Source organism: Novosphingobium sp. 11B (assembly GCF_054589055.1).
In genome coordinates this window covers 17,595-75,265 of sequence record NZ_BAAILP010000323.1, presented here as the reverse complement: position 1 = coordinate 75,265, position 57,671 = coordinate 17,595, and the positions used below count along the sequence as shown (strand labels likewise).

Here is a 57,671-nt window from a genome sequence, read left to right as displayed (position 1 = left end):
TTCACCTTGTGCCGCTCGACCAGCCGCAGCATCTGACCGCCCAGCGCCGTGAGACGGCGATTGGACACGTAGAGGTTGTCGATCAGCTGCTCGATCTTGACCGCATGGAACTTGACGGACTCGACCTGTGCGGTGAGTTCGGCTCGCAGCTGCTGGTACTGTTCCTCCTTCGCCTCGGGGAAAGTGATGCCAAGCCCTGCCGCCTCCATACGGCCTACCTGAAGCGCCTCGAAGCTGCGAAACAATTCGGCGATGAGCGCGAATTTCTCCAGCGCCCCTGGCATGAGCGCCGCTTCCATCTGCGCGAGGCTGATACCGCCCTCGTCCGCGTCCGCCTCTTCGGTTCGCGGGGTCGAGGCCGGATTGCCGTCTTCGTCCAGTTGACCGGCGTCCTGCTCTTCCGGCTCCTCTTCATCGCTGAAGGATGGGCCCGCGGTCTTCTCGCTGATCTCGCCGCCGTCTTCGGCTTCGCCGCCTTCGGCGAACGTCTCGGACTGCGGCTCCTTCGAAAGCATCGCGTCGAGATCGAGAATCTCGCGCAGTTGCATGTCTCCGGCATCGAGCGCGTCGGACCAGCGGATGATGGCATGGAACGTCAGCGGGCTTTCGCACAGGCCCTGGATCATCATGTCGCGGCCCGCTTCGATCCGCTTGGCAATAGCGGCCTCCCCCTCACGGGTGAGCATCTCCGCAGCGCCCATCTCGCGCAGGTACATGCGCACGGGATCATCCGTGCTGCCCAGGCTCTACGCCTTTTTCGGCTTCGGCCCGCGGCTTTCGAAGCCCGCTCCGTCGTCGGCGCCCCCGATATCATCATTGGCCACGTCGTCGCCCACATCGTTGCCAGGCGCCTGATCGTCGTCGCTCTCATCCTCGCGCGATAAGGCGCCCCCGGCGGGCGTATCGTCGGAATCCGGGTCATCCTCGTTCTCGACGATCCTGATACCCATCTCCGACATCGCCGCCATGACGTCCTCGATCTGGTCTGCGGTCATCTGGTCCTGCGGCAGGGCAAGGTTCAGCTCGTCGACGGTGATCGTGCCGCGACGCCTGGCATAGGCTATGAACTTGGCGACAGAGCCGCGGCTCGCATCGATAACCGGCGCTTCGAACTCTCCGCCGCGTTCATTCTTGCTCATGTCCAGGTCGTCAACTCGTCAGTAAGGCCTCGCCTCGCGAGGGCCTGATGGCAATTCGGGAGGTCCCCTTGCCGTACAAGCACGCCAAGTTCCAGCATCCTTTCCACGACTTCCTAAGCATTTTAGCCCTATTTATCGCGGCAGGAGAACACCCTGCGTCATTCCCGGCTTAGTGCACCGTTGGGTCCCGGTTTCGGAAATCTGCCGGCCGCGCGAGTGTTCCGAAACTGCCCCGCGCGAGAGCGTAATGTGAAACAATGCAGCCAAGTGGAACTGGCGGCCTCGCATCGATTAGAAGGAAGCTGGGGGGCTGTCCCCCGGCGTGCCGTGCTCTATGAAGCCATCATGCGCAAATCGATCCTTCTCGCCGCCTCGCTCGCCATCGCCACTCCCGCCCATGCCTGGGGACCGGTCGGTCACCGCATCACCGGGGCGATCGCCGACGAGAACCTGAGCGGCCTTGCCCGGGCCAATGTCCGCCTGCTGCTCGGAACCGAGGATCTCGCCGAAGCGGCAACCTGGCCCGATGACATGAAGTCCGATCCCGACGTCTTCTGGCAGAAGCAGGCCAGCCCCTGGCACTACGTGACCGTCGCCGGCGAGGACTACAAGGCATCCGACGGGCCAGCCGCTGGGGACGCGATGACCGCGCTGTCGCGTTTCACCGCTACCCTGCGCGATCCCAAGTCCACGCCCGACGACAAGCGCCTGGCGCTTCGTTTCATCGTCCATATCATCGGCGACCTGCATCAGCCGCTCCATGCCGGGACCGGTACTGATCGCGGCGGCAATACGGTCTCGGTCACTTGGTTCGGCAGGCCGACCAATCTCCACTCGGTGTGGGATTCGGCGCTCATCGAGCAGCGCTCGCTGTCCTATTCCGAGTACGCCGCCTGGCTGTCGCGATCGATCACACCGGCCGATGTCATCGCCTGGAACGAGCGCGAACCAGCGGTATGGATCCACGAGAGCATCGCCCTGCGCAAGACGATCTACCCTGCAGATCCGGCACTCTCGTGGGATTACGCGTATGCCCACCGCACCGAGATCGACGATCGCCTGAAACGCGCAGGCGTTCGCATCGCCGCCTATCTAAACTGGGTGTTCGAAACGCCTCTGCCCGCCAGGACGACCGCGAAACGGTAGAAGGCGCGAAGCAAGCCTAGAGCATCTCGAGCCGGCTGCGCTTTACGGGGGGCGGGAAAGCGTGCTCGAGCGCCGCGAGATCGCCTTGCGTCAGAACCAGATCCACAGCGGCGCGGTTCTCTTGAACATGCGCGATCGAGGCTGCTTTGGGAATGGGCAGGACGCCCGGCCTTGTCATCAGCCACGCGAGGGCGACCTGCGCCGCACTGGCGCCGTGCCGCAATGCCACCTCGCGCAGCACCGTATGGCCGAGCAGTCTTCCCTGCTCGACCGGACTGTAGGCCATGACGGGAATACGGCGGCGCTCGAGCCATGGGATCAGTTCGAACTCGGGGCCGCGCCGTGCGAGATTGTAGAGGATCTGGTTCGCGGCGCAGGCTTCGCCGCCGGCGGCCGCAAGATCCTCCATGTCTTCGGTATCGAGATTGCTGACGCCCCAGCGCGCTACAAGGCCTGCGGCAACCAGTTCCTCCATGGCCTCCACCGTTTCGGCGAAGGCAACATTGCCGCGCCAGTGCAGGAGGTAGAGGTCGAGCCGATCGGTTCCGAGGCGTTTCAGGCTCGCCTCGCAGGCTCGGCGCAGCCGCCTCCCGGATGCATTCTGCGGATAGGCCTTGCTGACAAGGAAGACCGCCTCGCGCCGCCCGGCTATCGCCTCGCCGACCACCCGCTCGGCCTCACCATCGGCATACATCTCGGCGGTGTCAATCAGGGTCAGGCCAAGTTCGATGCCTTCCTGCAAGGCCGCGGCCTCGGCCGCGCGGCGATCGGGGCTCTCGCCCATCATCCAGGTGCCCTGCCCCAATGCGGGAACGCTCATGCCATCGGCGAACGAAATCATTTTCATGGTAGAGGCAATACCTCGCAGGCACCCGGGTTCGCACGTCAAAATATAGGGGCCGGATCCAGAAATCTCACCCCGCCGATTCAACGCCTTTTCGTAAGGCTCCGGAATGTCATCGACCAGCGTGGCCGCGCCATTTCGGCGATGCTGTGCTCCCATTCGCGCCGGGCTACACCGCTCATGTGGTAGATGCCGCGGGGGCTCAGAGGTTCCGATGCCCGTTCGAAACCATCGCCCCGCCGGCGCCGGAACCGCATCGTCGCCGCCTCGCCCAGTGATATGCCCACGACGTGTTCATAGATCGGGCGATCGCGGTGCCAGCCGATCCCTGCGCCGGGATCGTAGCGGATCAGCAGGGCCTGAATCATCTCGTCGGGCTCGAGCCCCGCAAATATCGCCGCCCGGTCACGAAAGGGCGCCAGCCAGTCGGGGATCGGCGGAGCTTGCCTCGTCCGCCCCAGATCGAAATCGTAGTTCCAGCCGAACGACGTCGTCAGCCGCTTGCCGGTCCAGCCCTGGAAGCGAAACGGCGTGAGATCGCTCGCATCGATATGCGCGATCAGCATCCGTTCCTCGGCCGCATCGATGATGTCGCTACGCAGGGCCAGTCCCGGCAGCACGGGCGCGTCGAACAGATCGAGCATCATGCCGCCTGTCCTTCGCGAAACATCGGCAGTTCGACTTCTCCGGTGGCAGGCGCGTCGGTGAAGTTTGAGACCGTCACGCCGACCAGGCGGATACCTTTGGCGACGGGGAAGACCGAACGGACAAGGTCGAGCGCGGACTGGCGGAAGGCATCGCGCGTCGTCACCGCGCCCGTCTGACTTCGGCTTCGCGTGATCTGCCTAAAGTCGCCATACTTGATCTTCACCGTCACCGTGCGACCGAATGAGCGGCGGCTTTCGCACCAGTTCCAGACGTCCTCAGCCATTCGCAACACCCCGGCCTCGATCTCGGCCGGGTCGGTGAGGTCATGGTCGAAGGTCGTCTCCGACCCCGACGACTTGCGAACCCGATCCGGGTTCACCGGCCGGTCGTCCTGCCCGCGCGATATCGCATAATACCAGCCGGCCGAGCTGCCGAAATGCCGCTGGAGAAACTCGAAGGACTTCGCCCTGAGATCCGCGCCGGTGGCGATCCCCAGCCGCTTCATCTTGTCCGCCGTCACCGGCCCGACGCCGTGGAACCGGCTGACCGGCAGGGCCTCGATCCAGGCCGGCCCCATATCGGGCGTCACCGCGAACTGGCCGTTGGGCTTGCGGTGATCGGACGCAAGCTTTGCGAGAAACTTGTTGTAGGAAATACCTGCCGAGGCCGTCAGGCCGGTTTCTTCCAGAATAGCCGCGCGGATCTGCTTCGCTGTGCGCCATGCCGTCTCGATCCCCCGCCGGTTTGCGGTGACGTCGAGATAGGCCTCGTCCAGTGACAACGGCTGGATGAGGTCGGTGTAGCGCGCGAAGACCTCGTGGATCCGGCGCGACACCTCCTGGTAGACATCGAACCGCGGCGGGACGAACACGAGGTCCGGACACCGGCGCATCGCCGTGACCGACGGCAGGGCCGAGCGGACTCCGAACTTGCGGGCTTCATAGCTCGCCGCCGCCACGACGCCCCGGGCCGCGGCATATCCGACGGCGACCGGGCGACCGCGTAAGGAGGGGTCGTCGCGTTGCTCGACGGACGCGAAGAAGGCATCCATGTCTACGTGAATGATCTTCCGGACTTCGGTATCGGCCATGCGCCGGGCATATCACAGCTGGAACGTAATGAGAACATCATGCCGGGTCATCGTCGGATTTGCGCGATCGGTCAGGCCGAAGAGCATGGGAAAAGCAAAAAATCGGCCTGCCGAGACCTGGGGGCGAAAATCCGAGACCGAATGACCGCAAATGGTAGCATGCGGCGAAATCTGCAACTTTGTGCTCGCTCCAACTTTAAGTGTCGGGGCCGGGAATCTGAACTTAGTGCTCGGTCCGGTCTCGAGAATTTACCGAGGAAGGCGGAAGTTCCCATGCGGTTGGACGGCTGTTTCGGGCGCTGTGACTCGGACCAAGCAGTTAGTCCGGTCAGGAGGAGGCGCTCGGCCAAGCCGAAATTGATGGCACATATTCCTTGGCGGCCGCCCCTCTCAATATCTCGAACACGCGCGGCGACGACTGCTACGCGCTCGAACCTGCCATTAACAAATCCAATGTCGATGAGTGAAAAGCTTCTCTCGGCCTAGCCTGGCTTGCGGAGTCAGCGAACGGCTTTATTTAGCCAGCAAAGCCTTGAATGAACATTTAGCCAGCAAAGCCTTGAATGAACGGTGCGCTTGCGCTTGGGCACCGCACCAATCCCGAGATCGGCGCGGCTCATGCCGAACTTGGCGTTCCAATACGAGACCGTCGAGTGTCTAACGCAATCGAAAGTGCTCGTTCCTTCTGCTGGCCCTGAGCGACAAACTCTTCGGTACTTCGTGAACCATGGCAGGTGGCTCGGAGAGCCATTCATCACGGTGCTTTGCCGATGGTAAATCGATCAACCCGATTCCCGGTCGACTCCCGCTCGATGAAACAGACTTCCAGCGTCACGCGCTTCGCCGGTCTTTCCGGATCCTTGATCCTGGCCAGGAGCAGATCAACCGCTTCCTTTCCTAATTCTTCGAGTGGCTGCCTCACGGTGCTGATCCCGGGGAAAGTGACGGAGCAGAACGGCAGGTCGTCATGGCCGATAATCGCCACATCGTCTGGAACCGCGAGGCCTGCCTCGCGTGCTGCGTAAAGGGCGCCGAGCGCCATGAGGTCGTCACAGCATACGATGACATCGGCCTCGGCTCCCCGGATCGCCGCCACCGCCTCGTCCGTCAGACGCATGTCGAACGGGTGACGCACCTCCCAGGCGACAGGTATCATCCCGGCAACGAACTCCAGGAAGGAATCCCTGCGCTGCTGTGCCACGGAAATGTCCTGCGGGCCGGATATCAGGCCAATCGAACGGTAACCAGCCCGCAGCACATGATCCGCGACCAGCTTACCGCTCAGACGGTAGTCTGCGACGACATTGTCGCGGCCGGGCAGCCAATGGTCGATGACCACGACCGGCTTGGACACCGAGCTCCCTGCTATCACATCCTCGGACGTCGCCGGGCACCACAGGATGCCGTCGACGCCCGCGAACTCGACCTGCTCGATCCGCTCCCGCTCGTCTTCTCCATCGCCGGTATCGACGAGCAGCATGGCATATCCGGCCTCGCGCGCGGCCTCGGATATGGCCTGCGCGAGTTGGGGATAATAGGGATTGCGCAAGTCGGGCGTGACGAACGCCAGCGTGCCGGATCTCCCGGTCCGAGTGGCCTGCGCGGCACGGTTCGGCCGATATCCGAGATCCTTTACGGTCTTGAGCACGCGCCGACGCACATCGTTACTGACGCCGGGACGATCGTTCAGGCTGTTCGAGACCGTTCCGATTGAGACGCCTGCCTTGCGAGCGACGTCCCTGATCGTGATGCGCGGCTGCTTCACCGTGTAATTGATCCTCGCTGGCTCCCGCGCGCTTCGGCGGAAGAACTCTCTTCACGATAGGGGCCGCCGCATGCATTAGACAAGCGCAACCCGCCCGAAAGCGGGGCGACGAACTGCATTGATCTTAAAATGACCGGATCGACCGATGGCGACAGCGACACAGGCAGGCGATGGACGGGTACGTGGCCTATCGCTGGTCTACCCGGCATACTACGGTTACCTGGGCATCGTGACGCCCTACATGCCGCTCTGGCTCGCGGATCGCGGGTTCGCGGGACCCGCAATCGCATTCGCCGGGGCAATCGTGATGATGGCGACGACTTTCGGGCAACTGGCGCTTCCAAGCACGGCGCTCAGGCTCGGACTCCGCCGATTGACGATTTTTGTCGCCTTGCTGGCGATGCTCCTTACGGCAGCGATGGGAGCGGCCCATGCGCAAGGCTCGATCCTCGTGCTGGCCGCCGCGTCGGGCGTCTTCTGCGGTGCTCTGCTGCCGTTGCTGGACGGAATGGTGCTTTCGTTTCCGGACACGAACTGGGGGAGACTGCGTGCCTGCGGCTCCCTCGGCTTCGCTGCCTCCGGCATCGCGTGCGGATTTGCTATCGACAGGTTCGGCGCATGGACGGTGATCGCGGCCGAGACGTTCATGCTGGGCCTCGTTCTGTGGGGAAGCGCCGGGGTTCGTTCGGCGTTAGCGCACGTCGCCGCCACGACCGATCTTTCGCCCCGGCGCGGTCTTGGCGTTCTCGTCGTACGCAAGGATGTATGGCTGCTGATGCTGGCGGTCGCGCTCGTCAATTCCGGCCACGCCTATTACTACACTTTCGCCAACCTCCACTGGATGGCCGTCTACGGTGCCAGTGCGAGTTCGGTCGGCCTGCTCTGGGCCATCGGCGTCGGAGCGGAGGTGGCGGTGCTGGCCTTCTGCAGCGGCTCCGCCGATGTGCCGCCTTCTCTTCAGCGATCGGTGAAGCTGCTGCTTGCCGGAGCGGCCGCAGGGGTACTGCGGTGGTCGATCAGCGCTCTGGACCCGCCCTTCGGCGCCCTGCTGGCCGCTCAGTTGCTGCACGGTTTCACGTTCGGTGCGACCATGGCGGGCGGCATGCAGGCCTTGCGGACGATCGTGGCACCAAACCAGTTGCCTGCAGCCCTCGGCCTGTTCGCGGGGTTGGTGCATGGTATTCTCATCGGTAGCGTGACGCTGCTGATCGGCCGCTGGTCGGGGCCGGCCGACACCGGCGGCTTCTGGTTCATGGCCATCGTCTGCCTGCTGGGAGGCGCATTCGCCGCGCAGTTCGGCAGGGTAGCCCGCCGTCAGTGATCTCGCCGCGGAGAAACCGGGCGCGATAGACCCGCGAGGTAGAGATCGATCAGCCGCGCCGAATCCACCCGCGTCACGATCGTCGCCGGACGATAACCCAACGGCACGACATCGCGCGCCTCGACCGGCCACGTCCGCGTCCGTCCGTAAGTCGCATCGTGATCGACCGACACCGCCACGAAAGCCCGGACGGAATCACGCACGACCGCAGGATCGACGATCAGCGCCGCGCCAAGCTCAGACCATAGCGGCATCCCCACCGAGGCATTGTCGGTGGCATAGCGCCCTCCCGGAGTTTCGATCTTCGCCATACGGGCCCTGAGCGCAGGCGTCAGCTCGGTATGATCGGAAGCCTGCCCGAGCAACACCAGTTCGCGCCAGGGAGCCGTCGTCACCACATCGGCCGCCTCCGGATCGAACAGGAAGTTGAACTCCGCCGCCCGGCTGCCATCGTCATGGGCCGATATCGCGGAACTGCCCTGGACGATGATCCGGCGCACGAGCCCCGCGAACTCGGGATCCTGCCGGACCGCAAGGGCAATGTTGGTCAGCGGCCCCTCGGCGTAGATCGTGACTTGTCCGGGATGGCGATGCACGGCATCGATCATGAAAGCGATCGCGCTCTGCGACTGGGGCTTAAGCCTTGGCATGCCGTCCGCCGGGGCCGTGATCCGAAAGGGGTCTTCGGCGTGGGCGGCGGCATCGCGCGCGATATCGTTCCAGGCCCCGCTCCAGTAGGTCTTGCCATAGCGGCTTTCCCACTGCGCATGCCGCGCCGCGCTGTTCACCAGCGGCAGCACTGCGCCGTTGTAGACCGGGATATCCACCGCACCCACGATCTCAAGGAAACGCAACAGGCTCGCCACGCCCTCGTCCCGCCAGCAATCGCCGCTGGTGGCGGTCAGCCCGAGCACCCGGACGTTCGGATCTGCCAGCAGCATGAGCAGGGCAGGCTGCGATACGTAGCCGGAGCCGTGTGTGCCGAGGCTCCAGTCATTGTCATATATGACGTATTCCGGGGCCGATTTTGGCAACGAGGTGCCGGCCTGCGCCGCAGCGATCGCCGGCTGGCACGATGCCGCCAGCAAGGTTAGGAAAATTCTTATAAAACGATTCATATGATTTTCCGAGCGACTGTGATGAGGAAATGCTGAGAATTACCGCTATGTCAGATTTTCCACCGTCATCATATTGACTAAATCGTTTTTTATGACACCCCTGTTTGAAGGGATTGGCACGGTGAAGTCGGAGATTCTCGACCCGCCGGGCATCAGGCAGAATCGGGCCGCGCGAGCTTCGATCACGCCGAGAGGGGCCTGAAGCTCATGAGGGGTAGATTATGACTGTTCGCGCATGCCTGTTTTCATCTGTCGCACTTGGCGCCGCTCTGAGCGCCATTGTACCTGCCGCTGGCCACGCGCAGGGCGTCCCAGCCGATAGCGAGATATCCAATGACATCGTCGTCACCGGCAGCCGCGTCCGCTCGCCTGCGGTGACCGGCGGACCTCTGGTTGCCGTCGACGAGGCCTCCATCGCACTGCAGGGGATGCCCACTGCCGATACCCTGCTCAATGCGCTGCCGCAGGTCTCGGGCAGCAATACGGCCGGGCAGTCGACGTTCGGAACGCCCGGCATCGCCACCGTGAACCTGCGCAAGCTGGGGCCCAGCCGCACTCTGGTTCTAATCGACGGCCGCCGCCTCATGCCGGGCGATCCGACGCTTCCGGTCGCCGACCTCAACTTCATTCCCACCGCGCTCGTTACTTCGGTGGAGACACTCACGGGCGGCGCCTCGACCGCCTACGGGTCGGATGCCGTAGCCGGCGTGGTCAACTTCAAGCTGCGGCGCGACCTGGAGGGCCTCCGCCTCGACTATCAGGTCAGCGCCTACCAGACCCAGAACGACAACAAGGGGGCACAGGACAAGCTGCGCGCCTTCGGCGTCGAAGTGCCCGAGGCTGGATGGGACGGCTGGACCCACGACGTCAATCTGGCGGCGGGCCACAACTTCGCCGATGGCCGGGGGAATGTCAGCGCATACTTCGGCTACCGCAATGCCCAGCCCGTCGGCGCGATCGACCGGGATTTCGCCGCCTGCGGCATCGGCACGGTGAGCGGTGCCTCGCCGTTCGATACGCATGTCTGCACCGGTTCGGGCACCAACGCCTATGGGCGTTTCCGCACTGGCGGCACCGGAGGCGGCCTTGCCGCGAACCCGGACGGGACGACGACCTTCGTGCCCTATACCGGCGCGCTGGCCTACAACTCGGCCAAGGAGAACTACCTCCAGCGGCAGGATGAGCGCTACACGGCCGGCCTGCTGGCGCATTATGAGGTCAGCGATGCGATCGAACTCTATACCGACGTGATGTTCATGCAGGACACCACCCGGGCACAGATCGCCCCGGCCGGGATCGTCGGCAACCGCACTTACACCATCAACTGCGACAACCCGCTGCTGAGCGCTTCGCAGGCGACTGCCCTGTGCGGCGCCAATGCCGGGAGTGCAACCGCCGTATGGTCGGGCACAATCGCCAAGCGCCTCGAGGTCGCGGGTCGCCAGCGGTATTACGACGTGCGGCACCGCCAGTGGCGGGGGATCGTTGGCGCTCGCGGAACTTTCGCGCCGGGGTGGAGCTACGACGTCTATGGTCAGTACGGCCGCGTCGAATACGCCAATGATGCAACGAACGACGTTTCCGTCAGCCGGGTGCAGGACGCCCTCCTGGCGCGCAATGTGGGCGGGACGGTACAGTGCATCTCCGGCAACTCGGGTTGCTCACCACTGAACATTTTCCAGCTCGGTCAGGTATCGCCCGAGGCCGCCGATTACGTCTTCGCCAGCGGCCGCACGACCGGCCGGGTAACCCAGAAGGTCGCCGCCGCCACAATCAACGGCGATCTCGGCACGATCGGCATCGCCAGCCCGCTCGCACGCGATCCGGTCGCGGTGGCTTTCGGTGTCGAGTACCGGGAGGATACGATCCACCTCTCCCCCTCGGCCAACCTGCTGAGCGGCGACCTTGCCGGTTTCGGCGCCACCGCCCCGGCGCAGGGCAGTACCAACGTCAAGGAAGGCTTCGTCGAACTCGTCGCCCCGCTCGCGGGTGACATGCCGTTCATCCACCGCCTGACCTTCAACGCCGGCTATCGCCATTCGAGCTACAACTACGCCGGAGAGGCGGACACCTTCAAGCTCGGCCTCGACTGGTCGCCCAGTCCCGACCTGACCTTGCGCGGCGGCTTCAACCGGGCCATCCGCGCGCCCAACGTGGTCGAACTGTTCGCCCCGCAGGCACTGTCCTCCGCCTCGATCACCGACGTCTGCGCGGGCACCTCGCCCACGGGCAGCCAGGCGCAATGCAGCAACACCGGCGTCACCGCCGCTCAGTACGGCACCATCGCCGAGTGCGCCTCCAACTTCTGCACGACGCTGACCGGCGGCAACCTTGCGCTGCGCCCCGAAACTGCCGACACCTGGACCATGGGGCTGGTTCTTGCCCCGCGCTTCGCCCGCTCGCTGGTTCTCACGGTCGACTACTACGACATCAAGGTCCGCAACCTGATCGGTACCGTGGCACCGACGCTAGCCTATTCGCAGTGCCTGAACAACGCCGATCCGTTCTTCTGCTCGCTGATCCGGCGTGACGCCAACGGCAGCCTTGCGACGACGGGCGGTTACATCGCCGCCACCAATGTCAACACCGGCTATCTCAAGTCGAGCGGTATCGATGCCACTCTGGCCTACGGCACCGATATCGGTGCGGCCGGCAGGCTGCTGTTCGACGCCAACGGCACCTGGACGCGGGACCGCAGCATCTCGCCTCTGCCCGGTCAGGCATCCTACGACTGCGCGGGACTGTTCGGCCCGACCTGCGGCTCGCCGACGCCAAAATGGCGCCACGTCGCCCGCCTGAGCTATCAGACCCCCGGCAACGCCACGGTCTCGCTGGCCTGGCGCTTCGTCGGCGGCTCGAAGGTCGACATCAACGACGGCAACCCGGTGTTCAGCGGCGCGACAGGCGGCGCCCGCGATATCGCCGACGCTCGCATCGGCGCAGTGAGCTACTTCGACCTGACCGCCAGCGTACCCGTCGCCGATGGCGATTTCGTGCTGCGCTTCGGCGTACGCAACATCGCCGACCGCGATCCCCCGATCGTTGACAACTTCAACCTCGGCGTGAACGCGGATTACGGCAACGGGAATACCTTCCCCGCCCTGTACGACACCCTAGGCCGCACTGTGTTCCTGGGGCTGACCGCCAAGCTGTGAGGAAACGCGTGCCCGTTCGCATCGAAAATGCCGCAAGCGCAGGATGTATCTTGAGCGGACTGGTACTCCTCCTGTCGGCTTGCGCCATGCCGCACCCGCATTCCGGCGGCGTTACTGCCGGAATGCGGGTGCAGGTGGCCGCAAAGCCCGCGTCGATCGGCAACCTCGACCTGGGCGAGCACCTGCGCTTCATGGGTGCGGTGGACCTCACGTCGGACGACGTCCGGTTCGGCGGTTTATCCTCGCTGCGCTGGGCTGCCGGTCGTCTTCATAGCCTTAGCGATCAGGACGGAACATGGTATTCCTTCCGCCCGGTCGAACGCGGCGGCGTGCTGGTTGGAGTGGCCGAAGTCCGCTCCACCAGCCTTCAGGACAGCGACGGTGCCCCGCTGATGGGCAAGGTGCGCAGCGACGCCGAAGCGATCGACTTCGGCGATAGCCCGTGCCCGGCCGCTTCCTGCAAACCACAAGCGGTGCTCGTCACACTGGAGCGAGATCACCGGGTACTGCGCTATGCGATGCGCCGCGGCCTTCCGGCCGGCCCCCCCGAGCGGTTGCACGGGCTCGATACCTGGCTCTCTCGCCAGCCGGACAATGAGGGCATCGAATCCCTTGCCAGCGCCGATGGCGAGACCCTGCTCATCTCCGAGGGCCTGCGGGCACCGGACGGGCAGGCCAGCGCGATGCTTGTCCGTCCCGCGCTCGGCACCGGCGCGGTCGCGGCTAGCATACCGCTGTCCGTCTCGGCGCCCGGCGATCACCGGCCCAGCGACCTGGTGGCCCTCGGCGGCGGACGCTACATCATGCTGCGCCGGAGCTGGAGCGAGCGGCAGGGCTTTTCGGTGATGGTCGAGGAACTGGTGCTGTCCGAAAGCTCGGACGGCGTGCAAGCCCGGACGCGCCAACTCCATACATTCGCCCGGCCTGATATCTCCGAGAACTTCGAAGGCGTAGCAATCCGCCGCGAGGGCAACCGAACGTTCCTCTACATGATCGCGGACGACAATTTTGATCCGGGATCACGAACGATTCTCGCCAAGTTCGCTCTCGAAGGCTTGTCCTGAACTGTATCCTCGCATTGCGCCGTCAGCGCCCTGGCGCGAGGGAAGCGACGTATTGCCGCTCCAGCCTTTCCCAGTCGACCCCCTCGATCACGCGGACCCGGCGTGCGGTACGAGGCGGCGTGCGCCCCGCACTCCACACCCGTGCGCGCCCATAGAACAAGCCCTCGGCGATATCGACGTCCATCGCCAGATCGCGCGCGGCGGTGACGAGCGACGGGTCTGCGATGACCGCCGCGCCTACCGCATCCCATAACGGCATGCCGGGCGTCAATCGGCGCAAGGCGTAGGCCGACAACACCGTCTTTTGAGCATCGATGCGCGCAAGCAGATCCGGTGTCACTACGATCGCATCGGCAAGATCGCCGACCGAAATGATGCCGGGCCAGGGCGCGGACAGAACGATATGGGCGGCTTCGGGATCGAACGCAAAGTTGAAATCGGCATCACTTTCTCCTTCAGCGTCAAAGGCGCGGATGTGCCCACCATCAAATACCAATGCCTTCGCCAGCTTGGGGAATTCCGGATCCAGGCGAATTGCCAACGCAATGTTCGTCATCGGTCCCGCGGCGTATATCGTCACCTGATGCGGATGCTCCCGAACCATGCGGACAAGAAAGGCAGCCGCGCTTTGGGCCACGGCTTTCGTCTGCGTCGGCAAGGGGGCTGGAAGGCCATATGCATGCGGATCGTCGGGGTGATAGCGTCCCGACTCGTCCGCAGCGTTCCACGCCCCCTTCCGTGCCAGCGCGCCGCGCATAGGTTCCGCCGCAGCCATCCGATCCGGCGTGTTCATCAACGGATACATAGCCCCCGACGCGACGGGAATTTCTGTGCGGCCGATCACTTCCAGATCCGAGAGGGTCGCAAGGGTCGCCTCCTCGCTCCAGCAGTCGCCGGTCACCGTGGTGAGCGCGATCACGCGAACATTGGGCGCCGAGAGCAAAGGCAGCACCGGCGTGATCTCACAGAAGTCATTATCGAAAATAACGAGTTCCGGTGCGGCGCCCTTGGCTACTGCGACCGATGGAGAGGGCGCTGCTTACATGAGGACACCTGCCGCCATCGCTAACAGCCGGGCCATAGTGCTCGTAGCGAAAAAGTGGAATTCACGGTTTTACGCAACGAGTTCAACGAATTCGGACCAGGCAAAGTACCCCCCAAGCCTCGCATTCCAACACTACCAGTCGGCGCACTGTTCCGCGCGAACGGACCAGCCTCACTTGCGCTGAAACGTTTTAGTTCTTTTCTGGCGGCATATCAATGGATCAAGTCGTACGCCGGCTAGCAAACGCTCGGTAACCTCGGCTCGGATTTCCTCTTGGTGCAGATCGCAATGTGGTCGGCTGCGATGGGCAAGGCTGGGACATTTGCGACCGTCAGGTTAGGAGTGCAACAACATCGAAACCGGACCACCGCGCGAACGCAAAAATACTGCCCACGATCGCTGAGAATCTAGTTATTCTCAGTACCCAAGTGACTTTCGTCGCCTCAGGTGGCATCGTACGCCGGCATCATTCGAAGGTTCGCGAGGAAATGTTCTCGGGGGCTACGCTTGATGCTGCGCAAGTTCGCGGCGAATTGCACCAGCACGTGTCCGGCCAGAGAATTCTTCGTGGACGAAACGACAACGAGGCGATCAACTGCGAGCGGCCGCAGTATCAGATTGCCGGTATCGACCTCACTAGACAGCACGCCGATCTTGGCGCTTTCGCGCTCCTTTAGATCAATGTCGATCTGAGAGTACGCAGCCATCTAGTGCGCAAGCCGCTCCGGCAACAGCTCTGTGATAGAGGCTTGTGCGCGCGAATATTCTTATGAAAAACACGCATTCCCTTCATATACTGGCGGATATCGCGCCGCATCTGCGACGCTTGGTGTAGGATCGTGCGAAGATGATGAGCCAGCATCTCTCCGGCCTCCGCTGGCGTTATGCCAAAGCGACCACGATAAATAAGGGGGGCACTCGAGCTTTGCATATGAGCGCCATATCCGCAGCGGTGCAAGTTGCCGTCGTCAATGCGTTCCCTGCACAAAGCTGCTTTACGGAAATGGCCGTAGCTTCTGCCATTTCTCGCTGCTCGATAGTGTCTGGACTGCGTCGGCGATGCCTATATGCCATAAGGCATGAACTCCCAGAGCATACCCCGGACCCGCACGAAGCCTCCCGAGACCGAAAGCGTCGTTGATGCCGCCCGCTGTTTGATCGCAGCCAAGGGCGTGGTGGGCATGAGCCTGCGGACCGTCGCCGAAGCGGCAGACACATCCGTCGGCTCGATCAGCTATCGGATCGGTGATCGCGCGGCGCTGATAACGGCGGTGCTCGACCGCGAGATCGAACTGATGGCCGAAACGCGCGCGCAGTGGCGGGAGCGCGTCGGCGAAGTCGACGTGCTCGCCAGCGGTATTCTTCCTGATCTCGTCTGCGAATGGCTGGATCAGGGCGCGGGTCCACGCCGCACTTCGGCGATCGTAGCCTGCGAACTGGCGCTGCTGGCCAGTCGGGAGCCGCAGGCACTGCCCGCAATCGCCGCGCTGTTCGAACAGGCGGAGGGCCTGTGGCGCGACCTGCTGCCGGGGTCTGCTCGCGGCGAAACGCTGGCACGGCTTATCGCGAGGTTTTGTCTGGACGAGCAGGTGTTCTCCATCGTCCTGTCGGATGAGACGGACTATCGGCTGCTGCGCCATTCGACTGTGCGCGGTATGCTGCGCAGCGGTTCCGGCGCCATCGATCCGTCCTTAACCCAGTGGCACATGGCGCTGGTCGATCGCCTTGCCGTGCCGGCCGCGGCGGCCCTCGATGAGAAGGCGATCGTACCGCAGGGGACCAAAGCCGCCATCGCGGAACATATTGCCGACATCATCGTGCAGCAGGGTGTCGGCGCGTTGTCGCACCGCACGGTGGCGCAGGCGGCAGGCGCCGCGACGTCAAGCGTGGCGCATCACTTCCCGTCGCATCGCGACATTCTGTTCGCTGGTGTAGAAGCCGTCTATCGCCGCCTGCGCAGCCAGATCCATGCCAGCAGCGCGCGGCTGGGCAATGGCGACATCATCCGCCTGACTCACGAATGCGCGCTCGCCGCACTCGCCGATACCGCCTTCCGCCCCTTCGCCATCGATATGCGCCGCCGCCGTGCCGAGAATGTCCACCACCTCTATGCGCAATGGCTGGGCATTCCCGAGAATTCCGATCGCGCGCGGGTGCAGGCGATGGTCATCGCCTCGATCGGGGACGGCCTGCGCACTTTGGCCACCGACGCCGAATGGGCTGATATGCGTGAGCTGATCGGAACTCTCACCTGAGCAGTACAGATGTCTTTATAAAACACAAAACTAGGATAAAAATACCATACATTCGTCCTGAAAGAGTCATGAAGCGACCCTAGAGGCGCGTCCTGAAGATCCCCGATCAACACGACGGAGCCCTGCCATGTCTGCTTTCAACCGCCAGCGAACGATCCACCTTCTCTCCACCATCCTTGCCGGCACAGTCTTGCCGTTCTGGGCCGTTGCGGCGCAGGCCGAGGATGCGGCAACCGCCGACGACGCCCTTCCGGAAATCACCGTGACCGCCGAGCGTCGTGCGGAAAGCAGCCAGAAGGTGCCGCTGGCGATCCAGTCGATCGATGGCGAGACGCTGGCCAAGACCGGCTACACATCGGTCACTGACCTGCAGTACACGATGCCCGGCGTGCAGTACGACCCGACCCAGGGCGCCGCGTTTCAGATCCGCGGGGTCGGCAGCACCTCCTTCGACTTTTCCAACGCCAAGTCGGTGAGCGTCGTCGTCGATGACGTGGTGATGGACGGACAGCGGGCGAACGGCCTGACCGGGCTTGTCGATATCGAGCGCGTCGATGTGCTCATGGGTCCGCAGGGCACGCTGTTCGGCAAGAACGCGACCTCGGGCGTGATCGCCGTGACCACCACCCGTCCGAAGATCGGCGAATGGTCGCTGCGTGCCAGCGCCAGTTTCGGCGAGCATGACGAGCGCATCCTCAACGCCACCGCCAACTTGCCGCTCGGTTCGATCGCGGCCCTGCGCGTGTCCGGGTTCGACCAGGCCTTCGACGGGTTCGGGCGCAACGTCACGCTCGACCGCAAGGTCGGCTCGCAGCACGAATACGGTGGCCGCGCGCGCCTTTACCTGGAGCCGTCGGACAGCTTCAACCTGACGCTTTCCGGCGACTACGCCCATCACTGGGACAGCAGCGTGCGCACCCCGGTTTCCGGCCAGTCGGCAGCGTTGACCGCCATTCTCAATGAACTGGGCGTCTATCCCGGCCCCCGGAGCGCCGATACGGCAGACTCCTCGTTCGGCCAGATCGTCACCGAGGAATGGGGCACCTCGCTGCGCGCCAATGCCAAGCTGGGCGATCATGAGCTGACCTCGATCACCGCCTATCGCGTCACCGGCTACGACAATTCGACCCCGGCCAGCCTCGCGCCTTACGACCGCTATGCCTACATCCCGTTCAACCTCGGGGAACTGGATACCGACAAGTTCAGCCAGGAAATCCATCTCGCTTCGCCGACAGGCGGCATCGTGGAGTACCTTGTCGGCGCATTCTACAACCGCCTCCACGCTCGCCAGACCCAGCTGCAGTGGTCCACTGGCGGACAACCGCTGTACAATGCCGCAGGCACGCCGCTGCCGACGCTGATCGCGCTGACCGGGGCGATCGGGCAGGACGGCAACGCCTCGCTGTTCGACTCCGTGAACGAGACGATGGCGGCCTTCGGCCAGCTCAAGTTCAACCTGTCCTCACGCCTCGCCCTGACGCTGGGCGGGCGCTACACGCACGACAACAACTCGCAGAGCATCGACTATGTCACGATCAACCCGCTTGCGATCGCGGGCTATACGCCGAACTTCACCGCTTCCAGCGCGGCACCCGCGTACGATTTCGGCCGGGTGAAGGGCGACAACTTCTCGTTCCGCATCGCGCCGACGTATCAGCTTGCCGACAACGTCATGGTCTATGCGACCTACTCGACCGGCTACAAGCCGGCCGGCATCGCCTTCGTCGGCAACAAGTATGCACCGTATCAGGACGAGACCGTCAAGGCGTGGGAAGCGGGCATCAAGTCGGAATGGTTCGGCCGCCGCGTGCGGTTCAACCTCGATGCGTTCCGCTCCGACTTCAAGGACTTCCAGGCGACGATCCTGACCCAGATCCCCGACGGTTCGGGCGGCATGATAAACGCTACGGTCATCGGCAATGCCGGTGGCCTGCGCACGCAGGGCATCGAGGGCAGCCTGATCGTCCAGCCCATGCGGGGCCTGCAACTGTCGGGTGCGGTCACTTACACCGATGCCAAGTTCACCGACTATGTCTACAACGCGACCACGAACTACACGGGTTCGCGCCTGACGAATTCGCCCGAGTGGTCGGGCACCGCGGCCATCGACTACGATCACGAGTTCGGCTCCGGTCTGGGCCTGCGTGCCCATGCCGACTACGCCTATCGCAGCGAATACTGGACGGTGGTGGGCCAGCCCGCCTACTCGAACGTGCCGGGCTACGGCCTCGTCAACGGCCGTCTCAGCGTGACCCTGCCGGGCCGCCCGATCGAGATCGGCGTCTATGCACGCAACCTGTTTGACAAGTACTTCTCGACCGGGTGGCAGCAGTACGGCCCGCTGGGCCTGCTCCATTACACCTCGCCCAATGCGCGTCGCACGGTCGGCGGCTTCGTCAACGTCAGCTTCTGAGCCTTGCGAGCCTCGCACCGCATTTTATGGAGAGTTTCATGACCACCCGCCGCGCGCTTCTCGTCGGTGCGCCGACCACTCTGCTGGCCGCTCAGGCGGCATTCGCACCCTCCGCCCTTGCAGCGACGCTTGCGGGAGGCAGCAGCGATATCGATGCCCTCGAACGGCTCATGACCAGGACGCTGGATGGCGAACTGAGCGACCAGGCGATTGCGCGTCAGCTCGCGTCGTACATCACCGAGGCGGGCTTCCGCTGGGAATACCCCACTTTCGCAGTGCGCGAAGCGGACAGCGTGGTCGCCTACAGCTTCGGCTATCGATCGGCGACGGGCAAGGTCGATCCGAATACCGGGCTGTCGGACGGCGCGGAAACGCCCGAGCCGGGCCCGATCAACGCGATGCTCGCCGATGCCGTGCATGCCATCGCGCGGGTCCGCCCGGTGCGGGTCTATGCCCAGTGGGAAATCGCAGAAGTCCTGACCGGGAAGCACGGCATGAAGGACATCGTGCCCATCCATCCCGTCAAGGGGCCGGACGGCAAGACGATCTACCTCAGCACCGATGGCGTGGCCAAGGCCGTGGTCGCTCACGCCGGCTCTGCTCAAACCCTGGGCAAGGTGGCCGTCGTCGGGCATCGCGATCATGTGAAGCGCTGCGTGCTGGTTTCGCGCGACAACGGCATGGCCGCCGCCGTCGCGCGGGAAGTGCCGCTGCCGGTCGAGTACGATGCCCGGTCGGCTCAGCCATGGACCCGCCGCCGCGATGCCTATCTACTCAGCGATCTGATCGCGCAGCTTTCGATGACGCGCAACCGGGTCATCGGCGAACTGGCGGGCTGACTCAACGGGGGCAGGTGGAGGGCGTTGACCATCAGCCCTCCACCTGTTCTGGTCAGTCCAGCATCGTCTTGCGCAGCTTCGCGAAGTCCGCATCGGTGAAGCCGAGCGTGCGCAGATAGGCTTCCGAACCGCCGTACCGCTTGTCGAGGTAAGCGAAGAACTGCACGAGATGGGACTGGCCGCTTGGGGTATAGAGCGGTTCGGCCTTGCGCGGCTTGCCGTCCTCGGCGGCGACGTAGTACTTCAGGATCGGGTTGTTCGGGTAGTCCTTGGGATCGACCTTGGGCATCTCGAACTGCGGGCGGCGCAGGTCGGTGGATAGGTGATAGTCCTTGACGATCGTCTCGCGGTCGACGCCGAGCACGTCGTAGATCAGCGCCGTCGCCATGCCCGTGCGGTCCTGCCCGGCGGAGCAGTGATAGACGACCGCACCCTCGTCCGCGATGAGGCGGCGGAACAGCGAGCGGAACTGCGGCGCCAGCATCTTTTCCATGCCCGCGTACATGTTCTCACCGCCGCCCTGGGCCATCTTGGCCATCAGGGGTTTGAGCGAATAGTCGTTGGCGATGAACAGCGCGCCCACCTTGTCGTCGAGCTGTCGGGCGCTACCTCGCGCTCCTCGATGCTGCGCAGGTCGATGACGTTGCCGATGCCCAGCTGGTCGAGCAGTGCATAGTCGGCATCGGTCAGCAGCGGCATCGCGCCGGAGCGGAACGCCTTGTCCCACTTTACCGTATGTCCGTCCTTCGTGACGTAGCCGCCGACATCGCGGAAGTTGCTGCCCTGCTCCAGCGGCAGCGCCCGCTCGGCGACGACGGTGCGCGCCTGGCCGGACTTCCCTTCAAGGATCACGTAGCGGCGGTCGGTCGCGGCGATGGGCAGCGTGATCTTTCCGTCCTTGCTGGCGGTGGCGAAACGCTGGTCGCCCTTGTCCAGCACGGTGTCGGCGCTGATCCATACCGCGACGGGCGCGGTGTCTTCACGGTTCAGTTCGGCGGTCGCGGCGTCGATCCGCGTCAGCGTCGCCAGTTCGCGGGCGGATGCAGGCGCGGCCAGCGCAAGCACGATTAGGGCAGTGGTGGTGGCGATCGTTCGCATTGTCATTATCCCGGTCAGTAGCTGAAGCGGACGCCGAACAGGTAGCGCGCGCCGATCTGCTCGACTTCGGTCGGCATTGCGGTGGTGCCCTGGTAGGCGATGTATTTCTCGTTGGTGAGGTTCGCGAGGTCGGCGAACAGCGTGAAGTTGTCGGTCAGCGCGTAGCGCAGCGAGACGTCGAGGTTCTCGTAGCCCTTGCGATATTCGCCGCTGCCGAAGCCGCCGAGCGAGTCCAGCCAGTCCGACCGCCACTGGTAGCTGACGCGCGCGGAAAGGCCGTACTTTTCGTAGAACAGCGAGGCGTTGGCGATCGTTTCCGACATGCCCTGGAACGCGATGTTCTGTTCGGTCGGCGTGTCGAAATCGCCGTCAAGCAGCGTCACGTTGCCCTGGAAGCCGAGGCCGTCGAGCGCGCCGGGCAGGAAGTCGAACTGCTTGAGCACGTTGAACTCGACGCCGTAGAGCTTGCCCTTGTCGCCGTTGTAGGTGCCGGTCAGCAGATAGCCCGAACGGTTGACGCCGCCGAAGTTGTAGAAGTCGGAACCAACCGGATTCTGTGCCTGATATAGCACGTTGTCGACCGAACGGTAGAAGCCCGCGAGGGAGATCATGCCGTTGCCGGGCAGGTAATATTCGATGCTGGCGTCCGCGCCCCAGGTGTATTCGGGCTTGAGCGCCGGGTTGCCTCCGCCGATGGTGCCGGGGCTGTTGGTATCATTGATCGAGGCGCCGACGCGGATCGCGCCGTAGGCAGGGCGGGACACGCCCCGCTGGCCTGCAAGGCGCAGGACGAGGTTTTCGGTGGCGGCGTACTTGATGTTGAGGCTGGGGAAGAAGTCGGTCTTGCTCGAATGGCGCGAGAGCGGGGTATAGGCTGCTCCGACCAGTACCGAGCCGGCGTTGTCGAGGACGTAGTTCTCCACGCGCACGCCGCCGACCGCCGTCAGCGGCCCGCTCTCCACCTTGGCCATGACGTAGCCCGCCAGCGTCTTCTCGCGCTGGTAGTACTTGTCGGTCGTCGGCACGTCGAGCGCGGGATCGTAGAGCCCCGCCGTCTCAAGCCTTCCAAGCAGACTGTCGATGTCGCGGCGCATTGCAACGTTGTCGACGTAGTTGAAAGTCACGCCGAGCGGAAAGCCCGTGTCCCAGGCCTTGCCGGTGACATAGCTGTTGACGTCGAACGGCTGGCCCACCGCCGCGCTCATCGCGCCGATATAGACGATGTTGGACGACGAGAAGTTGTTACCCGAAATGTCGCGGTCGATGTAGAGCCCGCCAGCCGAGAGCTTGAGGTCGCCCATCTGCTTCGACAGGTCGAGCTTGGCCGTATAGCCGTCCGAAACTGTCTTCTGGCGGGCGGTAATCATGTAGGTGCCCGAGGTGCTCAGGCTCTTCTGGTTGAAGTCGCCCACGATCGACACGATTGGGAAGCGCGGATCGGAATTGTCGTAGCTGAGCGCGAGGTTGTTCGTGCCGCTGGTCGACGACTGCACCAGCGGCAGGTAGCTGGTGTTCTCGGTCCTGGCGTAGTTGAACTTGAACGAGGCGTTGAAGCCGTCGTCGCCTTCATAATCCCCGCCGACGGTGCCGATGTAGTTGCGGTTGCGGTACTCGCCGAAGTTGAAGCTGCCCCGCAGCGGAACGCCGGTCAGGTTGCCCGACTCCAGCGTGCGGGTACCGCCGGTCGCGCGGTCGAGGCGGAACTCGTACTGGTTGCGCTGTTCATTGTCGTTGAACTCCGAGAAGATGGCCTTGGCATAGATGCGCTTGCCTTCCTCCGGCTGGTATTCGACGCCCGCGAAAAGGCCGTTGTTCCAGCGTTCGATCTCGTACTGGCGGATGTCGAATTCGGTCGGGCCGTTGGCGTCGTAGGCCCCGACCTCGCGGTTGTCGGTCAACTGCTTGCGGCGATAGTGCGAGCCGCCGATCACCACGCCGAAGGTATCGTTCGACCACGACAGGCGCACCGATCCCTGCCGCTGTTCGCCCTTGCCAAGGTCCATGAAGCCGTAACTCACGTCGCCCGAGATGTGCAGGCCCTTCTGCTCCATCGGCGAATAGGTGCGCAGATCGATCGTGGCGACGACCGCGTCGGCCTGCAGGTCAGAGGTCAGCGACTTGTTGATGACCATCTGCGAGAGCAGCACGGCGGGGATCGCGTCGAAACGGAAGGCGCGAGTGTCGCCGCCCTCGTCGACGCCGGCCATCGGTACGCCGTCGATGCTGACCGAGGTCCAGCGGTTCGGCGCGCCGCGGACCTGGATGTAGCGTTCCTGCCCCTGGTCGCGTTGCACCGCAACGGCGGGCAGGCGCGAGAGTGCGGCGGCAGCGTTCTGGTCCGGGAAGCGGCCGACAGCATCCGAAGCGGCGACGTCGGCAAGGTTGTCCATCACGCGCTTGGCTTCGATCGAATCCTGCTGGGCCGAGACGATCGAGCCGGTGACGACGATGTCCTCGCCGATGGCAGCATCATCGGCGACTGCGGCTGCGGCGTCGGCCTCCTCGGCCTGAACGAGAGTAGTGCCGGTGAGCGAGGCGGCGAGCGCGCCGGCGATGGCCGTCGAGCGCAGGAATAGGCAGGTGTTCAGTTTCACGAAAGCCCCCAGAAATGAGTCGGACCTGATCGGTTCGACGTGGCGGCTAGAACGTTTGTATGTATGTTGGATGACATGCGAAAGGACAAATCGGAACAGAACGAGCTCACAGTATTGCTCGATTGCAATTGCCGGTTCTGCTAGGTCTGTCCGGTTGAAAGCGATTATCGAGCGTCATGCCCTATAGCAGTTCTGCAGAAATTCCGTCATATGACAGACTCATCGCTACCGTGCAGGAGCAGTGGGAACTGGGTGGTGCTGCGGGTATGTCAGCCCGCCAGATCGGCGGCTTGACCGGCGCACCAGTCTCCTCGATCTATCATCACTTCGGCTCTCTGGAACACTTGTTTCTAAAGTCGCAACAAGCGTGTATCGCCGCTGCGCGGCAGTGGGGAGAAGAGCAGTTGCGCCAGTTCGATGGCTTCGCGCCATCTCCGCATGCGTTAGCCGGATTCTTTGCGCAGATCGTCGATGCGTGGTGCGAACAGAGGCGCCCGCTTGCCTTCGCATGGCGTGAATGTCAGCTGCTTGCCCAGCAATCGCCGTTGTTCCGTGAACCGGCAGAGCAGTGGTCGCACATCTGGGAGCGGTTCTGGGACGAAGCCGGGCGGCGCTTCGGACTCGGTGACGGCACGCTGGTGGCGCGGCGTGTGTTCGAGAACGAGAGCTTCCTGCACATGATCCGCTGGCGCCGGATGGTCGACCGGGCAGCGTTGGACGAAACCGCACGCTCGCTGTCGGCCTGGCTGTCGGGAACCGCGATGCCTGTTGCGCCATGGCGTGAGTACGCACGCGAGGAAGCGCTGTGTTCGATGCCCGCATTGCCCGACCGCGACGACACCGCCGCCCGGATCGTGGAGGCTGCCGCGCGGATCATCGATGAGGAGGGGCTCGCACGGCTGACGCATCGGGCCGTGGCGGATCGTGGCGGGCTGACGCTCGGAACTGTCTCGCACAAGTTCCGGACCAAATCGGCGCTGCTCGAAGCCGCATTCGAAGGCCTCTATCGTGCTAACGTCGAGCGGTTGCAGTCGGAAACTGCTGCTCGCGGTGATATCATGGGCGATCTGGCGGAACTGGTGCAACGCGGCGGCAACGCTCGGGGCAGCGATGAACTTTTCCTTGCCACCGCCCGCGACCCCGGGCTCAGTCAGTTCGGAGCCCAGCTACGCTATCTGCGCGGCCGTACTTCGCGGAGCACATTGCAGGCCCTGGTGGGCGAGCGCAGAACGGTCGGCGTCACCGAAGCCGCGCTGTTCTCAAGCTTCCTGACCTCGCAATTGCGGATTTATGCACGGGCGCAGACTGAATCGGTGCGTCCTATCCGCGCGGAACTCGCCATCCTGACACGGTTGGTTCAGCACGTTTCGGCGACCTGATGCCTTGACGGTGCTTCCGATCGCGGCATCGAAAAGCGCGCTGCGGTCGTTGGCAAGGAATGTCTTTTCCTGTTCCCGTTCAAGATTACGTAGATCCCGCTTGAACATCCTGTCGTCGATATAGCCGGCAAGGGGCTGCTATGCGCCTCGATGTCTTTCACCGATATGCAAAATCAGGCCCATCGCGGTTACGGCGACTGAAGGGTAGCTCCTACGGGAGCCACCCTTCGTTGGAAAGATCAGAAGGCGACGCGGAAGCCCACCGAGTAAGTCGCCGGAGCACCGACCAGACGAGCCGCGCCGTTCAGTTCCGGGAAGTAGACTTCATCGGTGATATTGCGGCCCATCGCATAGATCGACCAGCCGTGCGGCGACTGCAGTTCGATGCGGGCGTTGAGCAGCGTGTAGGCGGCGGAAGTGTTGTTCGGCAGCGCGTTGAGGCGGTTCGATTCCCTGCCGTGGTAGAACACGTTGACGCGGCTCTCCAGCTTCCAGCCCTCGCCGAAGCTGTAGTCGTGAACGAGGCCGACGCGGCCGGTCCATCTCGGCGCGCCCGGCAGCGGATCGCCCACGGTCGCCAGTACGTCGGCGATGCGAGCGGAATTGAACTCGGTGATCTTCGAGTAGAGGTACGTGCCCGAAGCATCGAAATCGAGCTTGTGGCCGCCTGATCGGAACAGAGTCAGGTCAAGCGATCCCTCGAAGCCGCGCGTCTTGGCCTTGCCGACGTTGGTGCGCCCGTTGGTGTCGTTGGCCAGCCGGGTAGTCGCCTGCAGGTTGTCGAAGTCGTTGGCGAAAGCATCCAGCGACAGGCGGATCGGGCCGTTGAAGTAGCGAACGCCGGCTTCGTAGGCCCACACCGTTTCCGACTGGAATGGCTCGGTTTCGGCCAATGTCATGATCGAGGTACCGTCGAAACCGCCCGAACGATAGCCACGTGCCACCGAGGCGAAGACGTTGAGGTCCGGGTTGATGAACCACTGCACCGAGGCGCGGCCCGAGACGTCGCTGTCCTTGAACTGCTTGTCCCACGAGAAGTTGTTCGTCGAGGCGAACAGCGTGTTGTAATACGTGATGTCCCACGGATTGTCATCGACGTTGCGGCCCGTGGAATCGATCTGGTCGCTGGTGTAGCGAAGCCCACCGGTAACCCGCACATCGGGGATCACCTCGAAGTCAGCCTGGCCGAAGATCGCGCCCGAACGGCGGCGCTGGCTGTGGATGTTGTGATAGATCGTGCGCGCGGCCCAGCTGGTCCACTGGCTCTGGTAGTCGATCGTGTCACTCATGATGAACGTGCCGATCACCCAGTTGAAGCGGCCCTGCTGCTCGTTGCGCATGCGCGCCTCGAAAGAGGCCTGGCTCAGCTTTTCGTCGAACAGGTATTCGTACTGGGGATAGGGCGTGCCGTCGCCGTTGCCGCCGACCTGACGCTGGCTGGCTTGCGCGCCGACCACGATGTCGAGGCGCAGGCTATCGTTCATCACGTGCGAAAGCTGGGCCGAACCGCCCTGAATGTCGATCTTCTGGCGAAAATACATCGCCGAGTAGACCTTGTAGGGATCGCTGTCCTCGCCCGCATTGAGGACGCTGCTGTCTTGGGCGGCGTTGATGCGATCGTACTGGCGGGTATCGCCCCGGTCGCGGCTGGCGAATGCTTTCAGGGTAAGCGAAGTATCAGGGCCAAGGTCGATATCCAGCGTACCGCGCGCGGCGAACAAGTCCTTGTCGCCGAAGCCCTTGCGCTCGCCAGGATCGGTGATGGCGGGAACCTGCGACTGAATAACGCCGCCCACACTCAGCCGCGTCCCGGCCAGATCCCCGGCACCCATGCCGTGCATGAAGCCGCCGCCCTGGTCGGTCATCACCGCCACGCGCATGCGAACGTTGTCGCTCAGCGGACCGCCGAAGGCGGCTTCGGCACGGAAGCTGTCGTAGCTGCCGTAGCGGGCATCGACATAGCCTTCGAAGTGATCGCTGCCGCCGCGGGTGATCGCGTTGATCACGCCCGCGGTGGTATTGCGACCGTACAGCGTGCCCTGCGGACCACGCAGCACCTCGATGCGTTCAAGGTCGAACAGCGGCATGCCGAGGTAGGCGTTGGAGCTTTGATAGACGCCGTCAACGTGCAGTGCGACCGAAGGGCTGCCGTTGGGTTTGTAGTCGTCCGCCCCGCCGATGCCGCGGATGGAGAGCAGGCCGTAGCTTTCGCCGCCGGTGCTGTAATTGATGGACAGGCCCGGAACTTCGTCGACGAGGCTGCTGAAGTCGGTGATCTTGCGCTTCTCGACTTCGTCGCCGGAAACGACGGTGAGAGCGGCGGGAACTTTGGAGAGATCTTCCTGGCGCTTCTGCGCGGTAACGACGATGTCGCTATCGGCGGTGGCGTCGGTGGCGGCCACATCACGCTTCAGGGTGCGGGGCGCTGCAGCGAGCGAGATCATACTCGAACCCTCGAACGCGATCTTCATGCCGCGCCCGGCGATCAGTCGGCGGATCGCCTCCGCGCGGGTGAAACGGCCCTTGAGCGAGGCAGAGCGCTGGCCGGCCACGGTGTCATAGGGGAACACCATCTGCACGCCGGCCTGGCGACCGAACTCGTTGAGCGAGGTCGCCATGTTCTGCGACGGGATATCGAAGCTGATGGCATGTTCGCGAGCGTTCGCCGAGGCCGCGTTGGCAGGCGAAATGGCCAGGATCATGGGTAGTGCGATAGAGTGAATTGGCATGTGCGCCCTCCGGAAAAACCGTGTCTCGAAAGGGAGATGCGTGAAATCGGACTCACCTCTATCGCAGTGCAAAAAATGGTTCAGCTTGCCGAAAGCATGATCGCACCGCTTTCGCCGCGCTTTGCGTGGATGCCGAAGGAGGCATCGAGCGCGTTCAGCAGTTCTGCCGGATCGGTATTGGTGAAGCGACCGCCAAGGCGGATGCGCGACAGCCGAGCGTCGGCCACCACCAGCTTGTCGTCGAGATAACGGTTGAACTCGGCCACCACGAATTCAAGGCTTTCGCCTTCGAATACCAATTGACCGTTCTGCCAGCTTCTGGCCCGGTCGATTGCCACCGCCTCTGCCGGATGCACCGAGATGTCGCGTCCGATGGCTTGGGCCAGCGCGCCCTCCCTTACGGCCTGGTTCTCAACGCTTGCCGCCCCCTTGAGCACCAGCAGAGCCACCGTTTCCGGTTCGCGCCGCGCGTTGAAGGCCCCGGGTTTGAGGTCGAAGCGCATACCGTTGGCGGACAGACGCAAGGGAGGCCCGGCCAGCGCGCGCACGTTCAGCGCGATCTCACCCTGATCGAGCCAGAGCGAGCGGGTTTCCCCCATGATCCGCCAACTGATCCGGGTGTCCGTGTTAAGCGAAACCCGGGTGCCGTCCTCCAGCACCACGGTGCGCCGCTCTCCCACGCTGGTCTCGGCGTGTTCGCGTGCGGCCGCCTGCATGGCGACGCCGCCTGCGATTGCGATGCCGCCCGCCGCTATGCCGCCGCGCAGCAGATTACGGCGGTTGAGGCGCACTGGCCCCAGTCGCCGCGGCTCGGGCAGCGGATCGTGCACGGTGCGCAGGCGCTCGATCTGTTCGAAGGCGTCGGCGACTTGCGCGAAGGCGACCGCGCGCCGGGGATCGGCGGCGCGCCAGACCTCGAATTCCTCGCGCGTTGCCGATCCGGCGTCCAGTGCGGCCAGCCACGCAGCCGCTTCTTCCATCAATTCGCTTGGTTTCGGCGGCGTTGCCATAGGCGTGAAATCGTCGGTCCTTCTGCGTGCGGGGGCGCTTCCTGCAACGCACTGGCCAGAATGGCCAGTCCCTTTGCAAGATGCTTCTCCACAGTAGAGACGGACAAGCCCATCCGCACCGCTATGTCGCGCGGCAACATTCCTTCGAAACGCCTCAACTGGACCACCGTGCGGGCCTGCGGGGGCAGCGTCTCCATGAGGTCCATCAGCCGCGACAGTTCGACCTGGCCGGAGACGACGGCGAACTGGTCGGGCGCGCCATCGGCGAAGTCCATCGCTTCCATGTCGGCCAGATGCTCGAAGCGCACCACCTTGGCGCGGCGGTGGCGTTCGTGTGCCAGGTTGCGGATTATAGTCAGCACGAAGCCGCGCGGGTTGGTGATCTCGCGCTGGTTTGCCGCATCGATGGCGCGGGCATAGGCTTCCTGAACCAGATCCTCGGCATCGGAAGGCGCGACAAGGCGCGCGGCCTGACGCCGGAAAGCCGCGCGATGCGGCAGCACTTCATCGATGAACCAGCGATCTGCGTCCCGTAGCCAGGCCAACGCCTTCGTCCTTTTTCGCGAACCTGGACGGGGCCGTTAGGCGGTCAGAATGACATTTCGGGGACACCCTTTGTCACATCACTGTCCGAAAAGGCGGATAGCGGCGAAGTCATGCACGATTTTCCGCAAGGCATCGGGTGGCATCGCCGGGCAGTGCTGGCCGCGATGGTCGCGCTCGGCGCGCAGGCCTTCCCCCGATTCGACGCTTTTGCCGCGAGCGCAGATCCGTTCGCGCTGGGTGTCGCGAGTGGCGATCCGGCGCAGGACGGCTTCGTTCTGTGGACGCGGCTCGTTGGCCCGGCTGCGACGCCGTTGCCCTCACGCGCCGTCCCCGTCCGCTTTGAAATCGCCGAGGACGAGGCATTTCGCCGGATCGTGCGGACGGGCGTCGAGATCGCCCATCCAGCGGCCGCTCACAGCATCCACGTAGAACTGGGCGGATTACGCCCGGGGCGCACCTACTGGTATCGCTTCCATGCGTTGGGCGCGACCAGCCCCGTCGGTCGTACGAAGACCGTACCGTTGAACGCCGACCGCCTGCGTCTCGCCATGACCTCCTGTCAGCATTGGGAACTCGGCTGGTTCCACGCCTACCGCGACATGATCGCCGCAGCGCCCGATCTCATCGTCCAGGTGGGCGATTACATCTACGAACAGGCTTACCCTGATCAGCCGAAAGTGCGCAGCTTCGGAGCACCCGACCCCGTCGACCTCGAAGGCTACCGCGCGCGCCATACGCTCTATCGCAGCGACAAGGATTTGCGAGAGGCACACCGGCTGTTCCCGTGGCTAGTCACCTGGGACGACCACGAAGTCCTGAACGACTACGCCGCGCTCGCCAATCGCGAAGGATTGCCACCGGATCTATTCGCTCCGCGTCGGGCAGCAGCCTACCAGGCCTATTTCGAACATATGCCGATCCGGCCCAGTCTGTGGCGCTCGAAACCGACGCCGCGGCTGTTCCGGGGCGTGGACTGGGGGGAGCTCGCTTCGCTCTCCATGCTGGATACGCGCCAGTATCGCAGTGATCCGGCCTGTGCCGCTCCGCAGGTGGCGCGCAACGTGAAGCTCGATCACTGCCAGGAACGGCACGGCGCCGATCGATCCATGCTGGGCACGGCGCAGGAAGCATGGCTTGGCCAGCGTCTCGAACGTGAACGCCGTCCCTGGACCCTGCTGACCCAAGGGGTGTTCTTCGCTCCGCTGGCCTTGGACGGGACGGGCGAGACAGTATGGAGCGACCAGTGGGACGGCTACCCCGCCGCCCGAGATCGACTGACCCAAAAACTGGGCCGGCCATCCATCAACAATGCCGTCGTGCTTAGCGGCGACATTCACAGTTTCTGGGTCAATGATCTCAAGCACGGCCCGGCTTCAGGTCCAACGGTCGGCACCGAGATCGTGACGTCCGCTCTGGCTGCGCAATCGCCGCCTCCGGGACGTTTCGGGGATGTTCTGGCCAACAATCCGCACATCCGGTTCAGCGATGTACGCCATACAGGATATGTCCTGATGGAAGTCGATAGGCATCGGATGAGCGCACAACTCAGGCAAATCGACGCACGAAAGCGTGATGCACAGCCAAGTGTCCTGGCAATTGTCGAGCAGGAAGCGGGGGGCAGGAATGAACCTGCCGCTGTTACATCGGTATCCTCGCCTGACCCCTGAGCGTAGCCTGGTTGCGGATCTTAAAGTCCAGACCTCTGCCGGATTGCATCCATCTTCCCGCATAATTGCGTTGAAGCGTCATGTGCTGGACTTGGATGTGTCATCAAACCGCATTTTCGCTTTTCTAAGTGGCCCCGATGGGGTTCTCGAACGCATCGAAGTACGCCCCGGGCTCGGCGTTCAGTTGGGCGCGGTTGCGGGATCAGGTCGCGCGCATGACGCGGCGTGACGATGCCGAGGATCTGCTGCATGATGCATGGGTCAACGTCACCACCGGCTCGACCCTTGCGCGCAATGCCGACGCGCTTCTGGCTCGTGCGGCGACCAATCGCGGCATCGATGCCCACCGTCGTGAGCGACGGGCCAAGGAAACTCTCGTCTGGGATGCGGATGTGGCTACCGTTGCGGATGAGCATCCCCTGCAGGACGAGGTGCTTATCGCGCGCGAACGGCTCGACCGCCTGCGCGTGGGGGTCGAGGCGCTAAGCCCTCGAACCCGGCAGATTTTCTTGATGTATCGGCTGGACGGCCGTAAATATCGCGAAATCGCCGAGGAACTCGGCATCAGCCAGAGCGCCGTCGAAAAGCACATTGCCAAGGCGATGTCGCACTTGGCCGAGTGGATGGAGAAATGGTGACGTGATCTTCCGCAGCAAGCCGGAGAATAGGAACCGGCAGGCGGCGGACTGGCTGGCTCGACTGCACGCGGATGACCGATCCCCTCGGGACGAGGCGGCATTCCATGCGTGGCTGAAGGCCGATCCGTCACACGCCCGTGCATTCGAGAATGCGTCCACGATCTGGGACGCCGTTGGCGGTCTTCGCGACGACCCGCGGCCCGCGCCCCCGCGGCAGCCGGAGCGCGTGTCCCGGCGCGCGGTGATGGCGGGCGGGGCCGGTCTGGTGCTGACTTGCGGGCTGGGGCTCGGCTGGCAGCAGGCCCGCGCGGGCGTGTACGAAACCAGTGTCGGCGAACAGCGCCGCTTCGTGCTGGACGACCGCACGCGCATCATGCTCGATACGAACACCCGCGTGCGCTTCACGGCGAGTTCCTCGCAGCGCCTGCTGACGTTGTCATCGGGCCGCATCGATGTCGAGATCGCAAGGGATGTGCGGCCCTTCGTCATCGAAGCGGGCGACAGGAGCGCGGTCGCGCAATCGGGCAGGCTGGACTTGCGCCGGGACGACGACGTCGTGCTCATCACCGCAGTGCAAGGCAGCGCACAGGTGCAGTCGGCCGGTGCCCGTGTCGAGCTCGCGACGGGACATCGCATCGCCATGGAGCCGGGCCGGCAGGACAAGCTCGACCGGCCCGAGATCGACGACCTGCTGGCATGGCAGAGCGGACGACTGGCATTCCGCGACGAAACCGTGGCGCAGGCGGTGGCGGAGATGAACCGCTACAGCAGCCGCGAACTGGTCGTCGCTGATCCTCGCGCCGCCGACCTGCGCCTGAGCGGTGTCTACCGCGTCGGTGACCCCGAGGCGTTCGCACGCTCGCTGGCGGTCCTGCTGCCCGTCGAGATTGCGGCAGAGCCGGACGTGATCCGGATTGCGACGGCTCGCTGAATCTGCCCGCTGAATTTGCCCGCTCAATTTTATTTGCGTCCGGGGGTGAGGAAAAGGCCGTCCAGAACGACGACGCAGTAAGCGGCGCTCACGGCGGGCGTCCGGACGGGGTATCGGACATGACTTCTTTCAAACGGCAGCTTTGCCGGTCGGTGGCGCTTGCGCTGGTTCTTTCGGGCACGTCTCTGGCGACCTCCGTGCATGCTCAGTCACGGCAGGTGCGTGTTGCCATCGCCGCGCAGCCGATGGATCGGGCGCTGGAGCAGCTTGCCCGCCAGAGCGGGCAGGACATCCTATTTACGCGCGATGCCGTGGCGCGCCTCAAAGCACCGGCCGTTTCCGGCGAGTTCGATGCGGAAACGGCCGTTCGCCGCCTGATCGCGGGCACTTCGCTGACGGTCGTGCGCGACCGCTCGGGCGCGCTTATCGTCCGCCCTCTGTCGGCGGCGGCCGCGCAAACGCCCGAAATCGCGAGCGGCGAGCCGACCCCGGCCAGTGAAATCGTGGTAACCGCGCCGTTTTCGGACGGTGTCGAGCGTTCGCTGGGTGTGAAGCGCAATGCGGATTCGATATCGGACGCGGTCGTCGCCGCCGATATCGGCAAGCTCCCGGCCTTCAACGTGGCCGAAGCGCTGCAGCGCGTGCCCGGCGTGACCATCGTGCGCGAAGCGGGCGAAGGCCAGTTCATCAGCGTGCGCGGGCTCGGGCCGAATTTCCAGGCGGTGACGTTCGACGGCATGCCGCTCGCCTACAACGAGAACATCCGCAACTCCGGCCAGTCCGGCCGCCAGTTCCGCCTTCAAGTGCTGCCTGCCACGCTGATCGACAGCGTCGTCGTCACCAAGTCGCCCACGGCCGACCTGGTCGAGAGCGGTATCGGTTCGACGGTCGATATCCGGCTCATCAAGCCGCTTGACCGGGATCCCTTCGTCGCCGCCAATGCCTATGCGGGCTATGAGGAACGGACCGACACGATCAATCCGAACGGCACGATCTCTGCCGGCTGGCGCAATGAGGACAAGACCTTCGGCGTACTGGCGGGCCTGTCCTACTCGCGCCGCAAGGTCCAGTTCGATCGACTGCGCATGGGGTGGCAGGACGCGGAAGTAGAGGGCCTGGGAACCCTGCGCGTGCCCGGCGACGCCCAGCCCTACCTGGAGACCGAGGATCGCGAACGCATCAGCGCCGTCGTCGGCTTGCAGTGGCGTCCCTCCTCGACCTTCGAGATCGACGTCGACGGGCTGTTCTCGCAGTTCAACAATGAGACGACGGAACGCCGCCTGACCTACTACATCCCCAGCCAACTTTCGCGGCTGGACCTCTCGACCGCGGTTGTCGAGGACGGCAGGCTGGTGGCGGGCACGATCCGAGGCGCACGTATTCGCAATTACAGCGAATACATGGACCAATCGCACCGGAATCTCCAGCTCAACACCACGATCAAGCTGGACCTTGGCGATTGGCATATCGAGCCGCGCGTCAGCTATGCGCGGGCGAGTAGCGATCTAGATACGCCGATCCAGCGCGTGCAGTACCGCACGGCCAGCGGCCGAGGCGGCAACCTTACGTTCGATTTCAGCGGAGATGTCCTGAAGGAGGGCCGGGTTACTTCGCTCTATACCGACCTCGATCTGACCGACCCCTCGCTCATGCCGTTCGAGAGCTTCGCAGTTCGCCCGATCAATTCGATCGACGAGGATAAGAGCTTCGTGCTCAACGTCTCGCGCGGGATGGACTTCGACGTGGGTGGCCTTCGCTTCTCCAGGATCAGGTTCGGTGGCCAGGTCTCCGACCGCTACCGCGACTACCAGCGCCGCGACCGCAACAACGCCATCCTGCGCGACGGGTTTACCCGCACTGATGACTTCCTGCTGCATCCGGTCCCGGGCAATGCCTTCGACCAGTCGATCGTGAACCGGCAGGCATGGACCAACGTGGACTGGGCGCTGTTCAACCAGGCCTACACGCTCGGCAGCGAATATGACGGCGTGAGCCCCGATGCCTCGGACCTCAAGCCGACGGCGGCCGACCTCCAGAACTCCTATCGCATCGGCGAGAAGATCCAGGCGCTCTACGGCCGCATCGATTTCGAATCCGACGTGGGCGACGTGCCGGTCTCCGGCAACTTCGGCCTGCGTTACGTGCGCACCCAGACCGACGTGCGCGGCACCACCATTGCGCCCGTCGCGGATGGTTCGGGAGGCGTAACCACCGAAGTCCTGCCCACGATCACGCGCGCGACCTATGCCGAGTTCCTGCCCAGCGCGAACGCGATGTTCAAGTTCTCGGACAACGTGCAACTGCGTCTGGGCGTGGCGCGCACGATGACGCGCCCGTCGCTCTCGGAACTGCGCAATTCGATCAACACGAACAGCGTCACCGTGACAAGCATCTACAACCAGGGTGCGGCGGCGCTGGATGATCCGACGCTGAATCTGCAGGCATCGGGCGGAAACCCCAACCTGCGGCCCTACACTTCGTGGAACTTCGACGCTTCGTTCGAATGGTATTTCGACAAGTTCGGTGCGTTCACCGTGGCCGCGTTCCACAAGGACATCAGCAACTACATCGCATCCGACTTCGAGACGCGCACGCTGGCCTTCGCCGTCAACGACGGTTCCACGCTGCCGGTGGACATTCTGGTCGCCACCCCGACAAACGTGGGCGATGCGGCTATCTCCGGCGTCGAGTTCGGCTACACCAACAAGCTGCCGTTCGGTCTCGGCGTCACCGCGACGGCGACTTTCGCAACCTCCAAGCTGGAACTGAATACCACCGGTGTCGGCATCCAGTCGGCAGGTATCCAGGGTGTTTCGGATGTCAGCTACTCGATCACGCCCTTCTTCGAGACGGGACCGTTCGAGATCAACGTCAGCTACACCTATCGCAGCAACTACATGACCGATTCCGGTGCGAACGTGACCTCGCTGCCCAGCCCCGAGGACGTCGTGGCGTATTACCAGAAGGGCTTCGGGATCGTCGATCTCGGCGCCAGCTACAAGATCAGGCCCAATATCGAGATGTTCATGCAGGCCGTGAACGTCCTCGACGAACGGCAGGTCTCGTTCGCGGGCAGCGAAAGCGAAGTCAGCGAGATCCACACGTTCGGCCGGACCGTGAATTTCGGCGTCCGCGCCAAGTTCTGATCCCGTTCCCCAATTGACCTGCGGGCATCGTGCCGAAGTTTCGGCGCGGTGCCCGTATTCCCATTGAAAGCCCACGCGACCGATGATGCGTTCAGGACGGCTTCTTGCCTCGGCGATTGTTCTTTTACATGCCTTGCCGGCCTATGCCGATGAACCCAGCCAACGGCGCTGGCTGGCGGGCGATCATCATGTGCACAGCATCTACAGCGCCCGCTACGAAGCGGATCCCGAACATCCCGGGCACCTGCAGGATCCCGTGATCGGCGGCGATTCTTCCCATACGACCCTGCAGAACGTGGAGATGGCGCGCCGCTTCGGGCTGGACTGGATGGTCACCACGGACCATGGAGGCCCCAGGCATTCCGCGCTCAACCATGATCGTGCCTGGCCGGATGTCGTGGCGGCACGCAAGGCGGTGCCGGACGTGGTCCTGTTTTACGGCATGGAATTCGACGTTCCCGGCGGCGAGCATGCAAGCCTAATCCTCCCAACCGATGCGACCGAGCGCGCCACGTTGCGGGATATCGAATCCCGCTTCGGCAAGCGCGAGGCGTTTCCTGCCGACCCCTCACGCAATACCAAGGCGAGGATGATCGAAGCGTTGCGATACATGGCCGGACTGCCCGTCCCGCCGGTTCTCATCGCCAACCATCCCTCCCGAACGGCGACCGGCTATGGCGAATGGGGCCTGCACACGCCTGCAGAGTATCAGGCGTGGCAGAAGGCCGCGCCGAATGTCGTATCCGGCATGGAAGGCGCGCCGGGGCATCAGGCTGGTAGACCGGAAACGGGCAAGGACAAGGCGCACGGCTCTCGCGGCCTGTATGGCGGCTTCCGCACCATGGGTGGTTTCGACCAGATGGTCGCCCGTCTGGGCGGTGCCTGGGATACGCTTCTCGGGAGAGGGCTGCATTGGACCATTACCGCCAACTCGGATTCACACGGTCACTGGCGTGAGGGCGGCGCGGACTTCTGGCCGGGGGAGTATTCCAAGACCTGGGTTTTTGCCGAGCCGAACGCTTCGGACATACTCGATGGCCTGCGCAATGGGCGCGTTTTCGCCGCCACCGGCAATCTGATCGACCGACTAGACGTCAAGGCGGCAGCCGGACCGACATCGCCAAGGACCGCGACCATGGGGCAAACGCTGGCGATACGCGACGGTGACGAACTCGATATCTCCATTCGCTTCCGTCCCGTGCGCACTCCGAATGCCGGTGGGCAAATCCCGAAAGTCGATCACCTCGACCTGATCGCAGGAGGGGCTTCGGGCGGTAAGGGTGACCACAACGACAGTACCCGGATCGTCAGACGCTTCACGTCGCGTGACTTTCGGACAGATGGCGAAGATATGCTCGTATCTCTGCGAATGAAGGTTTCGGAAGAAACAACCTATCTGCGCGTTCGCGGCACGAGCACGCGGCAGGGTGAACCAGAGTCTGATGTCGCTGGAGAGGATCCCTGGCGCGACTTGTGGTTCTATTCCAACCCGATCTACCTTTCGGGTAAGTAGGGTCTAGGCGGAGTTTCCACCGGCTTGCCTAGCCGCGCATTTTGATCAGATATGCAGTATCTGTCGGCTTCGTTGCCGAGGCCCGATATCAACCCAACGGATCGGAAAAGCGCAAGCTGGACGGGAGACGACATGATGGAAATAGCGGCCAAGCAGCAGCATCGCTCTAAACTTGACGATCGCCTCATGATCAGAATTGAGCATTCGAAGTGCAATGCGGTCGGTCCGCACCTGGGATCGGAAAATCGGTGACTGAACGGCCGCTAAGGGTCGCGGGCTGACCAACCTGCTGCTCGCGGCAAATGTCAGGAGATACCAAAAATGTAGCGCGTTCCAACAACCGAGCGAATTACCCTTTCCGGCATTGCCGCCATTGCGGCAGAGATGAACGCCTCTCCGCTGCAATGGCCGGGAATGACGTAGTCCGGAGCCAAGGCTTGCATCATGGTGAGCGTTGCCAGCGCCTGATCGCGGGTTTGCGGCGGAATAAGATGGAAACCGCCGACGATCGCGTGGATCTTATCGATACCCGATACCGCCTGCGCACGCCGTGCCGTGTTGATGATACCACGATGGCTGCACGACCCGATCACCACCAGTCCGCGTCCCGCTACATTGAAGACCGTACCAAGCTCATGCTCGGCGTCATCAACCACGAAGGTTTTGTCGCGCTTGGCCGGATCGAGCAGCGCGCGATCGCAATTCTGCCCCGGGAGCATGCCAGTGGGCACACGCGGATGCTCGGCAGATACAAACGGGATCTTGCCCGTGGTGAATCCGGATCCCACAACGAGCTTTGGCTCTCCCGAAACGACAAGATCCAGTCCGGCATTTCGGATAGCCTGAAGATCGATAGCCCCGAACGAGGGGCCATCCGGGTCCGTGCCCCGGATGCGCGCGCAGAACGCTTCCTCGCCGCCGACGAACAGCGGCGTACCACGCCGGACCTTCCCACCGGCCAGCAAGCCCTCCAACCCACCGAAGTGATCATAATGGCCATGGCTGAGGACCATCGCGTCGATCGTCTCGGGCGCGATCCCCAGCAGCAGCATATTGTTTAGCAGCGCCGCCGACGTGTAGCCGAAATCAATCAGAATCTTGTGCGACTTCCCACCAGTGGACGCGGCCGCAAGCATTGAGTAGCCCCATTGGCCGGCGAAAGCTGTGCGATAGTCGGCGGTAAGCGGCGGAGGCATGACATGGAGGTCGGGCCGACTGATGGGCATACCGAAGACGCCGGTTGTGCTGTCGATCAATACGGTTAGCTCGAGCCGCTCAACCGAGGGGACTGAAATCCCATCGCTCGCGCGGAGAGGCGCTACAGGGATGAGTGAAGCTCCAGCCAGCGCCAGTAGGGATCGGCGGGTAAGCTCCACGATATCCTCCGAGAAATCTCGAGCCAGTGCGCCCAGATCATGAAAGCACCACTACCTTAGCATGTCGTCTTTCAGGCGCGGGCACAACACCGATGAAGGACTGGCATTGGTCGATGGCGGCCATCTCGAAAATGATCGAGCACGGGGAAAGGGGCGGCCCAATCGCCTCTCTGCGGTATATATACCTTTTTATCGATGCTCTTCGGCTGTCGGTAGATTCCGATGTCCGCCGCGACAAACCACCGAATGAGAGAGCGTCCTTGTTGACGCGGTCATCTGACATACCTACCTGCAACAACAGACGAGCCGGTCGACACGGCTGCTCGCGTAAGCGTTAACGTCAACCAACGCACCACGATCACGAAGCCTCCCCGTTAAGGTGTGCCTCGTGCTGTGCCGGGTTGATCGATGCTGCCTCCTACTGAATCCTCCGTTCGCCGTTCAAGCTTTGTCCTCGCTGCGGGCATCGTCCTGATCGGCGCGAACCTGCGTGCGCCGATCACCGTGCTTGGACCGGTGCTTACCGACATCCAGACCACGTTGCATCTGGACGGCGCCGCCGCTGGCTTGCTGAACGCGCTTCCTTTGCTGCTCTTTGCGGTCCTTTCGCTGATCGCGCCTGGCGTCGGCCGTCGCCACGGGCTCGAACTCATCCTCGGTGCCGCGCTGGGCGCCATCCTGGTGGGCACGTTGCTCCGCTCGCTATGGCTGCCATCCGGTCTGTGGATCGGCACGATCCTGCTCAGCGCCGGCATCGCTTTTGGCAACGTCCTGCTGCCCGGCCTCGTCAAGCGCGACTTCCCCGACCGTGCCGCCGGCATGATCGGCCTCTACGCCGCGGCGATGGCGGGTATGGCGGGCCTGTCCGCAGGGCTGGCGGTGCCGATCGCGCGACTGCCCTTCGCAGACTGGCGCTGGTCGCTCGGCGCGTGGGCATTGCTGTCGCTCGTGACGCTGATCGTCTGGTTGCCCCAGATGCGTGGGCGGCAGCACCATTTCGCTGCGGCTTCTTCCAGTACTCCGGTGGTATCGCCTTGGCGACATCCGATCGGCTGGCAGGTGTCGCTCTTCTTTGCGCTCCACTCGCTGGTGTTCTACGCGATCGTCGATTGGTTCGCCTCCTATGTGGGTGAAGCGGACGTCTCCGCAGGCACTGCCGGTGTATATTTGCTCGCCTATCAGGTGGTGGCGGTCGCGACCAATCTCGGCAGCGCCTCACTGATCCGGCGCTTCGCCGATCAGCGACTGCTCGGCTTCGTATGCGGCGCCTGCCTTCTTGTCGGCACCGCGGGGCTGCTCGTTCGGCCTGACCTGTCGCTTCTCTGGCTCATCGCGGCGGGGCTCGGCGCTGGTATCGCGATGGTGACGAGCCTGTCGCTGTTCGCGCTGCGCACACGCGACCATCATCAGGCGGGCGCCCTATCCGGCATGGCACAGTTCATCGGCTATGCCGGTGCTGCTACCGGACCGCTGCTGGTCGGCGTGCTTCACGATGCGACTGGCGGCTGGACCGCACCGATGACGCTGCTCATCGTCGCAAGTACGCTCGTGATCGTGTTCGCGACGCTCGCGGGACGCGACCGGACCATTCGGTAGCGTGTCGCGCTCTGCGGAAAGGCCGCAGCTGGGCGCTTCTTGTCCGGCAGTGTTATGACGCTCGGTAGGTGGCTTCTGTCGGATCCGGACGTTCGCGCCGTTAGGGGGGAACGGCAAAATCTGGTCGGCTGCCGACCCGACGGCTGTGACTGCGGGCCGCGCCGTCGGCAGGAAAGGGGCGTTGAGTTAGCGCCTATGAGGAGGCCTTGCCCTCGTAATCCCTCATTGCGTCTCGCTGAACCTACGGTCGGCGACCGCTCCGTTGCTGTCTAGATGGCCCGGACCTTTACACTGACGCTCATTGCAAGAGCATCATCGGGATGACCGACATAGCCGCCAGTGACCGGCATGATCTGGCGATTGCTTTGACCAACGGCGACCGCCACGAGCTGCGCCGATCCCATGCGTCGATGGGTTGGATCGAAGGCAACCCAACCCGCGCCCGGCAGGAAGATTTCCGCCCAGGCGTGCGTTGCACCACCGTCCGCAGCGATAACGTCCGGATCATAGAGATAGCCCGAAACCGCGCGGGCGCCGAAACCGCGATGCCTCGCGGCTTCGATGAACAGAGCTGCAAGATCACGACATGATCCGCTGGCAAGCGCCAGCGTTTCGTCGGGCGATTGAGTGCCTTCCTCGTCGCGTACCCGGTAGGCGACCGAACCGAGAATGCCGGCATTGAGATCCTTGAGGAGCGACAGCGTGTCGGTCGCAGGTCCTGCGACAAACCCTGCAACCCAGGCCGCGAGCCGATCGTAGACGGCCGTGGTCGTCGCCAAACTACCTAGGTCGCGAAGGTCGTCGGTCGTATAAGCGAACGGATAGCGATGGGCGGCGGGGTCGATCAACAGGATCGGCCAGGCCGGCGCACATTGTTCGACCTCCATTTCGCCGAGAATGACGAGTTCGTCAGTCGGTGACCTGAAACTCGCAGTCGCGATCATGTTTCCAAACACGTCCTGCGACCAGGCCAGCGCCGCGTCCGGCGTGCAGCGAAGCGACGATTGCAGCAGCGTCAGCTCGTGGCCGCTGCGAGGCGTCATCAACAGGCGTTGCGGGAGGATCTCGACGGGCTGCCGGTAGCGATAGCGGGTCTCATGTCGGATGTGCAGCTTCACCGCCCATGGTCCCAGCCCGGCATCACGCCGCCCTCACGGCCCACCGCGGCATCAGGCACCGGCATCCAACGTCGCCTGGATCGTCGCGATGAGCCGTTCGCGGGTCCACGGCTTGCGGACAAACCGGCCATGCTCCGGGAGTGCGTTCCCTTCGATGTGGTGATGGCCGGACGTAAGCAGAAGGCGAACCCTTGGCCAGCGGTCTCGGACCAGCTGAGCCAGTTCGAGGCCATTCATACTGCCGGGCATATCGATATCTGAAAACAGGAGATGCACGTCCTGCTGCCCCTGAAGCAGAATGATCGCCTCATCGGCGGTCTCGGCTTCCAGAACGGTGAAGCCGGCATCCTCCAGGATGTCGACGCCATGCATTCGGACGAGCACATTGTCTTCGACAACGAGGACGGTTTGATTATCATCTGCTGGCATCACGGCTCTCCTGTCCGTCATGCTCGGGACAAGCCGCGGACTAACTAAATGCTTCAGAGGGTGGTTCGGCCCCAAGAAGACCCCGCTTTTCTCGATAGAGGCCGATTCAGCCCGAAAGCGGCATCCGGAATGTGAAGCGGGTTTCCGCCGCATCAGACGCGACCGTCAGCGTGCCGCCATGCGCCTTGGCGATCTCCGAGGCTATGTGGAGCCCCAGGCCAAGGCCCTCGCGGCTGGGACCCAGCTCACCCCGGAAAAAGGGTTGAAACAGGCGCGCCTGCGCTGCGTCCGAAATAGGCTCGCCCCCATTGGCGACGCTGATCTCCAGGAATCCAGCCTCCGTCTTCGCTACGACCCGGATCGGCTGGTCGGCCGCTCCGTGGGTCACAGCATTACCGACAAGGTTGGACAGCATCTGAGCGATGCGCGAGCGATCGCAGTCGATCGGCTCCATCAGGTCGTAGCCTGTTTCGATCGTGCGCTCGGGCGTCACCGAGCGCAGCTCGCCGACGACCTGGCGCAGGGTCGGCTCAAGCGGTTCGTTCGTGTTGCGCACCAAAGTCAGTCCGCCGCCGAGCCTGCCGCGTGCGAAGTCGAGAACATTGTCGATCAGGCCGACGGCGCGAATGACGCTGCCTTCCATAAGGGTGGTCACTTTCTGCCCCCGAGCGCTGAGCGTCTCCTTGTCGAGCAACCGCAAGCCGCTCGCGATCGAGGCCAGCGGGTTGCGCAGATCGTGCCCCAGCACGGCTATGAACTGGTCGCGCAGCTCCGAGATGTCGCGTTCGACTACGGCCTCCGCCCGCGCAGAGTTGCGATCGGCGAGCAAGCCCTGTTCGTAGAGCCGGCGCTCGGTAGCCTTGAAGATGGTGAAGCGAATGAAGGTCGGTCGGTCTTCAGTGCCGGGTCGCTCGACCGCGTTGAGCAGCACGGGCATCTTGGTCCCGTCGGTGCGGACGAGATCGAGTGCGACTTCGCTGATCTTCCCTTGCAAGTGGAGCGAGGGCGCCAGATGGGTCTCATAGAACACCTTGCCGACGATCGGGAGCAGATCGGCAAAGCGCCGCCCTTCGAACGACCCGGTGCTGCTACCCATCCAGTCGGCGAACGTCCGGTTTGCGCGCACGATCCGGCCTTTGCCGTCGGTCGAAAGATAGCCGCACGGTACGTTCTCGAAGAGATCCTCGAAATCTTCGATCGGAGCACCAGACGGGGGCGTTACGGGCGTCACGATCCGGCGCGTCGGTTCAGACAAAGGCTTTGATCGCCGCGATCGTTTCGGCGGGCGCGCTCAGATGGGGGCAATGACCAGTCGCGTCGATCATGACGAGTTCACTGCCGACAATGGCATCGCGCATATATTCGCCGACGCAGACTGGCGCGATCACATCCTCGGCGCATTGGAGGATGAGCACGCGTGCCTCGATACCCGTTAGGTCGGCACGGTTGTCGGCAAGGAAGGTCGTGCGAGCAAAGCTCTTGGCGATATCGGGATCGGTGCGGCAGAAGCTTGCCGTCAGTTCCTCGCTGAGTTCGGGACGATCCGGATTGCCCATGATCATCGGCGCCATCGCTTGCGACCAACCGAGATGATTGGAGTCGAGAAACTCTAAGAGTTCGAGAATCTGCGGCTCGGTGAAGCCGCCGACATAGTTGCCATCGTCGATATAGCGCGGTGACGGGCCGACCAGCACGAGGCGATCGAACAGCTCGGGGGCTTGGCGAGCCGCCAGCACACCGATCATCGCGCTGACCGAATGGCCGACGAAAATGCCGTTTTCGATACCGAGTTCACGCGCCAGCGCGACGACATCCTCGGCATAGCCGTCGAGCGTCGCATATTTGACCGGATCATAGGCTCCCAGATCGGAACCGCCGGCCCCGACGAGATCGAACAGGATCGTGCGGTGGCTGGCGTCGAAGGCGGGCGCGACGTTACGCCACATATTCTGGTCGCAACCGAAGCCGTGCGCGAAAACCATCGGAGTGCCGACACCGGGGCCGACGCTCGCATTGAGACGCTCCGCGATTGTTGCGTTGTTCTCAACCTGACGGCTAGTCGAGACCGCCACGGGAGCAGCAATTGGGCTGGCATTCCTCACGCTCGATTCCACCATCTTCATTCGCCGCTCCAGATTGGACGCCGGTGCCTCGGATAAGGTCGGCGGCACCGGTGCGAAAGGCAGCATCGGCAGATTATCTTCTATCCATAACAAACACCAATCGATCGCGCTTGTTCCGATTGCGAACTGACGCTTCTCATCGCGCGCCACGCGAGAGGCTCGATAGATCCAATCGACTCTCCCGTCGCTTACGGGCACGTCGTTCATTCCGCGGTCTACCGCTCACCTTGGGTTACGGTTAAACGCCTCATCGTTAATCGCGTAGCCCAAAACCGCGACAATCGCTGCGAGATCGTCAACTGCTCGGCGAACAACCGGCCCTGGTCGACACCTGCCGGAATACCGGACCTTCCGCACTTGGGGATCAGGATTTGCACCCTGAGCGTCTTACAAGGGTCGGCACCTCCCGTCGCTCAATTGCTTGCCGGATATGGCTCTTTCTTCAATGTAGCCAGCGACCAGCCCCAGGGCCATCACGCAAACTTCAGACCAGCCACACCGGTCTGGGATCGATCAGGGGGATTTCCAGCTCGCAGACGAGCCGGAAATCATGTCATGTCGGTATCAAGAGCCCAGCGTCTTCACCAGCAGTTCGGCCAGACGAAGTCCCGCCTGTTTGAGCCGATATGATGCGAGGTAGTAATTCTTCGTCTCGTAGTCGGCAGGAAGCGTCTTGGCGGCGGATGGGCAGGTGATGCCGGTCCGACCACCGCAGGCGACGACCTTGTAGGCATCGTTTGCGCTGGGCGTTACCGGATCGATGAAAATGTATTTCTTCGACAGGTTGCGGCTTTCCACGGCCCAGTCACGCGGAGTGAGGCCGGTGGGCGGCGCGAGCGAGGCATCGTCCCAGAGCTGCCGGCCCAACTGGATCGCGGTCAGGCCGTGCTTCTTGACGATGGCGTAGTCCCATACGGAATGGACATCGGTGGTCGTTGCGGCGCCGTTTGCGTCCACATTCAGCACTCCGCCCGGAATCAGCACCTTGTCCTGTGCGCCGCCTGGCTCGGAACCATGCAGGGGCTGGTGAAGATCGCCGACCAGGTGGAGCAGGAATTTCACCGCTTCCTGACGCTGCTGCCTGCTGTTGGCGGTGTTCTTGAGGATGCCGGCATAATAAGCGATCGCCTTGTCGGCGCAGCTGATTGCGGGCTGATCGGCAATGCAGGCGGGATCCGACGCCTGAGGTACAGCGCCCAGAACCGGGATACGGACCGTGTGGATGAGGTTGGGATAGGATTCGCGCACGTCGTCCGCCCAGCCGGCCACGGCTTCGTCGTAGAATTCGGCTCCGTCGAGCAGTTCGGAAATCGTATTCCACACGGCGCGATTGTCAGTCTTGAGCTTGGCTTCCGCGACAAAGCCAATTGCCGCATGCCCGGTACGCGTCCATGCCTGCGCGGGCGTCGCCGTCATCAGAAGGGCAACCAGCGCAGCGCAGAATGGCTGCTGCAGCCGTTTCGTGATCTTCAGCATCGATCCACCTGTCCATAGCGAGAGGGAAAATCGATCCATCACGGCAGGCAAGCATCGCCGCCGCCGGGAAGGATCGCTGGATAGATGCCGAGAGGAACGGATATCCTCCATGCGGCGAACACCTTTTTTGCAGATCGTCGTGGCTGTATCGGAACTGTCATCGAGAGCCGATAGTCGCTGCTGCGATGTCCTTTTCCCGAGAACGCGCTGCCTGGTTGGGACGCAATGTCTTCCCGCACGAAGCTGCCTTGCGGCAGTGGCTGAGCGCGCGCGCCGCTTCGGCAGGGCTGGAAGTCGATGACGTGGTACAGGAGACTTACGCGATTCTCGCTTCGATCGAGCATGTCGACCACATCCGCAACGCGCGCACTTATATGTTCGAGGTCGCCAAGTCGGTCGTCCTGCAATCCCTGCGCCGGGCCAGGATCGTGACGATCGACGTCCAGGCGAACGCGCAAGCCCTCGACATTCCGGAGGACGCGCCCAGCCCGGAGCGGGTCGTCGCGGACCGGCAGGAACTCTCGCAGGTATCCGCCGCGATCGCGGCCCTGCCAGATCGTTGCCGCGAGGTTTTCACCTTGCGCAAGATCCACGGGCTCAGCCAGCGGCAGGTAGCCGACACGCTGGGCATCGCGCAAAGCACCGTCGAGAAACACATGGTCAAGGCGCTGGCGATCCTGACGAATACAATCGGGCGTGGCGGAAATGGGCGCAATGCGGCATCTAGTCCGCGTGACCAGCGAAACGACAGCGAGACCGGTGAACAATCCCGACAGCGTGAACGCGCTTGACGAGCGCGCCGCGCAATGGGCCTTGCGCGTGGATGCAGGAACGCTGGATTCCGAAGACGAGGCGGAACTCGACGCCTGGGTCGCCGCCGACCCGCGCCACGCGGGCGCCTTCGCGCGGGCCATGGCCGCCAACGCCTATTTCGATCGTGCGGTCGCGCTGGGCGTCGACCGGGAGATTCCGGAGCACGAACCCTCGACGCCGCTGGACACGTCCGTTGCCCCGGCGCGCCGCGCCGCCAGCAGGCGACTGTGGCTGGGCGGGGCCGCAGGCGCTATCGCTGCATCGCTGCTGGCGGCGGTCGGATTGAACCGCCTGACCGGCAGCACGACGCTGACGGCGGACAAGGGCACCGTGCGCCGCACCGCTCTGCAGGACGGTTCGGCGGTGACGCTCAACGCCGGAACCGAGGTGTCGGTGGCGATGCAGCCGCTCGAGCGGCGGATTGCCATGTCGGCGGGAGAGGCCAACTTCGACGTGGCCAAAGACCCCGCGCGGCCGTTCATCGTCGAGGCGGGCGCCGTGCGCATCCGGGTGATCGGCACCAGCTTCCTCGTGCACTTGTCCGACATCGGCGATGTCGCGGTCACAGTGCGCGAAGGGCGCGTGGAAGTGCGGACCGGCACTTCGCCGCCCGTCCTGCTTGCCGCCGGGGACCGCATCGCCCTTCCGGCCCACGGCCCGATCGTGCGCGAGCAGCTTTCGGCGGGCGAAGTCGACCGGCTAGGCCTGTGGCAGCGCGGCGAAATGGACCTGACCGGCCTGACCCTCGCAGACGCGGCCAGGCAGTATGCGCGCTATTCCGACCGGCACATCGTGATCGAGGATCCGCGGGTGGCGCAGCTCAAGGTCGCGGGCATTTTCTCCACCAGCGATCCGGCGGGTTTCGCGCAGGCTGCCGCGCTGGCGCACGACCTGCGCGTGACGCGCGATGACGACACGATCATCCTCTCCGCAAAATAAAATCGGATCGCAGTGGAGGATCGTCGGCCGGCCCGCATCTAGCCCTCGAAAGCGGCAGATGCGCCGCTGGTGGGGATCGTTACACATGCATTCGAGGTTCGTTTCCGGCTGCGCCATGGCCGTCATCGCCTGCGCCATCGCCAGTCCCGCGCTTGCCCAGGCCAAGCCAGCGCAGGCCAATCCAGCGCAGGCCAATCCAGCGCAGGAGCGCCAGTTCGACATTCCCGCGCAGGCCCTGGCAAGCGCCATCGCCTCGCTGGGACGGCAGGCGCAGGTCCAGATCGTGGCGCCGGGCGAAGGGCTGGACAGGCTGCGCAGCCGCCAGGTCAAGGGCCGCATGGATGCGCGCGCGGCGCTGCGGCTGCTGATCGGCGGCACCGGGCTGGAAATCGCCGCCGACGACGGTGCCCGGATCGTCCTGCGCCGCGTGAAGCTGAGCGAGGCGCGCCCGGCCGTCCCCAGCGATGCCGCCGCCGCGGACGACATCGTCGTCACCGGCTTTCGCGCCAGCCTGAGCACCGCGCGCGACATCAAGCGCAAGTCGGACGCCATCGTCGACGCCGTCGCCGCAGAGGACATCGGCCAGTTGCCCGACAACAGTGCGACCGAGGCGCTGGCACGCCTGCCCGGCGTCCAGGTTTTCCGCAACCGGGGCGAAGGCCAGGCCATCACCATCCGCGGCATCTCCAGCGTGGTGACGATGATCAACGGGCAGGAAGCCTATACCGGCTCGTCGCGCCGGACGCTGCTCAACAGCTACCCGGCCGGGCTGATCCGCTCCATCGAAGTCTACAAGGCGCTGACGCCCGACCTGATCGAGGGCGGGATCGGCGGCGCGGTGGACGTGCAATTGCGCCAGCCGCTCGATTTCAAGAAAGGCATCAGCATCGCCGGGACCGTGCGCGGCAGCTACGACGACCAGGCCGACAAGCCGATGTACAACGGCGACGTGCTGGTCGCCGGCAACTGGGACACCGGCGCGGGCGAGATCGGCGTGATGGTCAACGCCAGCTACACCCGCCGCGACTACTACGAATCCTATCGCGAGAGCCTTGGACCGCAGACCACTGCCGCCGGATACAGCCTGCCGACCGGAATCCTCGCCAAGAACCCCAAGGGCCATTACGAGCGCCCGGTGCTGACCGGCGAGATCCAGTGGCGCCCCGCGTACAACTTCGGGATGTATCTGCGTGCCACCCACGTGACCGACGACAACACTTATACCGACACCGATTTTCAGACCAACATCGCCGCCAACACGGTGCTGCGCGATGTCGAACTGGTGGAGGGCACCAATATCGTCAAGAGCGCCAGCTTCACCGCGACCGCCAATTCGGGCGCCCGTTCCAACCATACGCGCCAGTTGCTCGATACCACCCAGGTCGAATTCGGGGCGGATTTCAAGTCGAGCATCGCCACGCTTACGACCAGCGCGGTCTACACCACTTCACGCGTCGAAACCGACCAGCAGTTGTTCCTGCTCGGGTTCAACCAGGCGCCGACGATCGACGCCACGTTCCAGAGCGACGGCAAGTGGGGCGGCCTGTCCTATTCGTACCCCTCGGTGGACCTTGGGGACATCAACCAGTTCCACGTCCGCGCCTATTCGGACATGCGCGAGCGCCAGAAGGGCAAGGGCCTGCAGTGGCGCACCGACCTGGACCTGGACACCGGGACAGGTTTCTTCCGCTCCTTCAAGACCGGTTTTCGCTATGCCCGGCGCACGGCCGGATACCGCTCGGGGACCAATCTGGTCGACCTGAATTCTCTCAAGCTGTCGATGTCCGCGTTTCCCGGCGGCGCCACGCCGAGCGTGCTGTCGCGCCGTCCCGGCGGGGATGATGCGGCGATCCCCACGGGCTGGGTCGGCTACGATGCGACCTACCTCGACAGCGAAGCGAACGTGATCGCGCTGAACAATTACGTCAGCACGCTCAAGCCCGGCTACTTCACCGACAACGGCCGCCCCGCCTACGATCCGATCAATGCCTTCGACGGCAAGGAACAAAGCTTCGCCGCCTATGGCCAGTTCAAGTACGGCTTCGAACTGGCCGGCATCCCGGTGGACGGCGTCGCAGGCCTGCGCGTCGTGAACACCTGGCTGACCATCGACGGCACCCAGAGCATCCGCGAGAACACCCCGACCACCGGCGGCACGATCACGCGCTTCGAGCCGATCCATGGTCGCCAGAATTACCTCGACGTGGATCCCGCGATCAGCGCGGTCGTGCATTTCACGCCCGCGTTGCAGCTGCGCGGCGCCTGGACGAAGACGTTCAGCCGCCCCGATTTCTCCAACCTCAATCCCACGGTCGCCCTGGTGCAGGTCCAGACCGCTTCGGGCGACTACACGGGCATCGCCACCGCCGGTAATCCGGACCTCAAGCCGGTGCGTTCGACCAACTGGGATCTGTCGCTGGAATACTACTTCGGCCGTACCGGTTCGATATCGCTGGCCGGGTTCTACCGCGACGTGAAGGGCTACATCGTCAAGACGACGGTGGAGGATAACGCGATCCCCGGGGCGCTGGGCACGGTGGACGTGACGAAGTTCGTCAACGCGGGCGATGGCTATATCAAGGGCATCGAAGTAGGCGTGAACACCTTCTTCGATTTCGCACCGGGCGCACTGCGCCACTTTGGAGCCTCGGCGAACTACACCTACATCGAATCCGAACAGGACCTGCCGGCAACGGACGCCACCGCCGCGTTTAAGGGGCAGACGGCGGGCATTTCCAGGCACAGCTACAACGCCAGCCTGTTCTACGACGACGGCCGCTTCCGCGCCAAGGTGGCATGGTCGTGGCGCAGCGACTTCACCCTCAGCTACAACCTTACCGATCCGAGCAAGAACCTGAACTGGTATCCGATCTCGCGGCTGGCCGCCTCGGCGACCTACAACATCAACCGCAATCTCTCGCTGACGGTGGACGGCACCAACCTGCTGAACCGCCCGCAGCGCGCATACTGGGGCAGCAAGGCCTTCACCGACCGCGTCTATTTCGAGGGCCGGGTCTATTCCGCTGCCCTGCGGTTCAAGTTCTGAGGGGCGGGACGATGAAGCAGCTTGCCATAGCCGCCCTGCTCGCCGCCGTCATTGCCGCCCCCGCGTTGGCATCCGCGCCGACTGAATGGGGCGGCGCATGGGGCTATGCCACCTCCCCTGCGACGCGGACGGTCAGCGGCGAGAACCCGGCGGGCACCTATCGCTACCGTATCCGCGCCAGCCAGTCCGGCGATGCGCTGCGACTGGTGCTGACCAACCCGGAAGGCGCGGCGCCGCTGTCCATTGCGGCCATCTCCATCGCGCGCGCCGCGCAAAAGGACGGCTTCGCGCTGGACGAGCCGAGCCGCACCCCCGTCACGCTCGGCGTCACCGCGCCGATCGCCGGCGGGCAGATCGTCGATACGCGCCCGGCGACCCTTGCGGTCCGGGCGGGCGACGACCTGATCGTCGAAATCGTGACCTCGGCCCCCAGCACCACCGTCGCCGGCAATGCCGGCTTCCCGGCCGCCTTTGCGCCCGGACCGGTCGATGCGCGCGGCGAACGGTTGGAGGCCGTCAAACTGCGCCCGCTGGTCACGCAAATGGCGGTCCATGAGCCCGCCGCCGCTTGCACCATCGTGACCCTGGGCGATTCCATCACCGAAGGCGCGCGCGGCACCCGCGCCGACTGGCGCGGATGGCCCGGCGTTCTGGCGCGGCGACTGATCGATCAGGGCGCCGGCAAAGGGTGCGGCGTCGTCAACATGGGCATCAGCGGCAACCGTCTGCTGCGCGCCGGACGCGGCACCGCCGCGATCGAGCGTTTCGAGCGCGATGTGGCCTCGGTGCCGGGCGTCACCCACCTGATCGTTCTGGAAGGGGTGAACGACATCTGGCGCGCCACCCTGCCGGGAGAGCCCCCTGTCGGCCCCGAAGACCTGATCGCCGGATACCGCAAGCTGATCGCCGCCGCTCACGCCAAAGGCATCCGCATCTACGGCGGGACGATCACCCCGGGCTTCGGCTGGAAGGCCTTCACCGTTGAAATGGAGGCCACCCGCCAGGCTGCGAACGCCTGGATCCGCAGCAGCGGCGAATTCGACGCGGTGATCGATTTCGACGCCGCCCTGCGCGATACATCGAACCCGCCGATGGTCGTGCGCGCCTACGATTCCGGCGACCACCTGCATCCCGGCGATGCCGGCTACGAGGCCATGGGCCGAGCCGTCCCGCTCTCTTTGTTTCGGAGCACTCCTTGACGTCGATTTCCTCGTCCGTGCTGGATCGCCAGCGAAACGCCGTTCTTGCCGTATCCTTGGGATTGCTGTCGGCTCCGGTGCCTTGCCTGGCCGACGAAGCCCCGGCGCCCGTCGACATGGTCGATCCCTTCGTCGGCACTGCCGGAGACCACGGGCAGCTGACGCCGGCAGCGACCGGACCGTTCGGGATGGTGCAGCTCTCGCCGGATACCGTTCCTGCCCAGCACGCAGGCTACGACTACGACGCCAATCAGCTCGCCGGCTTCTCGCATACCCGCGCGGTCGGAGTGGGATGCAGCGGCGGCGGCGGCGATCTGCTCGTTTCGGTCGGTTATGCCGGCGAGGCAGGGCCATGGGCCATGGACAAGGCGTCCGAGCAGGCCGGCCCCGGGTGGTACGGCGTCAGCTACGGCGGCGGCGTGCGCGCCGATCTTGCGGCCGTGGGCGCAGTGGGCCTTTCGCGCTTCACCATGCCGCGCGCAGGCACCGTCCGGGTCATCCTCGACCCGCGCCACAGTTACACCAGACGCCGCAGCGCGCAGTGGGAGCGCCGCAAGGCGGGCGACCTGCGCGGCAGCATGTCCGCAGGTACCGTATGCGACCAAGGCGTCTACCATCTCTCGTTCGCAAGTACGCTGCGCCGCAACGGCAAGGCAGTGAAGACCGTGGCCATCCCGCTGGGCAACGACCGGCTCGCCTTCGATCTGCCCGTGACTGCGGGAGATCGCATCGAGCTGCGCACCGGGCTATCCGTGGTCGATACGCGCTCGGCCCGCAAAGTGCTGCAAGCCGGCGTCGCGCGCCTTTCGCTGGAGCAGGTCAAGCAGCGCGCCCGGCAGGAATGGGCGCAGGAACTGGGCCGGGTGCAAGTCCCGGGAAGCGACGAGCGGGCGCGGCTGTTCTACACCCACCTGTTCCGCGTCCTGCAGACTCCGGCGCGGATCGACGATGCGGATGGCCGCTATCGCCGTTCGGACGGCACGCTGCACCATGTCCCACGCGGGCACCACCGCTATGCGGGCTGGGCGGTCTGGGACAATTACCGCACGCAACTGCCGCTGATAGCACTGCTCGATCGCGACCGATCGGCTGACATCGCCGCCTCGCTTGCCGAACTCTACATCGCCGGCAAGGCACAATGGGCCACCCAGCACGAGCCGTTCATCACCGTGCGGACCGAACATGCCGGGGTGGCCCTGCTCGATTTCCGGCGCAAGGGCATCGGCGGCTTCGATGCCGCCGAGGTTCTCCCGCTGATGGTCAAGGAACTGGACGCCCTGCCGAACACGGCGCCGGACCAGCAGATCGAGACGGCCTACGATGCCTGGGCCGCCGCCGAACTCGCGCAGGATCTGGGCGATGAACCGCTGGCGACACGCCTGCGCGAAAGGTCGCTGCGCTATCGCACCACCTGGAAGCGAGAGTTCGAGACCATCGCACCCGACTTCGACATCGTGAAGGCGCGGGGCCTGTACCAGGGCACCTTGTGGCAATATCGCTGGGCGCCGGTGTTCGACCTCGACTGGCTCATCGACGAGCAACTCGGCCGGACGCGGTTCAACCGCGAACTCGATCGCTTCTTCGATGAAGGCCTGTTCAACATGACGAACCAGCCCGACATCCAGGCGCCGTTCCTGTTCGCGCTGAGCGGACAGCCGCAAAAGACGGCGACGCTGATCTACGGCATCCTGAACCGGCCGATCGACCATTGGTACACGAATGCGGGCAAGCGCCCGGCACCATGGCACGGCCGCAGCTTCGCGCTCTCTCCGGGGGGCTATGCTGACGGCATGGACGACGATGCCGGAGGCATGGCCGCATGGTACGTCTGGGCATCGCTCGGCCTTTATCCCGTCACGCCCGGAAAGCCGGAATATCTGATCACCGCCCCGGCTTTCACGAATTCCGTCATTCATCCCCAAGGAGGTGGTCGGATCACGATCGAGCGGGTCAGCAACGACGGCCCGAGCCTCGCGGCACGGTGGAACGGCACCCCCTTGCCGGCAATGAACGTGGATCACCGCTCGATGGTCGCCGGGGGCCGCCTGGAAGTCTTCTCAAAAAAATAGATGCCCAGGGCCTCGCTCCCAGCATCACGGCATGAATATTCGGCCTCGCCGCTGCCTCAAGCTGCTACCCCTGCGCGCACCGGCCGGATCATAATCCAAGCGCCGCCATGATGCGCAACCAGAGTTTCTGGTCGAAATCATTGTCGGCAGCGGCCGCACCTGTCCGCACGACAATCAGGCGCCTGCTAGGAACGATGTAAAGCCGCCGGTCGAGCGCGCCCAAGGCAGCGACCATGTCGGCTGGCGCCGCCGGGACCAGTGGCCCCTCGTTCCTGCCCGAGGCGCGGATCGTATAGGCGCTCCCGTTCAGCCACCACAACCGCCCATAGGCCGGATTGGCCGCCGAGGGCGTCAGCATCGCCTTGAGCCCTGCCTGCGACACCACCCGCCTGCCCTCGGCGCCGATACCACCCTTGAGGATCATCGTACCGAATGCCGCGATATCGCGCGGCGAGGTGACGAGACCGGTGGCATTGCCCACGCCGGCAAGCGCCGGCGGGCGCTGGCGCCATGCGGTGTCCCTCATGCCCGCCGGCTCCGTCAGCCAGTCCCGGGTAATGGCCTCGAGCGGCCGGCCGGATGCCGCCGCCAATATCCGCTTCGTGACGGCGTAGACGGGGGTATTGTAGAAGAACCGTGTCCCTGCGGGCGCGGCATAGGCGAACCGCTCATCCAGTCCCGAACTCATGGTGAGGACGTCGAGCACACGGATGCCCGATTCCTGCCCGGGCGAGGCTTTGGACCATCCCTGACCCAGATAAGCGGAGACGGGCTTTTCAACATCGATGAGCCCCTTGTCGATGGCGATCGCGACCAGCACCGACACGAAGCTTTTCTGTGCCGAGGCGACATCTTCCAGCAGCGCCCCGTCCCCGGAGCGTTCGTAGGCGAAGGAGGCAAAGACCTTGTCCGCAGCCGGTGCGGCCCAGTTCCGCTCGACAACGACGTGGTCGTCCTGGATGACGAGGAAGCCGGTGGTGCGCTGCGCCTGCACGTAATCGACGAGATCGCGCATCGGCCCGGGCGGGACGTCCTTCGCTTCGCCGCCTGAACTTGGTGGAGGTGTCTGCGCGTGCGGGAGGGGGGCTCCGAAGAGCAGGCCGGCCGCCGCAAGCAAGCTCGTGGCCATGGTGCGCACTATCATCGTCATTTTCTCGCCAAGGAAACCGAAGTTCGACCGACCCCGCGGGCAAGCAGGATGCGAGATACCGCGTCCTGCATGAAATTGATGAGCCCGCGTGCCCCTTGAGCCGCCTTTTCGGCATCGCGCGCGACCAGCGCGGCGCGGATATGATGCCAGAAAATGTAAGGGCCGTTGCCGTTCGCGTTGATCGCCAGGGCCACGTAGGAAAAGTGCCAGCGTGTCTTGCGGCGGATGGCTTCGATCATGCGCTGGGCGTCCGCGCTGGCGTTGGCGGTCATGTCGGTGAAGATCGCTTCGCTGATGTCCATGATTTCCTCGGCGGCGGCGCCCTGGTCGGCCGCCAGGAGGAGCCGGTCGATCTTGACCAGCATCTGTTCAATCGCGGCGTCCGAGGCCCGCAGGCAGGCGAAACGGGCAGCCAGTCCGTAAAGCGCCGCCCGCACTTCGTAGAGGTCGAAGACTTCCTCGACCGTGGTTTCCGAGACACGTGCCCCGCGATTCTCTTCCAGCTCGATCAGTCCGTCATCCGCGAGCGTGCGCAGCGCGCGGCGCGCGACCGAACGACCGATGCCGAACTCGCTGCACAGCTTCGCTTCGCGGATCCACTCGCCCGGCGCGATCTCTCTGCGCTGGATGCGCAGGCGCAAGGCCTCGGCGACATGGTCGGCGGTGGGCACCGGGTCAGGCTGGATAGCGTTGATGTTCAAGCAAATATCTTTCTGCGACAGGTATCGGCGCCCTTCGTCGGCCGCCTGAATCTATGGCCGGACCCGGTGCGCTGCAAGTTCGATTGTCCGGATCACAATTAAAAATTGTCGTACAATAAATTTGACATTGTCAGGCGATATGCGGATTACACCTTTAGTCAACTGATTTGGTAGTGAATGTGATGGAACGGGGTGCAATGGGGAATTTGCTCGTCACGACCGCAGGCCTGGCGCTGCTGGCAGGCACGCCGGCATATGCGCAAACCGTCGAGACCGACGCGGCGCAGCAGTCCCAAGGCGGCAACAGCAACGACATCACCGTCACCGCGCGGCGGCGGGAGGAAAGCATCAAGGATGTGCCCGGCACCATCGCGGCGGTCACGGCCGAACAGCTCGAAGCCAAGGGCCCGGTCGTCGGCACCGCAGACCTGCTGAACACGACGCCTGGCGTCCGGTTCAACGATGTCGCCTCCGAAAACCTCGCTGAACTCTCGATCCGCGGATCGGGCACGCAGCGCGCGACCAGCGCGGATTCGGGCGTGGGGCTGTTCGTCAACGGCGCCTATGTCGGCAGCAGCACGCTGGGTGGCCGCAATTTCAAAACGCTCGACTATTTCGACCTGGAACGAGTGGAAGTACTCCAGGGCCCGCAGGGCGGCCTCTATGGACGCAATTCGGAATTCGGCGTCGTCAACATCGTCCTGGCCAAACCCCGGTTCGAGAACTCCGGCTATGTCCGCGACACCTTCACGGCGGAATCGAACCAGAACCGGCTGGCCGCTGTCGTCAACCAACGCCTGAGCGACGATATCGCGGTGCGGATCGGGGCGGAGACTTATGGCCAGTCCAAGGGGTTCTACTATGACCCCACCAACCGCAAGTACTACGACCGGACCAGCGGCTGGACCGCGCGCGGGCAGATCCGCTATCGTTCCGGACCCCTCGACGTCACCCTGCTGCTCGATGCGCAAGACCTCGACCTGCCGAGCTTCGTCAACAGCCTCGTGGTCCCGGGCGGCGGCGTGAACGCCCAGTTGCCACAAGGGTTCACGCAGTCGCGCTTTACCATCCCGCACAGCGGCCAGGACGGCCTGCAGCAGAAGGTCCAGCGGGCGATGCTGCTGGCCGATTACGACCTGGGCTGGGCCAAGCTGACCTCAACGACGATGGGAACACGCTGGCGCTCGAGTCAGCAATTCGCGGCTGCCGTCGACCTCGCGACCGAGATCGCGTTGCAGCAGTCCGGGCAACTCGGCATCTATCCCTTCGGCCAGACGACGACCGACGTGAAGGACCGCACGTTCTACCAGGACCTGCATCTGGCCGGCGATGCCGACGGCGGGCGCCTGACATGGCTGGTAGGCGCGGAAGGCCTTGTCCAGCGCGACACTTATCGCCGTACGGCAGCAACCTCCCCCTGCGTGTTCCGGCTAGGCAGCAGCCTGTGCACCGGGACGCCAACCGAGCCCGTCTGCATCAAGCCGCTCCCGACCTCGACCAACTGCCCCACGCCCTTCCCCAACGCCTTCGGCACCGACAACAACACCCGCCAGCGCGTCAATTCCTTCGCCGCCTATGCTTCGCTGCAATATGCGCTGGGTCCCGTCACGCTGTCCGGCGAAGGGCGTTTCACCCACGATTACAAACGCTCGGCGCTGACCGTCTATTCGCTTTACACGAACCGGGTCGTGGGCACGCCGACGGCATTCTCGTTCAAGGCGGACCAGCCGACCTGGACCTTCACGGCCAGCTACAAGACGCCCGATGCTTCCGACACGCTCCTCTATGCCAAAGTCGGAACCGGCTACCGGGCCGGCGCCGTCAATAACGGCACGTTCAACGACGCCGCGCCCAATCCCTTCGTCGATACGTACGACAACGAAAGCACGGTGAGCTACGAGACCGGCGTGAAGTCGAGCATCCTGGACACCGTCTTCGTGCGGGCCTCGGCCTATCTGTCGCGGACCACCGATGCCATCACCAGCATCAACGACGGCTGCACCGTCACCAATGCCTGCGGCACCGCGCAGCAGATCTTCAACGTCAACGGCGGTACGATCCATGCACGCGGCTTCGAGGTCGCACTCGACGGGCGCTTCGCCGTCGGGACCGGCAGGCTTTCGATCGGCCTCAACGCGGCCAACCAGCGCGCGCGCTTCCACGACGTCCCCACCGACGTCTCGGGCCTGCCGGTCCAGGGTTCGACGGTCGCCCAGATCCCCGACTGGACGATGTCGGCCAGCATCGATTTCAGGCAGCCGATCACCGATGACGTCAAGGGCTTCGTCAACCTGAGCTATTCGGGCCAGCGCGGCGGCGGCCAGGACACGGTAACGATCGCGACGCCCTATATCCCGATGTCCGACTTCGACAACGTCAACGCGCGCGCGGGCGTCGATGTCGGCCAAGTCCAGGTGGCGCTGTTCGTGCGCAACCTCACCGACCAGCAGGTCGAGGTCCTCAAGTTCCAGCAGGCCGGCTATCCGCTTTCGGTCCGCTACAACAAGCCGCGCACGTTCGGCGGCAGCGTCAGCTACCGCTGG

At 64.1% G+C, this 57,671-nt stretch carries 43 protein-coding genes (1 of these 43 only partly in view); 20 read left to right on the top strand and 23 right to left on the bottom strand.

What is annotated here, in order from left to right:
• Both rpoD and ACYPYD_RS26775 read right to left on the bottom strand, forming a co-directional pair.
• On the bottom strand, window positions 1-716 hold the beginning of the coding sequence (gene rpoD, locus ACYPYD_RS26780; RefSeq protein ID WP_459666858.1) for an RNA polymerase sigma factor RpoD. The gene continues 946 nt to the left of window position 1, outside the view; 716 of the gene's 1,662 nt are visible here — the first part of the coding sequence; it begins with the start codon at window positions 714-716; its stop codon lies beyond the left edge, outside the window.
• Window positions 717-746: 30 nt separating this feature from the next.
• The gene (locus tag ACYPYD_RS26775) at window positions 747-1,139 is read right to left on the bottom strand and encodes an RNA polymerase sigma factor region1.1 domain-containing protein (RefSeq protein ID WP_459666777.1); all 393 of its coding nucleotides are present in this window, start codon (window positions 1,137-1,139) and stop codon (window positions 747-749) included.
• Between the two features lie 345 nt (window positions 1,140-1,484).
• On the opposite strand from ACYPYD_RS26775, the gene ACYPYD_RS26770 reads away from it, so the two are divergent.
• A complete protein-coding gene (locus ACYPYD_RS26770; protein ID WP_459666774.1) occupies window positions 1,485-2,285 on the top strand; it encodes a S1/P1 nuclease in 801 nt (266 codons plus the stop codon).
• A 16-nt stretch (window positions 2,286-2,301) separates the two neighbouring features.
• On the opposite strand, the gene ACYPYD_RS26765 is transcribed toward ACYPYD_RS26770, so the two are convergent.
• The 4 genes from ACYPYD_RS26765 to ACYPYD_RS26750 all read right to left on the bottom strand — a co-directional run bounded on the left by ACYPYD_RS26765 (window position 2,302) and on the right by ACYPYD_RS26750 (window position 6,632).
• Entirely contained in the window at window positions 2,302-3,132 is an 831-nt protein-coding gene (locus tag ACYPYD_RS26765) for an aldo/keto reductase (protein ID WP_459666856.1), read from the bottom strand.
• Between the two features lie 80 nt (window positions 3,133-3,212).
• Entirely contained in the window at window positions 3,213-3,776 is a 564-nt protein-coding gene (locus ACYPYD_RS26760) for an alpha-ketoglutarate-dependent dioxygenase AlkB (protein ID WP_459666771.1), read from the bottom strand.
• The gene (dinB, locus tag ACYPYD_RS26755; RefSeq protein WP_459666768.1) at window positions 3,773-4,867 is read right to left on the bottom strand and encodes a DNA polymerase IV; all 1,095 of its coding nucleotides are present in this window, start codon (window positions 4,865-4,867) and stop codon (window positions 3,773-3,775) included. The genes ACYPYD_RS26760 and dinB overlap by 4 nt, the downstream gene beginning before the upstream one ends.
• Window positions 4,868-5,621: 754 nt before the next feature.
• Window positions 5,622-6,632 (bottom strand): LacI family DNA-binding transcriptional regulator, encoded by a 1,011-nt coding sequence (locus ACYPYD_RS26750; RefSeq protein ID WP_459666766.1) that lies wholly within the window; start codon window positions 6,630-6,632, stop codon window positions 5,622-5,624.
• Window positions 6,633-6,777: 145 nt separating this feature from the next.
• Here ACYPYD_RS26750 and ACYPYD_RS26745 point away from each other — a divergent pair, with 145 nt between their 5' ends.
• Window positions 6,778-7,953 (top strand): MFS transporter, encoded by a 1,176-nt coding sequence (locus ACYPYD_RS26745; protein WP_459666764.1) that lies wholly within the window; start codon window positions 6,778-6,780, stop codon window positions 7,951-7,953.
• Here the strand turns inward: ACYPYD_RS26745 and ACYPYD_RS26740 are convergent.
• Window positions 7,947-9,041, bottom strand: coding sequence for a nucleoside hydrolase (locus ACYPYD_RS26740; RefSeq protein WP_459666761.1), 1,095 nt, complete (start codon window positions 9,039-9,041; stop codon window positions 7,947-7,949). The two genes, ACYPYD_RS26745 and ACYPYD_RS26740, sit on opposite strands and share 7 nt — an antisense overlap.
• Before the next feature lie 251 nt (window positions 9,042-9,292).
• Between ACYPYD_RS26740 and ACYPYD_RS26735 the strand changes: the two genes are divergently transcribed.
• A complete protein-coding gene (locus tag ACYPYD_RS26735) occupies window positions 9,293-12,226 on the top strand; it encodes a TonB-dependent receptor domain-containing protein (RefSeq protein WP_459666758.1) in 2,934 nt (977 codons plus the stop codon).
• A 50-nt stretch (window positions 12,227-12,276) separates the two neighbouring features.
• On the top strand, window positions 12,277-13,290 hold the full coding sequence (locus tag ACYPYD_RS26730) for an esterase-like activity of phytase family protein (protein ID WP_459666755.1): 1,014 nt from the start codon (window positions 12,277-12,279) through the stop codon (window positions 13,288-13,290).
• 22 nt (window positions 13,291-13,312) lie between these two features.
• Here the strand turns inward: ACYPYD_RS26730 and ACYPYD_RS26725 are convergent, their stop codons facing one another.
• Window positions 13,313-14,275, bottom strand: a complete 963-nt coding sequence (locus tag ACYPYD_RS26725; protein ID WP_459666854.1) for a nucleoside hydrolase — start codon at window positions 14,273-14,275, stop codon at window positions 13,313-13,315.
• A gap of 503 nt (window positions 14,276-14,778) precedes the next feature.
• Window positions 14,779-15,042: a hypothetical protein gene (locus ACYPYD_RS26720; RefSeq protein WP_459666752.1), complete on the bottom strand. Its 264-nt coding sequence runs from the start codon at window positions 15,040-15,042 to the stop codon at window positions 14,779-14,781.
• A 564-nt stretch (window positions 15,043-15,606) separates the two neighbouring features.
• On the opposite strand from ACYPYD_RS26720, the gene ACYPYD_RS26715 reads away from it, so the two are divergent.
• The 3 genes from ACYPYD_RS26715 to ACYPYD_RS26705 all read left to right on the top strand — a co-directional run bounded on the left by ACYPYD_RS26715 (window position 15,607) and on the right by ACYPYD_RS26705 (window position 19,842).
• The gene (locus ACYPYD_RS26715; RefSeq protein WP_459666750.1) at window positions 15,607-16,590 is read left to right on the top strand and encodes a TetR/AcrR family transcriptional regulator; all 984 of its coding nucleotides are present in this window, start codon (window positions 15,607-15,609) and stop codon (window positions 16,588-16,590) included.
• A 127-nt stretch (window positions 16,591-16,717) separates the two neighbouring features.
• Window positions 16,718-19,003: a TonB-dependent receptor gene (locus ACYPYD_RS26710; RefSeq protein WP_459666747.1), complete on the top strand. Its 2,286-nt coding sequence runs from the start codon at window positions 16,718-16,720 to the stop codon at window positions 19,001-19,003.
• A gap of 38 nt (window positions 19,004-19,041) precedes the next feature.
• Window positions 19,042-19,842, top strand: coding sequence for a hypothetical protein (locus ACYPYD_RS26705; protein ID WP_459666745.1), 801 nt, complete (start codon window positions 19,042-19,044; stop codon window positions 19,840-19,842).
• A 52-nt stretch (window positions 19,843-19,894) separates the two neighbouring features.
• On the opposite strand, the gene ACYPYD_RS26700 is transcribed toward ACYPYD_RS26705, so the two are convergent.
• The 3 genes from ACYPYD_RS26700 to ACYPYD_RS26690 are packed head-to-tail and all read right to left on the bottom strand — an operon-like array spanning window position 19,895 to window position 23,534.
• A complete protein-coding gene (locus tag ACYPYD_RS26700) occupies window positions 19,895-20,380 on the bottom strand; it encodes a tyrosine-protein phosphatase (protein WP_459666743.1) in 486 nt (161 codons plus the stop codon).
• Entirely contained in the window at window positions 20,380-20,940 is a 561-nt protein-coding gene (locus ACYPYD_RS26695) for a tyrosine-protein phosphatase (RefSeq protein WP_459666742.1), read from the bottom strand. The genes ACYPYD_RS26700 and ACYPYD_RS26695 overlap by 1 nt, the downstream gene beginning before the upstream one ends.
• Window positions 20,941-20,954: 14 nt before the next feature.
• Complete coding sequence (locus ACYPYD_RS26690) at window positions 20,955-23,534, bottom strand: TonB-dependent receptor (protein WP_459666740.1); 2,580 nt, start codon at window positions 23,532-23,534, stop codon at window positions 20,955-20,957.
• A gap of 230 nt (window positions 23,535-23,764) precedes the next feature.
• Between ACYPYD_RS26690 and ACYPYD_RS26685 the strand changes: the two genes are divergently transcribed.
• Window positions 23,765-24,913 carry a TetR/AcrR family transcriptional regulator gene (locus tag ACYPYD_RS26685; protein WP_459666738.1) on the top strand — a complete coding sequence of 383 codons (1,149 nt, stop codon included), beginning with the start codon at window positions 23,765-23,767 and terminating at the stop codon, window positions 24,911-24,913.
• 239 nt (window positions 24,914-25,152) lie between these two features.
• Here ACYPYD_RS26685 and ACYPYD_RS26680 read toward each other — a convergent pair whose 3' ends face one another.
• The 3 genes from ACYPYD_RS26680 to ACYPYD_RS26670 form a co-directional block, all read right to left on the bottom strand.
• Window positions 25,153-27,615: a TonB-dependent receptor gene (locus tag ACYPYD_RS26680; RefSeq protein ID WP_459666736.1), complete on the bottom strand. Its 2,463-nt coding sequence runs from the start codon at window positions 27,613-27,615 to the stop codon at window positions 25,153-25,155.
• A gap of 107 nt (window positions 27,616-27,722) precedes the next feature.
• Window positions 27,723-28,622: a FecR family protein gene (locus tag ACYPYD_RS26675; RefSeq protein WP_459666733.1), complete on the bottom strand. Its 900-nt coding sequence runs from the start codon at window positions 28,620-28,622 to the stop codon at window positions 27,723-27,725.
• On the bottom strand, window positions 28,622-29,155 hold the full coding sequence (locus tag ACYPYD_RS26670) for an RNA polymerase sigma factor (RefSeq protein ID WP_459666731.1): 534 nt from the start codon (window positions 29,153-29,155) through the stop codon (window positions 28,622-28,624). The genes ACYPYD_RS26675 and ACYPYD_RS26670 overlap by 1 nt, the downstream gene beginning before the upstream one ends.
• 153 nt (window positions 29,156-29,308) lie before the next feature.
• Between ACYPYD_RS26670 and ACYPYD_RS26665 the strand changes: the two genes are divergently transcribed.
• The 5 genes from ACYPYD_RS26665 to ACYPYD_RS26645 all read left to right on the top strand — a co-directional run bounded on the left by ACYPYD_RS26665 (window position 29,309) and on the right by ACYPYD_RS26645 (window position 37,093).
• Entirely contained in the window at window positions 29,309-30,865 is a 1,557-nt protein-coding gene (locus ACYPYD_RS26665) for an alkaline phosphatase D family protein (RefSeq protein ID WP_459666730.1), read from the top strand.
• Window positions 30,866-31,002: 137 nt separating this feature from the next.
• Window positions 31,003-31,503, top strand: coding sequence for an RNA polymerase sigma factor (locus tag ACYPYD_RS26660; protein WP_459666727.1), 501 nt, complete (start codon window positions 31,003-31,005; stop codon window positions 31,501-31,503).
• 1 nt (window position 31,504) lies between these two features.
• On the top strand, window positions 31,505-32,434 hold the full coding sequence (locus ACYPYD_RS26655) for a FecR family protein (protein ID WP_459666725.1): 930 nt from the start codon (window positions 31,505-31,507) through the stop codon (window positions 32,432-32,434).
• A gap of 119 nt (window positions 32,435-32,553) precedes the next feature.
• Window positions 32,554-35,580, top strand: a complete 3,027-nt coding sequence (locus ACYPYD_RS26650; RefSeq protein WP_459666722.1) for a TonB-dependent receptor — start codon at window positions 32,554-32,556, stop codon at window positions 35,578-35,580.
• 82 nt (window positions 35,581-35,662) lie between these two features.
• Window positions 35,663-37,093: a CehA/McbA family metallohydrolase domain-containing protein gene (locus ACYPYD_RS26645; protein WP_459666720.1), complete on the top strand. Its 1,431-nt coding sequence runs from the start codon at window positions 35,663-35,665 to the stop codon at window positions 37,091-37,093.
• Between the two features lie 305 nt (window positions 37,094-37,398).
• On the opposite strand, the gene ACYPYD_RS26640 is transcribed toward ACYPYD_RS26645, so the two are convergent.
• Window positions 37,399-38,349, bottom strand: coding sequence for an MBL fold metallo-hydrolase (locus ACYPYD_RS26640; RefSeq protein ID WP_459666719.1), 951 nt, complete (start codon window positions 38,347-38,349; stop codon window positions 37,399-37,401).
• Window positions 38,350-38,877: 528 nt separating this feature from the next.
• Here ACYPYD_RS26640 and ACYPYD_RS26635 point away from each other — a divergent pair.
• Window positions 38,878-40,065, top strand: a complete 1,188-nt coding sequence (locus ACYPYD_RS26635) for a CynX/NimT family MFS transporter (RefSeq protein WP_459666717.1) — start codon at window positions 38,878-38,880, stop codon at window positions 40,063-40,065.
• Between the two features lie 269 nt (window positions 40,066-40,334).
• On the opposite strand, the gene ACYPYD_RS26630 is transcribed toward ACYPYD_RS26635, so the two are convergent.
• The 5 genes from ACYPYD_RS26630 to ACYPYD_RS26610 all read right to left on the bottom strand — a co-directional run bounded on the left by ACYPYD_RS26630 (window position 40,335) and on the right by ACYPYD_RS26610 (window position 45,211).
• Window positions 40,335-41,183, bottom strand: a complete 849-nt coding sequence (locus tag ACYPYD_RS26630) for a transglutaminase family protein (RefSeq protein WP_459666714.1) — start codon at window positions 41,181-41,183, stop codon at window positions 40,335-40,337.
• 51 nt (window positions 41,184-41,234) lie between these two features.
• On the bottom strand, window positions 41,235-41,612 hold the full coding sequence (locus ACYPYD_RS26625; protein ID WP_459666712.1) for a response regulator: 378 nt from the start codon (window positions 41,610-41,612) through the stop codon (window positions 41,235-41,237).
• A 106-nt stretch (window positions 41,613-41,718) separates the two neighbouring features.
• Window positions 41,719-42,867, bottom strand: coding sequence for a PAS domain-containing sensor histidine kinase (locus tag ACYPYD_RS26620; RefSeq protein ID WP_459666710.1), 1,149 nt, complete (start codon window positions 42,865-42,867; stop codon window positions 41,719-41,721).
• Window positions 42,860-43,942, bottom strand: a complete 1,083-nt coding sequence (locus tag ACYPYD_RS26615) for an alpha/beta fold hydrolase (RefSeq protein WP_459666708.1) — start codon at window positions 43,940-43,942, stop codon at window positions 42,860-42,862. Before ACYPYD_RS26615 ends, ACYPYD_RS26620 begins: the two co-directional genes overlap by 8 nt.
• Window positions 43,943-44,299: 357 nt before the next feature.
• The gene (locus tag ACYPYD_RS26610; protein WP_459666707.1) at window positions 44,300-45,211 is read right to left on the bottom strand and encodes a S1/P1 nuclease; all 912 of its coding nucleotides are present in this window, start codon (window positions 45,209-45,211) and stop codon (window positions 44,300-44,302) included.
• A gap of 215 nt (window positions 45,212-45,426) precedes the next feature.
• On the opposite strand from ACYPYD_RS26610, the gene ACYPYD_RS26605 reads away from it, so the two are divergent.
• From ACYPYD_RS26605 to ACYPYD_RS26585, 5 genes are all read left to right on the top strand, one after another.
• Complete coding sequence (locus tag ACYPYD_RS26605; RefSeq protein ID WP_459666703.1) at window positions 45,427-46,002, top strand: RNA polymerase sigma factor; 576 nt, start codon at window positions 45,427-45,429, stop codon at window positions 46,000-46,002.
• Window positions 45,989-46,963 (top strand): FecR family protein, encoded by a 975-nt coding sequence (locus tag ACYPYD_RS26600; RefSeq protein ID WP_459666700.1) that lies wholly within the window; start codon window positions 45,989-45,991, stop codon window positions 46,961-46,963. Before ACYPYD_RS26605 ends, ACYPYD_RS26600 begins: the two co-directional genes overlap by 14 nt.
• An 85-nt stretch (window positions 46,964-47,048) precedes the next feature.
• A complete protein-coding gene (locus tag ACYPYD_RS26595) occupies window positions 47,049-50,009 on the top strand; it encodes a TonB-dependent receptor (RefSeq protein ID WP_459666696.1) in 2,961 nt (986 codons plus the stop codon).
• A gap of 11 nt (window positions 50,010-50,020) precedes the next feature.
• A complete protein-coding gene (locus ACYPYD_RS26590; protein ID WP_459666694.1) occupies window positions 50,021-51,208 on the top strand; it encodes an SGNH/GDSL hydrolase family protein in 1,188 nt (395 codons plus the stop codon).
• Window positions 51,205-53,277: a glycoside hydrolase domain-containing protein gene (locus ACYPYD_RS26585; RefSeq protein WP_459666691.1), complete on the top strand. Its 2,073-nt coding sequence runs from the start codon at window positions 51,205-51,207 to the stop codon at window positions 53,275-53,277. Before ACYPYD_RS26590 ends, ACYPYD_RS26585 begins: the two co-directional genes overlap by 4 nt.
• Window positions 53,278-53,365: 88 nt before the next feature.
• On the opposite strand, the gene ACYPYD_RS26580 is transcribed toward ACYPYD_RS26585, so the two are convergent.
• On the bottom strand, window positions 53,366-54,292 hold the full coding sequence (locus ACYPYD_RS26580; RefSeq protein WP_459666688.1) for a serine hydrolase domain-containing protein: 927 nt from the start codon (window positions 54,290-54,292) through the stop codon (window positions 53,366-53,368).
• A gap of 131 nt (window positions 54,293-54,423) precedes the next feature.
• Complete coding sequence (locus ACYPYD_RS26575) at window positions 54,424-55,098, bottom strand: GntR family transcriptional regulator (RefSeq protein ID WP_459666852.1); 675 nt, start codon at window positions 55,096-55,098, stop codon at window positions 54,424-54,426.
• 227 nt (window positions 55,099-55,325) lie between these two features.
• Between ACYPYD_RS26575 and ACYPYD_RS26570 the strand changes: the two genes are divergently transcribed.
• A partial coding sequence (locus ACYPYD_RS26570; protein WP_459666686.1) for a TonB-dependent receptor occupies window positions 55,326-57,671 on the top strand: 2,346 nt, incomplete at its 3' end.

Coding starts and splice junctions, on each gene's coding strand:
- ACYPYD_RS26660 (WP_459666727.1), top strand. CDS start 31,003: ATGGGGTTCTCGAACGCATCGAAGTACGCCCCGGGCTCGGCGTTCAGT.
- ACYPYD_RS26765 (WP_459666856.1), bottom strand. CDS start 3,132: ATGAAAATGATTTCGTTCGCCGATGGCATGAGCGTTCCCGCATTGGGG.
- ACYPYD_RS26675 (WP_459666733.1), bottom strand. CDS start 28,622: ATGGAAGAAGCGGCTGCGTGGCTGGCCGCACTGGACGCCGGATCGGCA.
- dinB (WP_459666768.1), bottom strand. CDS start 4,867: ATGGCCGATACCGAAGTCCGGAAGATCATTCACGTAGACATGGATGCC.
- ACYPYD_RS26590 (WP_459666694.1), top strand. CDS start 50,021: ATGAAGCAGCTTGCCATAGCCGCCCTGCTCGCCGCCGTCATTGCCGCC.
- ACYPYD_RS26650 (WP_459666722.1), top strand. CDS start 32,554: ATGACTTCTTTCAAACGGCAGCTTTGCCGGTCGGTGGCGCTTGCGCTG.
- ACYPYD_RS26770 (WP_459666774.1), top strand. CDS start 1,485: ATGCGCAAATCGATCCTTCTCGCCGCCTCGCTCGCCATCGCCACTCCC.
- ACYPYD_RS26720 (WP_459666752.1), bottom strand. CDS start 15,042: ATGGCTGCGTACTCTCAGATCGACATTGATCTAAAGGAGCGCGAAAGC.
- ACYPYD_RS26610 (WP_459666707.1), bottom strand. CDS start 45,211: ATGCTGAAGATCACGAAACGGCTGCAGCAGCCATTCTGCGCTGCGCTG.
- ACYPYD_RS26635 (WP_459666717.1), top strand. CDS start 38,878: ATGCTGCCTCCTACTGAATCCTCCGTTCGCCGTTCAAGCTTTGTCCTC.
- ACYPYD_RS26705 (WP_459666745.1), top strand. CDS start 19,042: ATGACCACCCGCCGCGCGCTTCTCGTCGGTGCGCCGACCACTCTGCTG.
- ACYPYD_RS26615 (WP_459666708.1), bottom strand. CDS start 43,942: ATGAACGACGTGCCCGTAAGCGACGGGAGAGTCGATTGGATCTATCGA.
- ACYPYD_RS26680 (WP_459666736.1), bottom strand. CDS start 27,615: ATGATCCTGGCCATTTCGCCTGCCAACGCGGCCTCGGCGAACGCTCGC.
- ACYPYD_RS26710 (WP_459666747.1), top strand. CDS start 16,718: ATGTCTGCTTTCAACCGCCAGCGAACGATCCACCTTCTCTCCACCATC.
- ACYPYD_RS26580 (WP_459666688.1), bottom strand. CDS start 54,292: ATGCGCGATCTCGTCGATTACGTGCAGGCGCAGCGCACCACCGGCTTC.
- ACYPYD_RS26775 (WP_459666777.1), bottom strand. CDS start 1,139: ATGAGCAAGAATGAACGCGGCGGAGAGTTCGAAGCGCCGGTTATCGAT.
- ACYPYD_RS26735 (WP_459666758.1), top strand. CDS start 9,293: ATGACTGTTCGCGCATGCCTGTTTTCATCTGTCGCACTTGGCGCCGCT.
- ACYPYD_RS26645 (WP_459666720.1), top strand. CDS start 35,663: ATGATGCGTTCAGGACGGCTTCTTGCCTCGGCGATTGTTCTTTTACAT.
- ACYPYD_RS26665 (WP_459666730.1), top strand. CDS start 29,309: ATGCACGATTTTCCGCAAGGCATCGGGTGGCATCGCCGGGCAGTGCTG.
- ACYPYD_RS26695 (WP_459666742.1), bottom strand. CDS start 20,940: ATGCGAACGATCGCCACCACCACTGCCCTAATCGTGCTTGCGCTGGCC.
- ACYPYD_RS26760 (WP_459666771.1), bottom strand. CDS start 3,776: ATGATGCTCGATCTGTTCGACGCGCCCGTGCTGCCGGGACTGGCCCTG.
- ACYPYD_RS26700 (WP_459666743.1), bottom strand. CDS start 20,380: ATGGCCAAGATGGCCCAGGGCGGCGGTGAGAACATGTACGCGGGCATG.
- ACYPYD_RS26595 (WP_459666696.1), top strand. CDS start 47,049: ATGCATTCGAGGTTCGTTTCCGGCTGCGCCATGGCCGTCATCGCCTGC.
- ACYPYD_RS26745 (WP_459666764.1), top strand. CDS start 6,778: ATGGCGACAGCGACACAGGCAGGCGATGGACGGGTACGTGGCCTATCG.
- ACYPYD_RS26625 (WP_459666712.1), bottom strand. CDS start 41,612: ATGCCAGCAGATGATAATCAAACCGTCCTCGTTGTCGAAGACAATGTG.